This window comes from Cuneatibacter caecimuris, assembly GCF_004216775.1.
Taxonomy (GTDB): Bacteria; Bacillota; Clostridia; order Lachnospirales; family Lachnospiraceae; genus Cuneatibacter; species Cuneatibacter caecimuris.
In genome coordinates this window covers 1-57,671 of sequence record NZ_SGXF01000005.1, presented here as the reverse complement: position 1 = coordinate 57,671, position 57,671 = coordinate 1, and the positions used below count along the sequence as shown (strand labels likewise).

The window sequence follows — 57,671 nt, the reverse complement described above, 5'->3', positions numbered from 1 at the left end:
CACGGATAAAGAGAGTATTATGCGCCTGATGAACAACAATTCCTTTGAGATTCAGCGTTAGTATCCTCTGTTTGCAAAAGCCCTATGCAGGTATTTTTCTGCACAGGGCTTTTTTGAATTGACCGGGGTTTCGCATCCGGCTTTCCCTGTCAACATTGATCTTCTCCTAATAATCTACGGTAGATCAGCAGATCAGTATCCTGATACACATTAAAAATAACACGCTGTATCTGATTGTCCGCCTGCAAAAACCTCTTTACCGTTCCGACAGCGATTTCAGCGGCTTCTTCATTTGGAAAATGAAATTCACCGGTAGATATGCAGCAAAAAGCAACGCTTTTCAACCCGTTTTCAGCGGCCAGATTCAGACAGGAGCGGTAACAGGAAGCCAGAAGCTCTCTGTCTTCCTGTGTGACCCCGCCGCGAATGATGGGGCCTACCGTGTGAAGAACATACCGGCTGGGCAGATTAAAAGCCGGCGTGATTTTTGCCTGCCCGGCAGGTTCATCATGCCCCTGGGCCTTCATGATTTTTTGGCACTCCAGGCGCAATTCTATACCGCTTTTGGAGTGAACAAGATTATCCACGCAGCCGTGAAGGGGACAGAAGCATCCCAAAAGCGCAGAATTGGCGGCATTGACAATGGCATCTACCGCAAGGGTTGTAATATCGCCCTGCCACAGCGCCAGCCGGCTGTCCGAAAGCAGGGGCGGCAGCGCATCCCAATTCACTGCCCCCAGAGCATCCCTTTCTGCGGATAAATATTCATCCTGCACTTTTAAAAATTCCTGTCCCACCGGTTGTGGCGGGCGTACGTTCATAAGGGCTCTGAGCAAATTTTTTTGCTCCTGCGCGCCTGCCGGAAGTGTTAAATTCTGATATTGCGGGCTTTCCGCCAGAAGCTGCCGGATCAGATAACGTCTGCGCTCTTCCTGTACAGCCCTCAGGTCACAGATTGTTTCTTTGGGTTTTTTCACCTTAACCGCTCCTTTCTTCCCTTGTTTTCATTATAGCTGTTTCACCGCGCAGGCACAAGCAGGCACTTTCCGGTAACTGTCGTCCAGGTGTCCTGTTATGAAGAATCTATCGGCTGTCCCAGATAATGATTTGCGGGAGATAAAAGATATGGTATACTCTGTTTAAAACGTGGTAATAAGGAGGTTCATATGGCTAAGGTTATTCTGATCTGCGGAAAAATCTGCAGCGGAAAAAGCACATATGCGCAGCAGCTGCGGCGGGAAAACAGAGCTGTCGTGCTTTCCATTGATGAAGTTATGCTTGCTTTTTTTGGACAGCATTGCGGAAGCAGACATGATGAATATGCGGACAGAGCGCAGAAATATTTGCTTGACCAATCACTTGCGCTCATTGAAGCGGGAGTTGACGTTATCTTAGATTGGGGCTTCTGGCGAAAAGAAAAGAGAGACTTTGTGAGGGAATTTTACACATCCAGGCATATCCCTTGTGAATTTCATTTTATCGGCATCAGCCAGGAGACCTGGAGAACGCGGCTGGATCAGAGAAACAGCGCAGTCCGGGCCGGAATGGCAGGCGCTTATCTGGTCGATTCAAACCTTGCAGAGAAGTTTGAATCGCGCTTTGAAATGCCTGGCAGCGATGAGATTGATGTGTGGGTGAAGCAATAGCGGCTGCTAATCGGCCTTTTGTACCCTGTATACAGATTTTTTTGAATAATAAAGCAGCAGTTATTATGGGTTGTGGGCATGCTGGTATTGTAAATATCATGGAAGAAGCAAAGAAGTATCAACCACATTTTTGTATTGGTGGTTTTCATTTGTTTAATCCTCTATACAGAAAACAGTATTAAAAGAATTGTTAAACAGTATTGCCATGGAATTACAAAAGTATAAAGATATTGAATTTTATACTTGTCATTGCACTGGTGAAAAGGCATATCATTATCTATCTCAACAAATGGATAATATTAATGATATGTCTTGCGGTAATGTTAGGTCAGTTTACAAAGAACTACATGCAGACCGTGAAACGGGCTGCTGACAACAAAAGAGCTGTATATCCCCGAAGAGGGAATATGCAGCCTGTTTTGTTGTCGGGGATTCCAAAGGGGCTTGCCCCTTGGCACACGACTTTGCGGAGCAAAGTGTAGTGTGTTATACGCTCTGTCAGCGTTGCCGTGAAAATGCCGTTGCCGCCGGGGAGGGCAAGGACATTGGGAGCGGCAGGAAAGCGGGCAGGAATTTGCGGCATATGCTCCCTCGCTCTGCTCTGTCCGCTATTCCACATTCCCATTGACAACGCCTTTCGCCGTTTGGTTTTCGCTGTTCTTTGAAGGAGGCCGGGGTGCGGGGGCAAAGCCACCGAAAAACTAACGATTATCGAAATGTAGCGGAGCCGGTTTTGCCGTAGAATGGAGCGTACGGGAACGGGACAGGATATTCCTATTCCCCTTTGTCGGCGGCGCAATAACACGGCAAAAATCCAGCCAGTCAAGGGTTTAAGAGTGGAGATTTTGCGACAGCAAAATACTACTTGTCCCTTGACTGTCTGGATAGGCGTAACGGTCAGTTAAAAATCCAAACTTGTAAATTCAGTATTGTGCGTTATTTAGTTGCCATTTGTTTTAATAGGCAGTACATAATCTATAATTACCTTTTCACCCCGATTCAAAGGCTCACAATAGCGTTCGTTCGTGTATACTTCACACCAGTAAAAATTATCGTGGTCAATTTCTTTGCCGGTTTTTTCGATTGCCTCTGTGATTAATAAGTATGCTGAATCAAGTATTTCCGTAACATTAGCTCCTTCTATTTGAATATGTGCCGTCAAACCGGCAGGAACATGCTTTGCAAATAATCCATCTGGTATTTGTGTACCAATACCTACAAAATCTCCGATAATAAATTCAAAGTTATTCATATCTTTAAAATTGTACATCATACCAATGCCAGCATTTGAGTCAATATCTTCGCAACATTTTACATCCGACAACGTGTCTAATTTCTCAGTAGCGTTACTTTTGAAGAAGTCTTGCCACACATCCCCAGCCTTAGAAAAAGATGTTTTACGATACATCCCTACCATTAGGCGCTCTTCAACTTCCTTATAAATAATCTTTTTCATCTCTGCCATAATACGTTTTCCTCCTATAAATCGCATTTCTAAGTAATTAATCGGAAGATAGTTGTTTAGCTTAGCAGTTTCAATCTTTGCTTCTGACGGCGTGATACCATGGTGTTCTTTAAATGCGCGTGAAAATGCAGAATGTGAATGAAATCCATATTTTATTGCTACATCTAAAACAGAAATATCGCTATTTTTCAAATCATATCCGGCTAATGTCAGCTTGCGTTTCCTTACATAGTCGGCGATACTGACACCCGATATAAAAATAAAAATACGTTGGAACAAAGCTGCCGGACTCATAGTGATTTTTGATATTTCGTTATAATCAATTTCGCAGCCGTCAAATATGTTTTTTTCAAGGTATTGTATTACATCATCAAAAATTTTACTGCTGTTCATATATTGATCCTCCGTGTTTTATATATTAAAGTATTGAATGCCATTTTGCTTTGCATTAAGTGTACAAGTTTTGTTGAAAAACTTATTGAACAAGGCTGTGACCTTGTAATCAAAGAAGCAAAGAGCGGTTATGCTGCTTCCTACCAACTTGATAAGAAAACTATAATGAATTGGGTGTTTCGGAAGTCGGGTGTTTTTGCACGCATTTATGGAGACAATGCTGGCAAGTATGAGGATATAATTGCCTCTTTACCTGCTGAAATGCAGAAGGAAATGACTACTTCTCGTGACTGCAAGAGACTTATTGACCCTACTGCTTGTAGGGATACCTGTGTTAAAGGTTTTGTTTATACATTGAATGGCGATACACATAAAAAATGCCGTAATGGCGGAATGTTCTTCCTACTGACAAACGAAACAGCAGAGCAAATAGTTAGGCTGGTCTGTGCAGAGGTTACTGTGCGTAAGTCCACTTCATAGCGACAAAATAGTTAAGTTCCATAAATTATTATTTAATTACAAAGTTTACAGGACAGCAGCTATAATAAATTAACTGCTGTCCTGTATTTTTATACACTAAATGAATAAAGCAATTTCAATCGCCCAGTCCGGCGCTCCATTGCAGCCTTCTTCCGTCAGCCTTCTCCGGTCACAGATGACCGACAGATCCGGCTCCACGCACGTTACGTCTCTTCAACCCTGAACTTCCTATAGCAAAAGGCAGAGCATGCAGAATTTAAAATACTGTTACCTATTGTTTTTTCTTCTCTTTCTGCCCGCGATCTGCATGGTTATAGCTGCTCCTGCCGCTGCTGCCAGCGCGATCACCATAACTGCTGCCAGCCATTTGAAGTTTGTGGCATCTCCTGTACCGGGAGTGCTCTCGCTTTCTTGGGGGCTGCTTTCCATGCTGCTCTCTGCAGATGCGGGGACCAGATCTTCAATGGCGTCATTCAATGCTTTTTCTGCATCATCCACTTCCTTCTGGGTCTTTGCATCCATCGCTTTCCATGCAGCGTTCAAAGCCTCTTCTACCTTTGCAAAGCTCTCTGCCGTATAATCTTCTGCCTTCAGCATCTCCGCTTTTCCGATGGCTTGCTCCAGCTTATCTGTCTTCACTTCTGCATCGGATTCGCCAGGTTCTTCTGTCTCCTCTGTACTGCTTTCCGTTTCGGCAGGATCTGTCTCTTCCGTGCTGCTTTCAGTTACAGAAGGATCAGTCTCTGTCCCACCCGTTTCCACTGGGTCTGTCTCTTCATGGGTAGGTTTTGTTGGGTCAGTTTCTACAGGATTCGTCTCCACATGGCTGGGCTCTTCTGTTTCCGCCTCTGTAGGCCGTGTCTCCTCCGTGCCGGATTCACTCTCAGTAGGTTCTGTCTCCTCCGTGCTGGATTCACTCTCAGTAGGTTCTGTCTCCTCCTTCAGCTGCAGCTTTCCTGCTGCGTCTTTGAGACTGTTAGTCAGCTCTTCTACTTCATCGGCGGTCGCCCCGGCTCTGTTATCCAGCATCTCAACAGCCTTTTTATAAAGCTCGATATAAACAGCCAGCATGTCATCTTCTACATATTTGCCTGCTTCGATTTCCGCCATGATCTTGCTGCCTTCTGTTACCAGATTCTCCAGAGGAACCCAGTCCTTCTTGTTAAGCTCCATATCCTCGATGGCTTCTACAAGTGTCTTGAGGGCTTTGTCAATCTCGTCTTTGAATGCGTTCTCATCTTCCAGAACCCTTTCGGCCGCATCCATGGCGCCACTCAGTTTGTCGACTGCATCGGGGTTATAATTCTCCGGAGCAGACAGTCTGTCGCCCGCTTCATTCAAAGCCTCAGCCAGCGCGGTCTTATCTGTCAGCAGTGACAGCACCTGCATCATCTCTCCTGCCGCAGAGTCCACCTGTTCCTGCGCTGCCATCGGATCATCCCTCGTTACCAGCATTTCATTGTACGCGTTCATAAACATGCGCTTATGTTCGTAGGAAATCTTCTCTAACTTACCGCTCTTTATGATTTCCGCCGCTTTTTCTATTGCTGCATTCAATGCGGTCTTATCCGCATCCGTGCTTTCGGAAGGCTTCTTTCCGGATACGATAAAGCCGTCCAGTACAGAATACGGTCCGCCTTCGCTCAGGATACTTTCCCCGCGCAGAGTATATTTTCCAGGCGTCAGTCCGGTCAGTTTGTATACTTCTTTTTGGTTGCCCTTTTCGTCGTTACATTTCGCCGTTCCTGCGGCAACTTCATTGCCCTCCTCATCATATACGGTAATTTGGTAGTCGTACTCGTCGGTTCCTGTCCGGTTCAGAATTGTGACTTCTTCGCCCTCAAACGTGAGCTCAAACCAAGGAGCCTCGCCGGCTGTCCACTTATACGCCGTAACCTTACCGCCCTGGTCCGCCGCGTTGCTCTGGAAGAACCACTGATTCGCAAGACCGTTGGAGGACGGGGCTACTTCCGTACTGTATTTAATTGCCGGATTGTCGCATTCGATCACTTCGGTCTCTGCTTCTGCTTCTTCCGCAGGAACTACAATAGTGAAGGTACGTTCCGCAGTTGTATTATCTGCCAGCTTTGTTATGCGGTAAGTCACCTCTACAGTTGTCTCTGTTTCATGGTCCAAAATCGCGCCGCTCTTATCAATGACCGTTTCATCACTCGTCCCCACGATTTCCAGAAGGTATCCGCTGGGCAGCACGGACGGAATCAATACAGTTGAATTCTCTGTCGGCTGCTGTACATTCAGCATATCCGCCACAGCCTCCACCGTCAGCGCTTCATCTGCTTTTACCGTCACAACCACTGTCTTCGTGGCTGTTGAACCATCCGCCTGGTTTGTTATCGTATAGGTCAGCGTCACGTCTGTATCCTGAAGCGGCGCAGTAATCGTTCCGTCGAGAGAAACCACGTCCTCATTGTCACACCCTGTGATTACCGCATCAAAGCCCAGCGGCACAACAGAGTTCACGATACGGTCCGCCCCCTTCTTCGGCTGGTATACCACAAACGCATCCGCGACGCTCTGGGCAGTTGCCTGGTGCGTATCATAATAACTGTTGTACAGCTCTATTTCAGACAATGTCACGCCCTGCGCTCCGCTCATGGTAAATACCACACGGATTTCCGAAGCTGTTGTATCCGGAAGTTCGACTCCAAGGCTTGCGCCTATGCCGCCTCCCTTTCCAATTTCCTTCCACACTCCGCCTATATTTGCTTCAACTGTAAATGAAGCCACACGGTTCGTAAATCCTGAAGCCTCTTTGATTACAAGGTAATTAAAGGTCTCTTCCTGTCCCAAATGGAAGGTCATGGTAATAGGCGACACATTGTCGTCAGTTGCCCAACGGGTGCTGCTGCTGCCGTCCACCGCCTTGTCCGGTCCGTATGTTGCATTGTTCTTGTATGTATTTGTTGCCGATACCGTTTTATTCAATAACAGATTTTCTCCGGTTACCAGGGTTCCTTTTGCCGGAGCATCAATGTTAAACTGATTGATTACGACTTTATTATCCGTCGCATAATTTCTCGCGCCCGTATGTTTTAAAGTCAGCGTGTGATTGCCCGGCGGAAGCTCTCTTTTCTTATAGATCTCCGCATTATCGCTTCCGCTTTCCAGGCAGTACAGATCCACTGTCTTATCCAGCGCGCCGTCCAGATATACTTCTACCTTTCCGCAGTCCTGATTAATCCTGCCCAGCACGGTGATACCCTCTCCATAGAACGGAATCGTCAGCGTATCGCCGTTTGCTGTACTCGTGGCCTTTGAGCCGGATGCGGACCAGTTTCCTTCTTTCGCTACGGAGCTGTCTGACGCCGCTATTGTCTTTGTCTGATTCCGCGGAGCAAGATGCTCTCTTGCATATGCCATCTGCTCTCTGAGAACCGTCATCCTGCGAAGAGAATCAGTTGTTCCCGCTTCAATTACCGGAAGCGCATTTGCTCTTGCTGTCTGCAGCGTTTTCCAGCTTTCATCCGTGTAATCTCTTGCCAGAAGTCCTTTTGTCCGATCGTATTCCTGCGTCAAAGACGCGATGTCGAACACATCTCCTCCCTCTGACACTGTAAAAATGCGGCTGACATATTCGCTGCTTCCTTCAAACTGCATCAATACTTCAAATGTACCTGCCAAATTCGCCGCAACAGAGAAGTCTGCTTTCAGACCACTGTAATGTGCCACATCCACCAGCCGCTGTGCGATGACTTCGCCGGTCCCTCTGTCAACAACTGAAACTGCAGCCGTTTTCTCTTTGACCGGAAGCTGATATGCGATAAAGGACAAGTCGCCCAGCCCGGAATCATAATACATCCGCACATCCGCTCCGTCCTGTCCCTCAAGAGCCGCTCTGGAAATCGGAAGTTCTCTGTCAGATTTGCCAAATTCCTGGAATCCGGCGGGAATCTGATATACAGTAGCGCTCTTTGCCGGCGCCGGTTTTTCTTTTGCAGACGGCGCTGCCGCCTGATATGCGGACGGATTCTTCCCGCTCATGGTAACTGTGTAAGTCATGCCCGCATCCGTGGCAAAAAAGATGGTATTGTCGTCTTCCACGGTAAATGCCACTGTTTTTCCCTGCGTATCCGTCACAACAGCCTTAGCAATCCCGTTGTAACGCAGTCTCAAATCATTTCCTTTATTGGAAAGAACACGCATGCTTGTCAGCGCATCCTCTTCCCAGGCCGCGTCTACTTCAAAATTGCCGCGTGCGGCCAATCCTTCAAAGCTTCCAGTTTTCCACTCTTTTGGCAATGCCGGAATCGGCTGTACATAACCTGCATGGCTCTGCAGAAGCATTTCGCCCACGCCTGCAGTCAGGCCCAGCGTTCCGTCAATCTGAAAGGGCGGGTGTACATCGAACAGGCTGGAAATCGTGCGTTCCGCCAAAATTCCGCTGTAGCACTCCATAGCATTGGTTCCGTCCAGCAGCCGCGCCCATAAGTTCATCTTATGCGCCCGGGACCAGCCGGTGTTGTCGTTTCCCCGGTCCTCCATAGATACCTTTGCCGCGGCAAATTCATCCGGCGTCTCCGGCGTAACCATAAACAGCGGATAAAGTCCCAGCAGATGGGAATTGTGCCTGTGGTTTTTCCCGGAATCCGCAGAGTTCATTAGATCGCCGATTTCCACGATATCTTCTTCTCTCCACTCTTTGATCTGCCCCCACTCGCCGATGCGGATGGGATCAAGGCGTTCTTTCTGTTTCGCAAGCGTATTAATAAATTCTGTATCGCCCTCTCCCACGATCCGGCTGCTTTCAATTACATTTTCAAAGAGCTGATATGTCAGCGACTGCTCATAAGTGGTTCCCACCGTCACAGGTCCGTGTTCAGAGGAGAAGCTGGGAGCAATAACCAATGTGCCGTCCCGCGGGTCTTCCACCAGCAGCTTGGACAATGCCTCTGCCGCTTCTTTCATGATGGGATAAATGTGTTCCCGCAGCATTTCTTCATCGCCCGTAAACAGATAATAATCGTAAATATTCGCGCTCAGCCATGCCGAAGAAGCAGGATTCAGCGCATAATTGTAAGTGTCATGCGGGCTGGTGTATCCGAAGGGATTGTTGGAACAGTTCACCGTCCATCCGCCATCCTCGATTCCCAGATACTCTCTGGCTGTTACCCTGCCCGGCTCGCGCAGGCTCTCCATATAATCAATCAGCGGAAGCATGGTATCCGCCATATTCGTATTCATGGCCGGCCAATAGTTCATCTCCAGATTGACATTCAGATGATAGTCTGAACTCCACATCGGATTGTTGTTGTCATTCCATACCCCCTGAAGGTTCGCAGGAAGGGAGCCTGCTCTGGAGGATGATATCAGCGCGTATCTTCCAAACTGGAAGGTCAGCGCTTCTAATTCACGATATTTGTTATCGGATAAATCTCCTGCTTTGAAACCCTTCTGATAATCGCGGAGCAGTTCATTGGTTGGTTTCTTATTGTCAAATTGTCCGAATTCCACATGCACGGTTCCGAAGATCTCTTCATAGTCCGCAATGTGTTCTTTCCGCAGCTCTTCATAGCCTTTTCCGGCCGCTGCGTCAATGCGTTCACGAACCGCCGGGAGCGGGTCTTCGCCGGTATAATCAGGCCACTCGTTTTTGTAATCTGTTCCAATGGTCAGAAGGATCACTACGGAGTCCGCATCCTTTACCCGGATATCCTTGTCCTCTGTGGGAATCAACTCTCCGCCGTCATTCAGCACGCGCAGTCCGGAGGCAACCTTCATGTCGTTGCTCTTCACATTCGCCGTCACAATCAGCGTGTCTTTTCCTTCTATCTCCTTCTTTACATTGACTTTTGTCTCTTTTCCCGTCCCGTTGCCGTTGCCGTCAATCCCTTCCTTCGTAAAGGGTTCCAGATTGATTGTGAAGTTCATCTTGCCTTCTTCGCTTGCGGACAGCTTGAACGCCATCACATTGGATGGATAATTGGCAAAATACTCCCTGGTATAGGTAACGCCGTCATATGTATATTCCACACCGCCGGTTGCCTCCTCCAGATTCAGGTATCTCCGGTAATCTTCCGGCGTATTGGAGGGCTGTCCTTCAAACTTCAGATTCAGATTGCCGAACGTCTGATAGGCGCCCCGGTAAATCAGGCCTTTGCCGTACAGAAGGCCGGTTTTCATAATATCGTCTACCGTCTTCTGGTCATATTCAAATGCGGCTTCCCGAAGTTCCGGCACTAGTTTGTTGCCGCCGGTTTTGTTGCCGCCGTCATAATCCGCTCTGGAGTTAGGCCCGCTCTTCCAGATGGTCTTTTCGCTCAGCTGCAGTTTCTCATTCTGCAAATCCCCGTAAAATGCGGCGCCCATATAGCCGTTTCCGATTGTCAGCGGCTGCAGGTCATCCGCACTGGTGGTGGAACTGCTGACCCAGTTCTTCCGCGTTGCCGGCTTATCATACCACATCTCCAGACCTGCAGGAGAAGCGGAGGCTTTCGCCTCCTCCGCTCTGACGGGAGAGTACAATAAGCTTGACAGCACCAATACCACACACAGTGTCATACTGATAAACTTATTCCCTTTTTTACTCATTTTTCCTTTTTTCTCCTTGGATAACTCTTTTTAGGGCACGCCTCAGCGGGTCTGCACCCCTCTGTTTACGCGCTTTCTCTTCATCACAGTCATACCGGCAACTGCGGCTGCCATCAGCGCAAACCACAGGATGATATTTGTGCTGTCCCCGGTATCCACTGAAGGGGTTTTTTCTGCATCGCTGTAAACAAGAACATATGTTGAGAATTTATCTGTTTTAAATGTTACTGCACTTCCGTCAAAATCACACTTCAGCAGTTCCGCCCTGCCATCGTGCAGGCGCATCATGCTGTATGTTCTTTCAACCGAGCCGTCCTGGTTCAGCAGGCTTTCCGGCACTTTCAGGGAAACGGTAATTTCACCCTTTGTTTCGGCAATCTCTGTTGCATTACCTCCAACTTCCTTAAACAGGCGGAAATCAAAGTATGTTCCGACAGTGCGGTCCCCTATGGCAGCAAGTATCAGATTTCTATCTGTTTCTGACAGATCGCCCTCTGACAGATCAGAGACAACCAGTCTGATTGATATGTCTTTACCGGCTTCCAGTTCATCCTTATCTTCCTCAGACAGTACCATGTCCGCCAAATCATCCATGGAGGTTACAATATCCGCGCCGGCGGCATTTTTGTCCGCATTTGTATCATCTGTCACCTTGCCGGCCTCCGGGACTGTCGGTTCTTCAACTGCTTTAAAGACAGCTGTAATTTCAGCGTCCGCTGTTACCGCATCAAAAGTATACCTGGAAACAGCTCCTTTTGACTGGCCGTTTACGGTCACATCCGCTATTTCATAGCCCTCTGACGGAACAATTTCAAATGTCTGGCTGTCGCCTTCTTTTACAACTACTTTACCGCTGGGATTTATGCTTCCGCCTTCCCCTGCGGCGGCTGTAATCGTAAATTTCTGAATTGGAGCCATGCGCTCCATATAAGTACGAATTGCTTCGGCCGCCGCGTCTACTTCCTCCTGGGATGCCGCTTCATTTCTATACACAGCCTTGCCTGCGTCCACAAGAACCTGCAGTTTTTCCAGGTCATCCGCTCTGTAGATGTCCGTCTGCTTCAGCCGTTCCTCTGCATTTTGAATCTGGCTGTTCAATCCGGTCTTATCGATCACAACAGGTTTTTCTATCCTTTTAAAGATCGCTTTGATGGTACCGTCAGCCTTCACGTTTTCAAATGTGTATTCCGCAACGGCTCCTTTTGAGGTTCCATCCACCACAATGTCTGCAATCTCAAACCCTTCCTCCGGAACAATGGTAAAGGTCTGGTTCCCGCCTTCCTCTACTGTCACCTCCCCTTTCGGGCTGATGCTTCCGCCTTCCCCTGCGGTTGCGGTGATCGTAAATCTCTGGATGCGGGTCATGCTGTCCAGATAAGAAGAAATTGCTTCTGCCGCCGCGTCTATCTCATCCTGCGTTACGCCTTCCTTATCATACAGCTCTTTGCCTGCGTCTACATATGCCTGCAATTTGGCCAATTCATCGGGCCTGTAGCTGTCCGTCTGTTTCAGCCGTTCTTCTGCGTTCACAATCTGGGTATTCAATCCGGTCCAATCTAACTCTACAGGCTTTTCTATGTTTTTAAATGTTGCCTGAATGGTACCGTCGGCCCTCACGTTTTCAAATGTATATTCTGTAATGGCTCCTTTTGAGATTCCGTCCACCGAAACGTCCGCAATCTCAAACCCTTCCTCCGGAACAATGGTAAAGGTCTGGTTCTCACCTTCTGTCACTGTGACTTGGCCTTCCGGATTAATGCTTCCTCCTTCCCCGGCGGTTGCTGTAATTGTAAATTCCTGCAACTGGGGCTCGTTTTCCAGACGTACAATGTCAAATTTATCTGTCTGAGGCGACTGGGTGGAAGGGCCTGTGAATACCAATGTACCTTCTCCGGCTTCTAATACCTCCAGCTCAAATTCTGCGGTGTGCGTTGCCCTTGCGGCGTCGTCCGCTCCTGCTGCCTGTTCCCCGGAGGCTATCTTTCCATTGGCTTCCGCCCACACCAGTTTATTATTCGGATCGCCGCTTCGATAGGTTACGGTTACTTTATATGTCCCAGCTTCCGCCGCATTATAATAGAGGGTTATCTTATCGTTCGCATTCAGCGAATTGATAAATTTCCCATTGCTCGCCCAATCTCCCTCTGAAACCTTCAGCGGCCACTGTTCATTATCTCCGGTATTGGTCAGTATGAAATATTCCGCCTCCAGAGTTGCCGCCTCTCCTCCGATTTCTGTCGGGAACTGGAAACGGTTTTCCTCTGTATAATTCACAAAAGTAAACACTGCCTCGATGGTTGCGTCCCCACTGAGATCAGCCATCTCATAACTGGCCACAGCTCCTACGGACGCCCCATTCACCAGGACATCTGAAATCATGTATCCGGAATCAGGAGTGATTGTATAAGTTATGCTTTCCCCTTCCGCGGCCTCTGTTTCCCCGTCCGGATTAATTGAACCTCCTTTACCGGCGGTTGCTGTAACTGTATATCTCTCAAGGTCTATGCTCTTCGGCTCAATAACAAATTTATCAAGTCTCGGGGAGTCGCCGTTCGGGCCGGTAAAAATCAGCGTACCGGCCCCTGCTTCCAGCACTTCAAATTCAAATTCCACCGTATGTACCTCAGCCGCATTGTTCGCGCCTGCAGATACTTCATTGCCTTTAATCTTATTATCCTTTTCGCTCCAGGATAATTTGTTATTGGTGCTGCCGCTCTGGTAAGTTAAAGTAGCCTTGTAAATGCCGGTCTTCTCTGCAAAGTAAGGATACTCGACCACATCGTTGACATTCAGGGAATTGATATACTTTCCGTTGCTGGCCCAATCTCCTTCCCTGATACCGACCTTATACCTGTCATTGGGATTGCTCTCTGTTATTGTCTCCGCAAACTCCGCTTCCAGAATGGAACTGCTGCCTGCTTTCCAGGGGAAGCAGAACGGATCCTCCGCCGTGTATTTCTCCCTCTTTACAAGCGCTTCTTTCGCAGTTTCCAGGGCACTGTATGCTGCCTGCAGCTGCCCTCTTTCCGCTTCTCCCGCAGCAAGAATTTCCTTCGCAGCGTTTATCTTTTCCTGAAGAACATCCCAGCCATTGGTATAATGCTCCGGAATCAGCGCGGCGCATTCATCTACAAGGGCCTGCAGTTTTTCCTCGTTAATCCCCTCCGCGTCTCTGATTGTGACAGAAGCTGTTTTAGCAAATCCAATGATCAGTCCTTCTGACGGCGTCGTCAGTTGGATACTGAATTCCCGGTCTCCTGTTGTATTGTAATTTCTTCTTGTTGTAACCGGAACCGTCCCTTTATTTTCTCCGTCTCCGATTGTAATTACTTTAGGCGCAGTATCAAAATCATCCTGAATGGCGCTTCCGGGGTTTGGCTCCAGGATTGCCGTCACCTCTCCGTTTGTACCGCCGACCCGGTTCACAACTACATTGATTGTCTCATCTTCATTCATGGTATAAGAACTCTGCTCCAGCTCGATCATACCTTTGCCGCCATTGTTGATCACATAAGCAGCCTCCAGCGCGATGGTCCCGCCGGTTTTTCTCAATTCCAGGGTATGCTCGCCGTCTTCCAGGTCCTCAGATACATAAAGCACCTGTCCGAAAGCATCCTTTCCTGTCACCCGGTTAAAGCTTCCTGCCTTATTGCCATCGATATAGATATCTGCCATTCCGGCACTGCTCTGCTTTGTGGAGCCCATCAGGTAGACCTTGGTTCCTTTGAATGTAAGCTGCACCGGATTATTATTGGAAGACCAGATGTTTGTCCCGTTCAGGAATTTCACATCATTTTCCAGCGTCCATCCATTAATTTTAAAGTGGCTTGAATCTGCAACATCCAAGATCTCCATTCCTTCCGGCGCATTGACGCCGCCGATCTGGAATTTTTCACTGGCTTTAAATATGCCCACTTCACTGAGCATAGGGGCCGCTTGACTTGTTTCTACGGTAACCTTGACCTGGTCGGCCTTCACCGCGCTTCTTCTGTGAAGCCTTTTCGCTCCGATGGTGGTGCCTTCGCTGAATGTTTTCCATTCACCGTTTCCGGTACGGTACTCAACTTTGTGCGCTTTGATTCTCTGTCCAAGCTGAATCGCTTCTTCCAGAGAAATGACGTCAAATGTTTTCTCCGCGCCCAGGTCGATGATCAGACTGGCTTTCGTTGTTCCGTCTTCCGCCGCCCAGTAGGTATCGTCCCGGCCGTCAATGACATTGCCCGCTTTAAATGCCACATCATTGCCCCGCACTTCAGATGCGCTGCACGCAGCCCCTTCTGCCAGGTTCACCTGAAAGGTATCGTTTATCTCCTTGCCAAATTCTGCAAGGCGGTCTAAAATCTCTTTGTCAACCGTTCCTTCATTGTTGGGAGGAACGTTCAAAAGCAGCGTAGCATTACGCCCTACTGTATTAAAATATATATTTCCAAAGTCAGAAAGGCTCTTTGGCGTCTTCTTCTTTGTCCCCCAGAACCAGCCGGAGGTAATGCTGGTATCCGCTTCTATCACGGCCCAGTTGGTGCCGTCTTCATAACCCTTTTTCACTCCCCCCACATTGTTGGTGTCCAGACTATTATTTATAATTTTCCCCTTGGACCATGCGGTTTCGCTGGCACGGCCGTCTTCATTTCCAACCCATGCCACTGTCGTATGGGCTCCTGCGCCGTACAGCAGGCAGTCCTCTTCATATCCGCCCTTTTTTCCCTCATAGGACTGAATTGTATCGAACCACTTTTCAAAGTCATAAACCTGCGCATTGGCGCCGCTTCCCTTTGCGCCGTCCATCCAGATTTCATTGAAATGACCTGCATTACCGTATTTATCATTGCCGAGGATCTCAATCAGCTGATTATTGTAATGCTCATTATAATCCAGAACGTCATTTTCAGGCGTCGTCGGGTTTCCGTTTGCATCATGGTAGCCGTAGCTCGGCTCATGAATATCCCAGGGAGACAGGTACAGCCCCATTTCCATGTTCTGTTCCGTACATGCTTTGGACAGCTCGGCTAAAATATCGCCGTTACCGTCTTTATAGCTTGTATTCGCAATGTCATAATCCGTATAAGCGCTGTTCCAGATACAGAATCCGTCGTGATGCTTGGCTGTTACAATCACCTTCTTAAATCCTGCATCCTTCAATGATTTTACTAACGTATCCGCATCAAAATCTTTTTCAAGTGTAAAAATCTCGTCCGGGGTTTTATCTCCATAATTTTCTCCCCATTCCACCTCGTTAAAGGTGTTTGGGCCGAAATGGCAGAACGCAGCCATTTCTTCCTTTTGATACTGATACTGATTTGCATTGGGGACCGCTCCCCACGCCTCCGGTTCCGGCGTACTGTTGTTTTGTAATTCCCCGTCTGCAATAAATCCGTTCTCCGTTACGGATTCCCCTGCAGCCGCACTGCTATACGGCACATTAAAGCAGAGACCAAACGCCAGTACACCACACAGGATTTTGCTTCCCAATCCTCTTTTTCGCATACTCTTTTCTCCTTCCTCCTATAACATAATAACCTCATTGCAGCTTTTAGCCTGAAGATCATTATATTTAGAACCATACTACTGTACATTCTATTATTATACATTCTTATAATTTTCCAAGTGGAAAGAATTGTTCCCCCTCCTTTCGGATAATTACTTTATATATGGACTTTTTATTGGTTTGGAACACAAAAAAGCGGTCAACAAAGCAAATATCCGCTTTAATTGTCATGTAATACACTATAAAATATATAATTTTCTATTTTAAATGGAAATCTATATAATTATTTGAAATGTATCCTTCCTTTGGAAGGGTGAATCCCCGGATGGTTTTGTTAGATAGGGAACGCAGTTTTCTATACAACAAAAAAGCTGACTGCTTAATGCAATCAGCTTTCTTCTCATCGGGGCGACAGGATTCGAACCTGCGACCTCTCGGTCCCTAACCGAACGCTCTACCAAACTGAGCCACGCTCCGATACTTCATTTCATACGCTTTATCAGCGACGGAAATTATATTACCATAAGTTAAGGATTTTTGCAAGCACTTTTTTCAATTTTATTTCTTTTTTAGCAAATGTAAAGCGCCCTGACAGTGTTCTGCTTAATACGTTTTGCGCAGGAATTCCACCCGGAAAAAATCAGCCAGCTGCTGAATCGTCTTTTCCGGGTCCGCCTGCAGATATAATTCCCCGCCCGCCTGGAGCATGGCCCTGCCGGCCCATATACCGCCGGTGAGCTCGCCTTCCGGCTGCCGGATTACCGTAAAATTCTCAGCCGGAAGGATAAACGTTTTCCCCTGATAAAGCATGCCGAGATAATACTCCTTATAGTGGAAAATCAGGGTCATCTCATCTCCTGCTCCGCCATCCCCTTCTTCCAGATAAACCACTGGCACAATTTCTCCTTTATAATTGCAGACTCCTGCGAACAGACTGGGAAGGCAGGGGATTTCTGACATCTCCAGTCCTTTACATATTTCCTGGACACAAGAAAAGTCAAACGCATAATTCCTGTTCTTCCCTTTTATACAGAGCAGTTCCTGATTATTTTCTACTTCCATATGCTCTCCCTTTCATACAGCCCAAAAAGGACGCCCAAATCCAACGCAGTGCAGATTTTTCCGCTGCCCATAATGCTCAGTCCGCTGATGCCCGTGCGTCTTCTGAAGTCCACACCAAACAATTCAGGCAGCTGTTTCACCACAATTCTTTTCTGTTCATACATGGCATCCGCCAGAATACATCCTTCTTTTTCTGTTTCCCTCACGTAAATCAGCATACCTGCTTCTGGTCCTTCGCCTGGCAGGTTATAAAACCTTCTCAAGTCTATCAGCGGAACCATCCTGTCCTCATAGAGAATGTACATGCCGCCATTGATTTCCTGGATATTGCACAGATTGTTTCTATAATCCAGGAATCGGAAAACATATCTGGCCGGTACAGAAAAACGGTATTTCCCAACGCCGAATCTGGTGCATTCCATTGTTGCCAGAGTCAGCGGAACCACCAGCGTAAAAGTAGTTCCACGTCCAGGTTCACTTTCAATGTACAAATTTCCCCCGGCCCTTTCCAGAACACTTTTCACCACATCCAGGCCCACCCCCCGGCCGGAATACTCTGTCACCTCTTCTTTTGTAGTGAAACCCGGCTGTAAAACCATCTCCAGAAGTTCCTGGCGGGTATACTCTGATTCCGGTTTCACAAGGCATCCCATCTCCCGGGCTTTTTTAAGAATCTTATCCGCATCCAGCCCGCGCCCGTCGTCAGAAATCGAAATGAGAACCTCTCCCACCGCGCTTTCCACTGAAAAAACAATATGCCCTTTCTTGTCTTTCCCCGCTGCAGCCCGTTCCTCGGGCATTTCAATTCCGTGATCCACAGCATTGCGGATCAGGTGCAGCAGCGCTTCTGAAACATATTCCACAACACTTTTATCCGCTTCTATATCCCCGCAGTTCGCTTCAAATTCAATCTCTTTTCCTTCATTCCTGCTGATATCCCGTATCGCGCGCCTTAGCTTGGGAACGATCTTTTCCATGGACACCATGCGCATCTCCATGACTGTTCGTTCCATTTCTCCTATCAGCCGGTTCATCTGATGGGCAGGCCCCTCTTTTACATCAACGGCCCGGCATTTGTCCAGCTGGTTTTCCAGAGACTGCATCTGAATCATCATTTCCCTTGCCAGATTCTGCAGCCGGTCCAGCCGGTCGCTCCTGACACTGAGAAATTCCGATTCCCTGCTATCCCCTGAACCCGAGGGACTGCGCTTTTCCGACGGTTTTTCACTCATAAGGGGCCGGTCCCGCAGCACCTGGCAGGACTGCACAAACAATCCGCCCTGCAGTACCGCCAGCACTTCATCCTTCCTGCCGCTTTCAAAACGAAGCAGCAGTCCCTGGGAGCCGATTACGGCCGAACTCTCCTGGGATCGTTCCAAATCCCGGGGGATCGTATCTACTGCGCCGCAAAGGCCGCTGATCTGCCGAACGAGCATAAACGCCCGGATGTTTTCCATCCGGCAGCCTTCCTCAAACCGTATCTGAACAACAACTCCCGGCAGCTCATCCCATTCCTGCGGCATCCGGGGCTTCTCCGCCGCCGCAGGCCCTGCCTCCTGCTCCGCTTTGTCCCCGCTGCTGATCCGTTCCAGAAGGCGGCGGGCTGCTCCCTCTAACTTCTCGGGATCTCCCGGCGCATAATCTCTTTGATCCATTTGTTCTGTTTCAGATTCAATAAAATCAGAAACTGAAAACAAAAGATCAAACAGTTCCGGGTCCGCCTGATCCAGTTTCCCTGATTTTTCCCTGTAATGAGAAAATAAATCCTCCACCGAATGGGCAAGAGAAGCCAGCCCCTTCAGCCCCATCATGGCCGACGAGCTTTTTATCGTATGCATCACCCGGAAAACGCTGTGTATATCGGTTTCCGAAAAAGCGTTGTTCTTTTCCGCTTCCAGCACAACGGCATTCAGCTGTTCTGTCAGCTGCCTGGCTTCAAGAAGATATACTTCCAGCATTTCCTCCGCGTCCGCGTCAAAATACCCCATAATCATTCCGCCTGTTCTGTCAGTTCATACCAAACACTTTGGTTCTTTCCGTGCCGTTTACCATAGTACAGCGCTTTGTCCGCTTTATCCACGCTTTCCTCAATTCCTTCGTGGTTCCCATAAACGTGCAGCCCCATGGTTATGGTACAGGAAAATTCCTGCTCCCCGCTGAATACTTTGAATTCTTCCACTTCGCGGCGAATCCTCTCGCTGATTCCGAACGCCTCTTCCCGCGTCACATTAAATAATGCGATCAGGAATTCTTCCCCTCCCCACCGTATTACCTTATGCTTACGGCAATTTGCTTCCATAATATTAGCGATGCAGACCAAAGCCAGATCTCCGGCCTCATGCCCATAGGTGTCATTTATATTTTTAAAATCATCAATATCCGCAAGGATCAAGACATTCTCTGTCTCCTCCAGGTTTGACCGCCCAATATCATCCATCAGGTCGCCCACCACATATCTTCTGTTATAGAGGCCGGTGAGCCCGTCCCGGAACGCTAAATAATTCAGCTTTTCCATATTTGAGCGCAGTTCCCGATTCTGCCTGTCCAGTTCGTCCCTCTGCTCTTTCATCTGAAGGTGGGCCTGCGCCCTGGACTGCAGTTCTCCCTTGGCAAACGGCTTCTTAATGTAGTCGCAGGCCCCCATGGAAAACCCTCTGATCACATCCTCGTCCTTATCTTTGGATGTGAGGAAAATAATGGAGGCATTATTCTTATCTGCTTCCTTCAGCCGGCGGAAAAGTTGATAGCCATCTGTATCGGGCAGCACCACATCCAGCAGAATCAGATCAGGCTGGTACTGTTCCGCCAGTTCCAGCGCCTCTCTGCCCGAATGAGCCTCGCACAGGAATACCGGCATATCCGCCAGGGCCGCTCTGATCTGTTTACATATAAGCAGGCTGTCGTCAACCGCCAGAATAATTTTTTTATTTTCTGTTTCCATGAATCTTCCTCCATGTATCTCCCTTAATCGTTTTGCTCATCTCTATAGCCTTAAAGGCGCATGACGCACTGTGTTCACTTCCAGGACTCCGTTTTCCGCAAAGAAGGTAATTGTTCTTCCATAATCCTTCCCTGTGTCCTCTCCAACCAGCCTGATCCCCTCTTCTTCCAGGACGCGCTTCACTCTCTCCACATTGTTTTTCCCGATATCCCATCCCATTTCTGCAAACCGGAACATCCTGGCTCCACCGGCTATTTTCGCCGTCATATACCTCTTCTCTCCTCCGAGCCTGTACATTTCCTGAATCAGCCTGCGCGTACCCTCTCCAGCGAACTTATATTCGTTTTCCCGGTTTCGGGAACAATTCTGGTCAGGCAGAATTACATGGGCCATCCCTGCAATTTTAAGCCTGCTTTCATACAGGCATACTCCCACGCAGGAACCAAGTGCATATGAAACCAGCGCCTGACCGCGGGCAGCAGTTTTCCCTTCGGCAATCCCCACCACAATCATTTCCATGGCTTACCCTTTCAACCTCTCCACAACAGCGGACAGCGTATCTGCTTCCGGCCAGAACAGAATCCGCCCAACAAAGGACTGATTTCCCATATGAAATTCATTTTCAATCATCAGTATATTGTCGCTGACTTTTAAATGCCTTGCCAGAGGGACTCCCATAATCGCGCCTGCCATATCAATACACAGGTCAGGGACCGCCACGTCTGTTTCCAGGCCGGTAAGGCAGGACAGCGCCCTCAGGTAGGAACCGCAAATGATATTTCCCAATTCCCGAAGCAGTGAAACCTGCATCTCGGTCAGCTCGGTCAGATCCTCCGCCGTTTCCTCCAGCATCTGTTCCAGGACAGCCCTGGAAAAGGATTCATCCATCAGGAACAGGAACATCCCCCGCAGCTCACCCAGCACATCCACCAGAATCCCGGCCTGAAGTTCATCCCTGATGCCCATGGACTGAAAAATATCCTGATATTTTACAAACCGGAGTTTCGGGGCTTTTATTTCAAAAGAGTGGCCCATCATTTCAGCCAGAGACGTCACTGCGTTTCCTGTCCCGATATTCCCCAGCTCTGACAGAATATCCCTCAGTTCCTCATCCAGGTCATCAAAATTGCCCATCTGCATTCCCTCTCCATCCTCAGATTTCAAACTGTTCCACCAGTTCCTTCAGCAATTGAGCCTGGGCCGACAGCTCTTCGCTGGCTGCTGCGCTCTCCTCAGAAGTGGCTGAATTGCCCTGTACGATATCTGAAATCATTTCCACGCTCTTTCGGATCTGTATCACAGCATCCGCCTGCTGTGCTGACAGATCTGATATTCTGGTAACCATCCGGTTCACACTCTGGGCTCCTTCGACAGAGTTTCTGAGAGAACCGGCGGTCTGGTCCACAGCTTCATTCCCATCCTTCACAGCTTCTGAATTCTTTTCCGCCAGCTCCGCGGTCCTTTTGGATGCTTCTGCTGTCTTTGCCGCCAGCCTGCGGACTTCGCCCGCAACCACGGCAAACCCGCGCCCCGCCTCCCCGGCCCTGGCCGCTTCCACTGAAGCGTTCAGCGCCAGTATATTGGTCTGCATCGCAATATCTTCTATTTCCTTAACAATACCGGTAATCTCTCTTGAATTCTCTTTCACCAGGCCAATACTGTCCTGAAGTCTGGCCATCTGCTCGCTGTTGTCCTGAAGCCTCTTGCTCACTTCATCCGCCGCTGATCTGGACTGCGCCGCATATTCTGCGTTGCTCTTTACGCTGTCAGCAATTTCGTTAATGCTGACTGCCAGCTCTTCTACTGAACTGGCCTGTTCTGAAGCTCCCTGGGCCAATACCTGAGCCCCATTGGATACTTGCTCTGCTCCGCCGGAAACCAGCTCTGCGCTGTTGCTGATCTGCTGCATGGACCCACGCAGCATTGTACTGATTTCTTCCAGCGACTCTCCGATCCGCACAAAATCCCCTTTAAAATCCACATCTGACTGATAATTCAGCTTGCCCTCGCCCAACGCGGTAAGGCCTTTTTGTATTTCAGAAACATATAAGTTCAGAGAACGAGCTGTAGAACGTATATCGTCCGCCAATTCTCCAAATTCATTTCCTGATACATAGTCCAGACTGATATTCAGCCTGCCGTTAGCGATCTCATTCGCTGCTCCCTTCACTTTCTGTACAGGGACGACAATGCTCCTGGTAATTCCCCTGCTCAGTACCACTGTAATTCCAACGCAGACAACCCCCAGCGCTATCATAATAAACATGATCTGAATTCTTAAATTCTGAGCAGCGTCCAAGCTCGCCGCCGCATCCTGCTTTGATTCTGCAACCACCTCTTCCAGTATATTCCTTACCGTCAGCGATACCGGTTCATATTCGTTAAAATAGACATTAACAGCCTCTTTTTTATCTCCGCTTTCCAGCAGCAAAAAGACGCGCTCCCTAACTTCCCTCTGATTGACAAACTCATTTTCCAGCTGAGCTACCTCTTCCTTTGCACTCACATAGCCGCTGCTCAGGACTTCTATTCCCTGCTCCACTTTCCGGGCGGACTCCCGTGCCTTTTCCAGGTACTCCTTCTCATCCACCGTCTGATCCGAAACGCTGAGGATACAGAGATTTCTCCCCACAGCCTGTAAATTGGCAATAACCTCAAGGGAAGCCTCCACATTGGCAAAGGGCTCATCATACAGCTGTTTCATCCGGTTTGACAGGGTATTAATACTGAATGCAGAAACCGCCACAGTCACTATGTAAAGCAGGATAACGCTTAAAAATGACGCTAATAGTTTCCCGCCCACCCGCAAATCTTTAAAACGTTTTCTCATTATTATTTTTCCTCCGCTTCTGTACAGTTGCTGAGATTATATTCAACAATTCTTACCAGCTCATCCGCTTTAAAAGGTTTCACGATAAAATCTGCCGCCCCATTCATTACAGCCCTCTGGATCACGCTCTCCTGCCCCACCGCAGAGCACATCACAATCCTGGCCCTGGGATCAAAGGCTATGATTTCTTCCAGAACCTCCATCCCCGACTTTCCCGGCATGGTAATATCAAGCATCATCAGCCGAGGCCTTTTTTCTTTATACAGAGAAACAGCCGTCTCACCGTCAGGGGCCTCCAAAATATCTGTATGCCCCGCCGCTTCCAGCGCTCTTCGGATCATTTTCCTCATAAACAGCGCATCATCCACAATCAAAATCTTTTTGTCCATACCTTCTCCTCTGTTTTACCTTCCTCCGGCCGGCCTTATTCACTGGTCCGCACTTTCCTGTACACAGCGGGGTACACCTGCTCCAACCTGGTTTCCTCCCGGGAGAGAAGCTCCGCATGACCGGTAAACAGATAGCCTCCTTCCTTCAAGCAATCCTCCAGCCGCCTGACCAGCTGTTCCCGAACTGTTTTGTCAAAATATATCATTACATTTCGGCAAAAGATCACGTCAAACTGCTGTTTCTCCGGCAGAGGGGCCAGCAGGTTGTGTTTTAAGAACCGGATATGGTACTTCAGATATTCCTCAACGCAAAAATGTCCGGCATCCATATCCACACAGTATTTTTCCTGCCAGGAAACCGGCAGCCGTTCTTTTTCCTTTTTCGGATAAATCCCTTTCTCCGCCCTTTTAAGCACCTCTTCAGAAATATCTGTTGCCAGAATCCTGGCGTTTACCGCCATACCAGACGACTCCCGGTAATCGCAAAGGCTCATTGCCAGGGTATAGCATTCCTCTCCCGTAGCGCATCCTGCGCACCAGATCTGACAGGGCCCATATTTTCTCGGGAACAGTTCAGGATATATTTTCTGCTCCAGCAGTGAAAAATGAGCAGGCTCTCTTAAAAAATATGTATAGTTGGTGGTCAGCTGATTCACCATTCCTGCGGCCACATCACCGGTCCTGTCCCGCCGCAGAAGCCGCAGATATTCCGCAAATGACGGAACCTTCAGCCGTTCAAGTTCCTTCGCCATCCTGCATTCCACCAACACCTTTTTCTTTTGCAGATTAATTCCATAATTTGCCCGAAAATATTGTACGATTTCTTCAAACTCATATTCCGTCAGCCTGATCACAGTTTCTCTCCCATATTCCATCCCGCACCGGCCTCAGGTCTTCTCCCCCGCCTCCGCCTTCTCCAAGCAGTTCCCCTGCAATGCCGGACAAACTCCCATCTGTCTCATGGATCACAACCCCATATAAATATTCCTCTGCCGGACTTTCTCTCTTTATTCCTGCCGGATCATAATATACCACCGGTCTTCCTTCATAATCAGAAAGGCCAGCTATCCATTCCGGCGCTCCCGGAATCCGCTGTATCCGGGGTTTCAGCACTACTGAGGCTAATATTTTCTCACTCACATAAAATTGACGTTTTCCACTGGTGAGCACAATGCAGGATTGAGGCGCCTGGGCGTATGCAAGTTCATGGTTTCCCGCGTCCGAAAACTCTTCCGGCATCTCCCCCGAATCATTCTCTGAATTCTCTCCGTCAATCAGCCCCTCAGGATTCAGAATATACCCCCACTGGTTCTCCTGCTCTTCCAGCCTGGCCACTCTACTGAAGCATCTGCTGCGCCGGCTGTATCCAGACATTTGCGGAGAAAATATATTATCTTCTTCACACTCTATAATTCCTGTTATTTCTTCGGTTAAAAGAGCCAGCCTTCCGCTTTGGCTGCATATGGTGATGCAATACCTGCCCTTTTTGCTGCAGTCTGTTTTCCTGTCGCCGGCCCTTTCTGAAAGATCAACAACCTTGAGGCCATCTTCGGACGCGTCTTGTGATACTTTCTCAGCGCAGGACACCGGCAGCAAGTAGTACAGCCCATCCTCCCGGATAAGCAGATACAAGTTTTCTCTGCATTCCATATTTCTCCAGCCTTTCCCCAATCATTAATTGTATCATACTCCCTTTTGCCGGAAATCTCAAGGTTAATTACTTGGGAATGAGTGTATAAAAATTATTATTGCCTTTACCCTAACCAGGCAATTTGTCCCACCCTTTGTTTCCGGCATGCAAAAGGGCTGGTGACTAAAAAACTGATATACATTACGGCTTTACGCTCAGATCCGGCTTTGACACTCACAAACGATCATCTTTAGAAGCTTAACTTGATCCTCAGACAGACATTTTGTGGCTATAGCTGTCTTTTTGTCAATACCAGCAATATAGTCTAACGTTACATCAAAAAGAATACTTAAATTTAGTAAGCTTATAAATTCAGGCAATCTATAATTACTTTCCCATCTGCTTACTGTAACTTCTGAAACATTTAACTTTTTAGCAAGCTGCTTCTGAGTAAAACCATAACTTGCTCTCAGGGATTTTAAACGCAGTCCAAAATCACACATGTGGCTCTCCAGTTCTCCTGGTAAATTCTGCAAACAACATCAGAATTATTTTATTCTGCCTCTCTGAAAGTACAGGAAAACGTTTTGTATTCTTAAACTCCATCACCAATATTTTCAAAAGTTCCTGCTGTTCTGAAGTAAGCATGTCAATTGGGACAGTATTTTCTTTTGCAATTCCAGCAAGGTCATTTAAGGAAATCCCAAACAATAAACATATATCAATTAAGGTCTTCGTTGCGGGAATCACGCCTCTGCCATTTTCCCAGCGGCTGACCGTAGGCAGAGAAACTTCCAGCCTTCTCGCCAAATCTTTTTGGGTTAAATTATGTTTAACACGCAATTCCTTAATTATTTCTCCAAAGTTTTCAAACATTCTAATCACCAATTTTATTTAATCACATTTAAGAGAATAAGCATATAACCATTTTCCGACAGCCAGCGAAAAATAAGTTTTCACATATTGATGCTGAACTGTTGTGTTTCTGGCCGTGATCTTTTTGTTATACGCAAAAATAGCTGCGCACTCATTTACTAAGTGCAGCAGCCACATTCTCAACTCCCCGAGTAGGGCTCGAACCTACAACCCTTCGGTTAACAGCCGAATGCTCTACCATTGAGCTATCGAGGATTACTTTATTTACCACTTGACATATTATACTCAGTGCGATTTTGAATGTCAAGGGCTTTCCGTAAAAATATCAAAATATTTTTGGCGGCAGCCGGAAAGGCAGCAATTGCGCCTGGTAACTATTTGCCCCAGGTGATTTCTGATATCAGTATACTATATCACAAAACGCCGGGAAATATTCCCGGCGCATAAATGTATCAAATAATCACTCAGGCAATTTTCTGCTTTGCCAGCTCAGCCAGCTTTGCAAAACCTTCCGCGTCGTTCACTGCCATATCAGCCAGGATCTTTCTGTTCATTTCCACGCCGGACTGCTTCAGACCGAACATGAACTTGGAGTAGGACAGGCCGTTGATTCTCGCCGCCGCATTAATGCGGGCGATCCACAGCTGTCTGAACTGTCTCTTTCTCTCCTTGCGGCCTGCGTAAGAAGATGTCAGCGCTCTCATCACGGACTGCTTTGCCACTCTGTACTGCTTGGAACGCGCGCCTCTATAACCCTTCGCCAGCTTCAGCACTCTGTTGTGCTTCTTCTTAGCGTTCATACCACCTTTGATTCTTGCCATTTCAGTATTCCTCCTTCAAAATTCTCTATTATAAGTAAGGTAAAATCTTCTTCATGACCTTAGCATTGGTGTTGTCGGTCATAGCTGCTTTTCTCAGGTTTCTCTTTCTCTTGGTGCTCTTCTTTGTCAGGATATGGCTCTTATAAGCCTTCATTCTCTTCAGCTGACCTGTACCTGTCTTCTTAAAGCGCTTTGCTGCTGCGCGGCTTGTTTTTACCTTGGGCATGATAAATTCCTCCTGTATTCTTGTAATATTTTTACCGTTTTTCGCCTAACACGATGCTCATGCTTCTGCCTTCCATCTTGGGCGGTTTTTCCACCGCTGCGATGTCTTTCATAGCGTCCGCAAAGTCGTCCAGAATATGTCTGGAACTGTGCACATGAGCCATTTCCCTGCCCCTGAAACGAAGCGTCACCTTAACCTTATTTCCTTTTTCCAGGAACTTGCGGGCATTGTTCATCTTTGTATTCAGATCATTGGTATCAATGTTGGGAGAAAGGCGCACTTCCTTCAGTTCTACCATCTTCTGTTTCTTCTTGGCTTCTTTTTCTTTTCTGGCAAGCTCATAACGGTATTTACCATAGTCAATGACCTTGCACACCGGCGGCTTGGCTGTCGGCGCAATCTTCACCAGATCCAGATTCGCGTCTCTGGCGATCTTCATGGCGTCCTTTACGGACATAATTCCCAGCTGTTCTCCGTTTTCGCCGACCAGACGCACCTCTTTGTCTCTGATCTGCTCGTTAATCATTAATTCGCTAATAATCGCACCCCCGTTTAGGTTGACATAATTAAAAAGGCAGACAGCCACAGCTATCCACCTTGAGTTTTCATTGATCTCAATATCAACCCCGAGTCGTCTGATACGCTGAGGTGAGAGTGGACACTCTGCTTTCCTGTTTGCTGCCTTCACAGCTTTTCTAGCATATCACAGCGGCAGATGTCTGTCAAGAAGTTTTTTTGATTTCCCCGGATATTTCCCCATGAATATTTTTTTTCCAAATGTCCAAACTAATTCAGAACAACGAAAGGAGGCAATCATATGACAGATTTATGTTGTAATGTAACCAGCTGTGTCCACAACTCTGAACACTGCTGCTGTAAAACCGCGATTCAGGTAGACGGGCAGGAAGCAAAGGATAAATCCTGCACATGCTGCGGCAGCTTTGACAAGGACCAGGCAGCCCGCAACGCCACAGAAACACCTCAGCTGCAGCTTTCTGTAGACTGCGATGCGACCAACTGCGTGTACAATGAAAACCGCATGTGCCGCGCGGAGCACATTGATATTTCCGGCGGAAGCGCTCAGAATTCTGAAAGCACACTCTGCGCCACCTTCCGCACCCGCTAAAGCCTCCTTTTTTCAGGACGGCGCCGGGAGCCTCCGGGAATCTATCCGGAGGCTCCTGAAATCTAAAATCAAGAGCCTGTTATCCGAAAAAATGCACCTTTACTTCTTTATCTTTTCCAGTTATACTGGGGACGTAAGTATTATGAGGAGGCGAGGCTATGGATTTTTCTTCTGATCAGCCAGGACGCGGCAAGGTCCTGCTGAAGCTGTTCATTTCTACATTTTATCTCAGCGCCTTTACTTTTGGAGGCGGATATGTCATTGTTACCCTGATGAAAAGAAAATTTGTGGATGAGTATCATTGGATTGAAGAGCAGGAGATGCTGGATCTGGTTGCCATCGCCCAATCCGCTCCCGGCCCTATTGCAGTCAATGGTGCCATTGTAGTGGGCTACAAGCTGGCCGGAATCCCAGGCCTTCTCATTTCTATCCTGGCCACTATTCTTCCGCCGTTTATTATCCTGTCTGTGATATCGCTTTTTTATACCGCTTTTCGTGAAAATACATATGTAGGCAAGGCGCTGGCAGGAATGCAGGCAGGCGTGGGCGCGGTAATCGCAGACGTGGTACTGAACATGGGCAGAGATGCGGCCAGAGAAAAGGATGCGCTGAATATTCTGATCATGGCCGCCGCGTTTGCCGCCGCGTTTTTTCTGGAAGTAAACGTGGTCTATATCATCCTGGCCTGCGCCGCACTGGGTGTTGTACGTACGCTTCTGTCCCACAGAAAGAAGGTGCAGCAATGATTCTTCTGAAGTTATTTCTCAGCTTTCTGCAGATCGGCGCCTTCAGTTTTGGCGGAGGCTATGCCGCGGTTCCCCTGATCCAGGACCAGGTAGTCAGTATTCACAGCTGGATGACCATGGGGGAGTTCACAGACCTGATTACCATTTCACAGATGACTCCCGGCCCCATAGCCGTCAATTCCGCCACTTTTGTGGGGCTGAGAATGGCCGGCCTGCCCGGAGCTGTGATCGCAACCCTGGGCTGTATCCTCCCTTCCTGTATCATTGTCTCCATACTGGCTTATGTATATCTCCATTTCCGCAAACTGGATATGATCCAGGGCGTGCTGAAATCCCTCCGGCCTGCGGTAATCGCCATGATCGCAGTAGCCGGCCTGGATATCATCATTTCTTCCTTCTGGAACGGCGCTGGTTTTACCGCCAGCTTTTCGTCCGTTAACTGGATCGCTGCAGGAATATTTGCTGCTGCTGTAATTCTTTTAAGGAAATTCAAACAGCCGCCCATCCGGGTTATGCTTCTGTGCGGGCTTCTCGGGCTGATTTTTCTCTGATTCCCTCCTGATCTGTTTCCGAAGCTGCAGATCTGCGGTAACGGTTCAGGAAAAACAGGCTGGGAATCAGGCAGAGCCCTTCAGACACAAGGGTGGAAAACCATATTCCATTTTCTCCGAACACCCAGGGCAGCACCGCCAGGCAAACCGCAATCAGCACCAGCCCTCTGCCCAGGGAAATTGTCATGGAATAGACCGGCTTGGCTATGGATGTAAAGAAACCGGCCAGCAGAACATTATATCCCAGGAGCAGGAATGAAAAGCTGAATTTCCGGAAGGCTTCCACAGTGTACGCCGTCAGCTGCGTGTTCTGGCCGTCAATATAGATTCCTACGATAGGTCCGGCCAGCAGCTGGCCGATGGCAAATGCAATCAGAGAGGCCGCGGTTACGCATACCAGGCCGTAGCGCAGCAGCCTGTGGCAGGACGCGGAATCTCTCTTCCCATAGTAAAAGCTGCTGAGGGGCTGCATGCCCTGGGCGATCCCTGTGGTTGTCATCAGCACCAGATTATTTACATATGAAATAACCGTGTAGCTGACAATGGCCGCTTCTCCAATATGGGAGAGTATGGTCCGGTTAAACAAAAAGACCACGATTCCTATGGACATTTCCGTTACGCAGTCCGCCATGCCGATGGACAGGATTTTCCGGTAAATACCAAAGGTCCAGGGAAATCTCTGAAACTTCAGCATTCCCTTCCTTTTCAGGAAATGGTGCAGGAACAGCAGCACTAAAAACAGCTGCGCCAGGCCCGTGGCAACAGCCGCGCCGGTCACTCCCCAATGGAAAACCAGCACAAACAGATAGTCCAGAACGCAGTTCAGCAGCGCGCTGGCGATGATACCCACAGTAGCAAGCTGCGGAAAACCATCCGTTTTAATGAGGACTTCCAGGGAATAGGAAATGATAAAGCAGGGAGCGAAGCATATGATAATCCTCAGATAATCCGTCACATACCCAAAAGTGCTTTCCGTAGCTCCCAGCATCCTGGCCATAGGGTCTAGCATCAGCAGGCTGGCAGCCACGATCAGCGCGCCAATCGCAGCCAGCACCACCGTGTTCATGGTAAAGACCTGTCCCGCCCGTTTATAGTTTCCTTCCCCTGAAAGAATGGCCGTGACCGTGGAGGTTCCGGCTGAAAATAGCAGGGACAGCGCAAAGATGAAATTCGTAAAAGGCAGCGAGATATTGACCGCAGCCAGAGCGGTCTCCCCCACTCCCCAGGCCACAAACATGCCGTCCACCATGGTGTACACGGAGAAAACCCACATGGATACAACGGAAGGAATGGCATATCTGGCAAATTGTTTTTTTAACGACATAATAAAACCTCCTGACCTTTCCACTATAAACCCTGGAACGATTCTAAGGTCAAGAAATATTTTCCAGAAGGAGCATAAATTTTGAAAAAATATTACAAGATCGGAGAGCTGGCCCGCCTCTATGATATTTCTGCTGATTCCCTGCGCTATTATGAACGGCTGGGCCTGCTTTCTCCAAAAAGGACCGAAAACCATTACCGCTGCTACAGCCTGGAGGATATCTGGAAGCTCAATGTCATCCGGGACCTCAGGCGCCTGGGGTTTCCCATGGAAAAAATCCGCCAGTACCTGGAAAACTGCAGCGTGGATACCACTCTGGCGCTGCTGCAGGAAGAAGCGTTCATGGTGGACCGCCAGATCCGGGAACTGAAACAGCTGCAGCAAGAGCTGCAGCTGCGCAGAGAAACCATCGAGAAAACCCGCCGCACTCCTGAGGGCAGGGTCGCTTACCTGCATTATCCCAAACGCGGCTGCCTCCGCATCCAGGAACCATTCCGGCAGGATGCGGAAGCAGATCTGCTGATGCAGCGCCTTCTGAACCGCAGCGACGACCTGACCTACATTATTGGGAACAACCGGATCGGTTCCGTCCTCCCCCTGGATCAGGCCGGCAACGGACGGTTCCAGGCCTACAGCTCCATGTTTCTCATTGAACCGGAAGCATCCTGCTGCGACTTCTTCCTGGAGGAAGGCGTTTATGCCTCTGTATTTTACCATGGCAGCAATAGAAGGAATGAAGAAATGATCCCTGTGCTGCTGAAAGCGATACGGGAAAATGGTAAAATTCCTGCCGGCGACATCCTGGAACTGCTGTGGATTGATATCCACGAAACCTCAGATCCGGGAGAATTTGTCACTGAACTTCAGGTACGGACGGAGGACGTTTCCGAAAGCTGAGATTCTATGCTTCTGCTTCCTCAACCCGGCGGCTTTCTTTAGAAGCGATCTCTTTTTGAATTTCCGCAATAAACTGATCCAGCTCCTTCTGTCCTTCGTCCCCGGCAAAACGGCTGCGGACAGATACTGCGCCATCTTCCTCTTCCTTCTGTCCCACCACCAGCATATACGGAATCTTCTGCAGGCGGGCTTCTCTGATTTTGTAGCCGATCTTTTCTGAGCGGCCGTCCACCTCTGATCTGATCCCCGCTTCCTGCAGCTGCCTGTTCACTTTTTCCGCATAGCCGGCAAACTTATCAGAAATCGGCAGCACCCGGGCCTGTACCGGAGCCAGCCAGGTAGGAAACGCGCCCGCAAAATGTTCGATCAAAATCCCAATGAACCGTTCAATAGAGCCAAACACCACCCTGTGAATCATGATAGGCCTGTGCCTTGCCCCGTCCGCCCCTGTGTATTCCAGCTCAAACCGCTGAGGGAGCTGGAAATCCAGCTGGATGGTGCCGCACTGCCAGGTCCTGCCGATGGAATCCTCCAGATGGAAGTCGATCTTAGGGCCGTAAAACGCGCCGTCTCCTTCATTGACCACATAGGGAAGACCCAGCTCATCCAGGGCGCCGCGCAGCCCCTCTGTCGCCATTTCCCAATCCTCATCGCTGCCCATGCTGTCCTCAGGGCGGGTGGAAAGCTCCACATGGTATTTAAAGCCGAACAGGGAATATACCTGGTGGATCAGCCTGGCCACTCCCATGATTTCGTCCTTGATCTGATCCGGCGTCATGAAAATATGCGCGTCGTCCTGGGTGAAGCATCTCACACGCATCAGGCCGTGGAGCTGCCCGGATTTTTCGTGGCGGTGCACCAGCCCCAGCTCGCCCATGCGCAGGGGAAGATCCCGGTAGGAACGGGGTTCAGAAGCATACACCAGAACGCCGCCGGGGCAGTTCATGGGTTTAATGGCATAATCCGCTTCATCAATCACCGTGGTATACATATTGTTTTTATAATGGTCCCAATGCCCTGAAGTTTCCCACAGGCTGCGGTTCAAAATCACCGGCGTGGAAATCTCCACATATCCTGCCCGACGGTGGATCTCCCGCCAGTAATCCAACAGGGTATTTTTCAGCACCATCCCCTTAGGCAGGAAGAACGGGAACCCGGGGCCCGCATCATGCATCATAAACAGCCCCAGCTCTTTTCCCAGCCTGCGGTGGTCTCTTTTTTTCGCCTCCTCCATCATGGTCACGTATGCTTCCAGCTCCTCTTTCTTCTGGAAAGCTGTGGCGTAGATTCTGGTGAGCATTTTGTTTTTCTCGCTGCCTCTCCAATAGGCGCCGGCAATATTCAACAGTCTGTAAGCTTTCCCTACTTCTTTCGTATTCATCAGATGAGGGCCCGCGCACAAATCCGTAAATTCTCCCTGGCGGTAAAAGCTGATCACCGAATCCTCCGGAAGGTCCTGAATCAGTTCTACTTTATAAGGTTCCTCTTTTTCTTCCATCAGGCGGATTGCCTCTGCCCTGGGCAGCTCGAAACGCTCCACAGACAGAGCCTCTTTTACAATTTTTTTCATTTCCCCTTCGATTTTTGACAAATCCTCCGCGGAAATTGGCTCCGCAAAATCAATATCATAGTAAAAACCATCCGCAATGGAAGGGCCGATGGCCAATTTTGCCGACGGATACAGGCGCTTTACTGCCTGAGCCATCACATGGCTGGCGGTATGGCGCAGCGTGGCCAGGCCTCCTTCCTCTCTGGCAGTCAGAATATTCAGGCTGCAGTCCTCCTTCACCTCCGTGCGCAGGTCACATACCTCTCCGTCAATCTCCCCGGCACAGGCCGCCCGGGCCAGGCCCTCGCTGATCTCTCCGGCAATATCAATCACCCTTCTGGGCCCGTCATATTCTCTTATTGACCCATCCTTTAAAGTTATTTTCATTTCTGTCTCCTTCCTTTGAAACTCTGAAATAAGAAGTCCGCCCTCCGAAGCGCGGTCGCTTCAGCGGCCATATTTCTTTAGCGCGCAGTGCGCATCACCGTAGGTTTTTTTTGCATAGGGAACGCAGTTTGCTATCCAAAAAATAAAAGAATCCCGGTGTTCTGCACTATGCAAAACACCGGGACGCATGCACGCTCATACGCGGTTCCACCCAGTTTTCAGGCATTTCTGCCTGCAGCTTCTTATGACGGTAACGGCGTCTGCCGGGCCTGATTGGGGCCTCTCTGAGGCGGTCTTCACTCTCCCGGCCGGGGAAACGCTCTCAGCCTGCGCGTCTCTCTCTGTCCCTCCTGGGGAAAGCTACTCTTCTCATCTGCGATTTATCCTGTTGGCTAAATTATAACACTGCGTTCTTCTTTGTCAAGCCTGATTTTAAAGGATTTCCTGATCTCTGATAATCTGCCGGATGCTTCTGAGCAGATACGGCTTAAATGCAGGCAGGTCAACCGGTTCCTGATAGAGAATTACACTGTAAATCGTGGAACTCACTAATTCAATAATCATGAAAAGCATCATTTCAGGATTTTCGTATTTCCTGGGGGATTTTTCAAAAATGCTGGTCACAAAACGGTACAGGTCTCCTTCGGCCTTCTGTTCGGCCTCCCCTTTCCCTATCACATTATGCTTGAAAATACCCCAGCTCAGATTTTTGGACAAAAAGCCCAGCAGTGTCTTGTTTTCGGCCAGATAATCCACAATATATTCCGCCAGAAACAAAATCCGCTCCTCCAGATCCGTAATCTCTCTTTGGGTCATTGCCTCTTCTGCCATAAGCAGCAGCTCTGATGCTTTGTGAGCGATCAGCTTGTTCCGCAGATCATATTTATCCAAAAAATACAGGTAGAAGGTTCCTTTGGCAATTCCTGAACGCTCAACAATATCTGAAACAGAGGTTTTGTTCACACCCTTGCCGGTAAACAGTTCATACGCCGCGTTCAGAAGCGCATTGCGCTTCATCAGTTTATTGTCCTCCGATTTCCCCATAGTTCCCCTCTTTTCCCCTTGTATTTTTCTTCATCATAGCAAATTTTTTATCTGCTGGCAAGCCGTCACTCAGCTTTAATGCTCTCTGTACGGATAATGAACTTCACGCTGCCTTCCATACCCTCCGGCAGGCTGGTAAAGGAATTGTAAGATTTGTCAGCTTCTTTCAGGGCCTCTAACCGGTCTGTCAGCCCGGACAGGCTGCCGCTCAGGAGCTCTGTGATTCTGGAGATGCCTTCTTCATCAAATTTTACAATACCGTCACGCAGCTGTTCTGCTCCTTCAGCCAGCTGGCCGGTACCCTCTTTCAGCTGATCTGTTCCGTCTTTCAGTTGAACTGCGCCATCCAGCAGAGCCTGGCTGGCTGCATGAAGAGCATTGGTCCCTTCTTCCAGTGACATGCTTCCCGCAGCCAGCTGAAACAGGCCCTCTTTCAATGAAACTGTTCCGCCCGCCAGTGTCTGAAGCCCTGATTTCAGGCTGGATACACCGCCTGCCAAAGTTTTGCTTCCCTGATTCAGGGAACCGGTTCCCTCTGCCAGTGTCTTTGTTCCTCCGGCCAGATCCTCTGTACCGGCTGCCAGATCAGAAGTTCCTCCGGCCAGACTGTTTGCCCCCTCTTGCAGCGCAGGTGTATTTTCAGCCAGTTTTGAGATTCCTTCTGAAAGATCCGAGGTTCCGGAACGCAGCCTTGCAGTTCCTTCTGCCAGCTGCCGAAGCTGCTCTGCTGTTTCCGGATCAGACAGCTGGCCGGATACTGCTGCCAGGGCTTCCACTGCGCCTGACAATTTTCCTGCTCCTGCGGCAAGCTGTTCTTTGTTTGCAGCCAGTTCATCCTGCTTATCCTGCAGGCTGTCTTTCTGTTCCTGCAGCTGTACCTTTTGCTTTAAAAGACCGATATACTGCGTCTGCTGTTCTTCCGTCAGGTTTCCGCCATTTTCCATGATCTGTTCCAGACCGGCAATTCCCTGGTTCACTCCGGACAGCCCGGCATCAAGCTGGGCAATCCCCTCAGAAACAGTCTTCAGTCCCGCGGCAAGCTGCTGTTCTTTTTCCTGCAGCTCTGCCAGCTGCTGCTGATACCCTTCTATCTGTTTCTGAAGCTGGCTTCCCATGGCATCCAGCATACTGCTGAGCTTCTGTACGCCTTCGTCTACCTGGGCAGCTCCTGACGACACCTGGACAGCTCCGCCCTTCAGCTGCTGTGCGCCTTCATTTACCTGGGAAGCTCCGGCCGCTACCTGAGAGGCCCCTTGTTTCAGCTGCTGCGCCCCTTCATTTACCTGAGATGCCCCGGAAGCTGCACTCTGTGCTCCGCTGTCCACCTGGCCTGCCCCGGATACAAGGCCCTGAACACCTGATTCCAGCTGGCCTGCCCCTTCCAGCGCGCTCTGCGCGCCGGCCTGCAGTTCGGCAGCGCCATTGACGGCGGACTGTGCGCCGTCTGACAGCTGGCCTGCTCCGGATGCCGCGGCTGCAACGCCGTCGGTATACTCCCGGATGCCGCTCAAAAGTTCCGACGCCCCGCCGCGGAAATCCACAGCCTTGCCGTCCAGGGTCAAAATACCGTCCAGAAGTTCATTACTGCCGTTCTGCAGCTGCTCCGAAGCATCTGTCAGCTCTGCAGCCGCATCGCCCAGCCGGCTGAAGTCCAGGCTTCCTCCATCCTCAAGGCCTTCCAGCAAATGATTCATTACCAGCGTCATGGTCATTTCCAATTCGAAATTTTCCACGTCCGCTTCCACCTCTACTGATTCCGGCAGCTCAATATCCTGCAGTTCATCCGCCCCATCCTCCAGGTTCAGGCTCTCCCTCAGCCCGGGCATGGCGACTCCTACCGCAATCTGGTTTTCACCCTCAGAAATACATTTCCCGTTGGTCACAGTCACATTGCTGAAATGTTCCGTAGGGAGAACTACCCCGCTGACCACCGCGAAGGGAACCTTTACCTGTGTTTTTTCTCCGTTCATCTCCACCGCTTTAACAGCATTGTTTTCGTACCGGAAGGTCATTTTTACGTGCCCGCTCTTTCCTGCGAGCTCCTGGGGAGTTACTTCCTTTCCATCCAGTTCGTAGATGATTTTCACTGTAACAGGCAGTTCCCTTTCTGTCGTTCCCTGATAATAGATATCCTTCCCTTCTGCATTCCAGGTGAGGGCATGATCCTTTCCTGCAGTAAAAACCTCGTCCCCTTTGATATTTTCAATCCCATCCAGGTCCGAAACATCCTCAATGCTTTTTCTGGCTTCAGGATTTTTCAGCCAGTCGCTGACAATTATTTTTTTGGCTGCGCCGGAAGCGTCCGCAATTACATAGACGCTTTCCTCTTTGGAATTTTTCTGGTCTTTTTCGGCTTTCTTTTCTTTATTTTCCAATCCTGGCTGACTTTCCCCTGCGGCCCCGGATTTTACTGCCGCGTTTTCTTCTGCGAAAGCCCTCCCAGACGGGGCCGTACAGGCCAGTGTTACTGTCAGAGCCGCTGCCACAGCCGCTGCTGCCGCGCGTTTCAGGTATAATCTCATCATTCTGCTGTTCTTTCTCATTTCAATACCTCCTGGGTCATTTTCTTGCTTTTCTTATTTATTTTCGGGGCTCCAATTGTCGTCCGGCAAATCAGCCAGTCGAAGATCAGCAGCATGGAAGGAAGAATCAGTATTACCACGGCCATGCTGATCAGCGCGCCTCTGGCCATCAGCATGCACAGGGAACCGATCATATCCACACTGGAATATACGCCCACCCCAATGGTGGCTGCAAAGAAGCTGAAGGCGCTCACCAGAACGGATTTGGCAGACGTCTGCAGCGCAATCTGTACCGCCTCTTTTTTATTCTGTCCTTTATCCCGCTCTTTTCTGTACCGTGTGGTCATTAGAATCGCGTAATCCACCGTAGCGCCCAGCTGTATCGTGCCGATCACAATGGATGCGATAAACGGCAGCGCTGTTCCTGTGTAATAAGGGATTCCCATATTGATGAAAATAGCCAGTTCTATTACGCAGACCAGGATGGCGGGCAATGAAACAGATTTGAAAACCACCATAATGATCAGGAAAATCACACCGATGGATACTGCGCTCACCGTCTTGAAATCCTGGTCTGTGATTTTAATCAGGTCTTCCGTACAGGGCGCTTCTCCCACCAGCATTCCCTCCTGATCATATTTTTTAATGATAGAAGAAATATTTTCACACTGTCTTCCCATTTCTTCTGAAGCAATTTTATATTCCGAACCCACCAGCAGCAGTTCCCAGTCCTCGGTTTTAACCACTGACAGGAGATCCTCCGGAATCATTTCCTCCGGAATCGCGGGCCCAACCAGGGATTCCAGCCCCAGCACCCAGGAAACCCCCTGTTCCTGCTGAATTTCCCTGGTCATCTTCCGGACGTCTTTCTGGTCCAGGCTGCTGCGAACCAAAACCATATCCACTGCATTCATGTTAAAATTATCTTCCAGCTTCTGGTTTGCCGCAATGCTGTCCAGATCCTTTGGCAGCGTGGCGTCCAGATTGTAATAAACATCTGTTTTGGTGTATCCATACAGCGCAGGAACCAACAGGACGATAAACAGGACTGCAAAAATCCTGTAATGTTTTGTGACAAAAGGCCCGATCTTTTTTAATTCCGGCAGCAGCGCTTTGTGTCTGGATTTTTCCACCGCCTTGTCAAAAATCAGTATCATGGAGGGCAGGACTGTCACACAGCACAGCACGCCCAGAATCACGCCTTTCGCCATGACGATACCCAGATCCAGGCCCAGTGTAAAGCTCATGAAGCACAGAGCAATGAATCCGGCCACTGTAGTGACGGATGACCCGAATACCGCGCTGATGCTGTTTGAAATAGCATGGGCCATGGCCCTGTTTTTGTCCCCATGAAAACGGATCTGCTGTTCTTCATAGCTGTGCCAAAGGAAAATAGAATAATCCATAGTCACGCCCAGCTGGAGCACCGCAGTCAGGGCCTGGGTGATGTAAGAAATTTCCCCCTGGAATATGTTGCTGCCCAGATTATAGACAATCGCCATCCCGATACTCAGCATAAAGAATACAGGAACCAGAAACGAATCCAGCGTGAGCATCAGTACCAGCAGCGACAGACCGGCGGCAATCAGCACGTACATGGGCACTTCCTTCTCCACCAGGTTCCTGGTATCAGTAACAACTGCCGACATGCCGCTGACAAAACAGTTTTCTTTTACAATTCCCCTGATCTCTTCAATGGCATCCATGGTATTGTCCGAAGAAGTGGTATCTTTAAAAATTACCATCATCAAGGTGGTGTCGCCGTGATTAAACTTCTGGTACAGGTCATCCGGAAGTACTTCCATCGGAATGCTCAGGTCCGCCACAGTGTTGTACCAGACCACTTTCGCTACCTGATCCACAGCTTCAATGTCGCTCTTTGTCTTCGCCACATCCTTTTCTGTCATGCCCTCCGTCACCACCAGAGAAAAGGCCCCGGTTCCGAATTCGTTGACCAGGATATCCTGCCCCTTCATGGTGTCGATATTTCCTGGCAGGTAAGACAGGATATCATAATTCACCCTGGTGCCCAGAAAGCCGAATACCGATGGGATCAGCAGCAGGAGGGAAATCACAAAGATCAGCGTCTTGTGTTTCACCACCCATTTACCAAATCGAATTTTCATCTCTTCACTCTCCTCCAAAACTGACTGTTGGTCATTTATTAGTTCGCAGGTATCATATCAAAAAACTGACTGTTGGTCAATATCTAAAATATAATATTTTTATAAATTGTGTGCATGTCAATAAAAAAATAGCCAAATGCTTGACAACCACACTCACTTGCATTACAATATAGTAAACTACTTTGTTTTGCAAGATAGGAGGGGCCGCGTGATTCCGTCTCAAATGCTAAAAGGCACTCTTGAAGGCTGTATTCTCGCAATTATCAGCAAAAAAGAAACCTATGGCTATGAAATATCAGAGCAGCTGAAAGAATACGGGTTCGGGAAAATTACAGAGGGTACAATTTATCCGCTTTTACTGCGGCTAGAAAAAAATGCTTTAATACGAGCCGTATACCGGGCTTCAGGAGTTGGGCCAAACAGGAAATATTATCATCTGACTCCTGAAGGCGGGAAAGAATTAACCCGCTTTTTGGAAAGCTACTGCGAACTAGAAAATGCTGTGAACTCATTAATGATAGATATCGGAGGAAAGCCAGATGAGCAAAAGGACAAAATTATTGCTGAAAGAAAATAACGAATTGGAAAATCGCCTGAAAAGAGATGATGAACAGGCATTAACCAATATTACCGTATATATCCGTTCCGCTAATATCAGTCCCTATTTTCAGGAGTCCGTGCGCCGGGATGTTTTGGAAATGATTATAAACGGTGAAAAAGAAGGCCGAAGCATGATAGAAATTATCGGAGAGGATTACAAAATATTTTGCGACAATGTCATCGCTGAGATTCCAGAATTAACAGGAAGAGAACGGATGCTGACTGCGATGCGGGATACTTTGCTTTCTGTCACAGTGTTAATGGGTCTGTGGTTTGTTTTCCGCATCATCGGATGTGTGACTGGTTACGACAGCTGGCCATATTTTACAGTTACAGCCGGAAATGTAATAAGCGGTGTTTTCATAATAATTGCCGCCTTTTATGTATTTTCCTTTGTTTCAAAACACTCATTTAGCAACAGCAGATCTCTGTCCGGAAAAATATTGCTGGCGTTATGTCTTGTTTTGTTCGTCTGCGTCTGTGCAAATGTTTTTATTCAATACCCTTTCTTTCAAGTCCATGGCCTTATTTTAGCAGCCGCCCTTGCCGTCCTGTTTATCTTATACAAAATTCTTGACGTTAGGATTGATTAAGCAGAGAATCAAAAGCGGCTGTAAAATAAACCCAAGTTGGGGAATCGCCAGAACCGGCATTTTGCCGGAACTGGCGGTTTCCCGTTCTTTTTAGTCAACATTTTACAGCCCGTCAATCCAGGACCGCAGTTCTTCTTCCGATACATTGCCGCTGAATCGCTGCCCTGTAAGCCAGTTTCCGCTTCCGGCCTGCTCCGCTAAATGCCTGCCGCTCTCCCCGATACCGCTTCCGCCGGACGTACAGAATGGAATTACCGTAATTCCTTCAAAATCATAACTTTCTGCAAAGGTGCTCATAATTCGCGGCGCGTCTCCCCACCAGATCGGATAGCCAAGATATATCGTAGAATAACCCTCAAAAGAAATCGTTTTGCCGCCAATTTCCGGCCGCGCATCCGGATCCTTCATTTCATTGGACGCGCGGCTTTTCTCATCATTATAATTCAAATCCTCTCCCGAATATGGCTCTGCCGGGATAATTTCATAAATATCCGCTGCGGTGATGGCAGCGATTTTCTCCGCAGCTCCCTTTGTAGTGCCTGTTGCTGAAAAATATACTACCAGGGTGCCGCCCGCGGTCTCTTCGGCATGTAACGTATTTCCCGGGCTTTCAGACTCAGGCATCCCTTCGGCGGTTTCTTTCGTTCCGTTCTGTATGGGTTGGGCCGTTTCACTTCCACTGGAAACTGTCTTATTTTCCGCGCAGGCAGACAGAATGAATGCCGCGCTGAGTGCTGTTACTATACTTAAAAATTTATTTTTTTTCTTCATAATATTTTCTCCAACATTTTATTAAATAATTATATCCACTCAGCCGCCCAGTCTAAAAGTTCCTTTTCGGTTGCATTTGCCGTAAACCGTTTTCCGTCTGCAATCCTCGCTCCAGAAGTGAGAGCCGCCATATTTGCTGCCGTGCCGCCAAGCCCGCTTCCGCCCGATGTGGCAAAAGGGATTACTGTCTTACCGCAGAAATCGTATGCCTCCATAAAGGTATCAATGACAGAGGGCTCTCTGTACCACCAAATTGGAAAACCCACAAATACCGTTTTATATCCGGACATGTCCTCGACTTTGGAATGAATTGCCGGACGGCAGCCGCGGTCATTCATTTCAACAGAACTCCTGCTCTTACTGTCCTGCCAGTTAAGGTCCTCCTTGGTATAAGGCATTTCCGGTTTGATTTCAAACAGGTCCGCGTTGATTCCTTTTGCCAGCTTTTCAGCCAGTTTCCTGGTTGTCCCCTCTGCGCTGAAGTATGCCACTAACAATTTGCTCATAAAAATCCTCCTTTTTTGTCCTGTTGACTTTTGTATCTCTATGTTCTATAATGTTTACAAGTTAATCGTACTACTTAAAGTATGCTTTAAGTCAATAGGAAGTTTCAAAAAATTTGGAGGCTTACAATGCTGTATACGGTTGGGGAAATGGCAAAAACTCTAGGTGTTCCTGCTTCCACGCTCCGGTATTATGACCAGGAAGGGATTCTTCCTTTTGTGGAGCGTTCCAGCGGGGGAATCCGGATGTTTACGGATAAGGACTACGAGTGGCTAAAGGTGATTGAATGTTTGAAAAGATCCGGATTATCCATCAAAGAGATCAAAACTTTCATGGACATGGCAGGGAAAGGGGACGCCTCCCTGAATGAACGGCTGGAATTGTTCCGGGCCCGTAAGAAAGCGGTCCAAAAGCAACTGGAGGAGTTGCAGGAAACCCTTGATCTTCTGGAATTTAAATGCTGGTATTATGAAGAGGCTGTAAAAGACGGCACGGACAGGAGAGTGCGAAGCTTGACTATCGACGAAATTCCCGGTCAATATCGGCTGACCCGGCAAAAAATGAACATCAGTCACTCAGAGACATGAGATGTGGCTGCGGACAGAAATGTAAAATCATCCAGGAAGCGGCAATCCGCTTGGACAGCTGCCCTTTAAGAGGGTTGCGGTTCAAACGGATTGCCGCCGTTATGATTAGCCTATCATAGATGTCATGATTTTACTGGTTTTCCAGAAAGTAAGATACCACCGCCCCGCGCAGGCTTGCGGCGATTTTTCTCTGGTATTCCTCTGACTTCAGCAGGTCAGCCTCCTCCTGATTGCTCAGGAAGCCGCATTCCACAATGACGATGGGCTGCTTTACATGCAGGAGAAGGTAATACTGGCTGTTGGATTTCACTGATCTTGTGTTTTTTTCTCCGATCACCTCGGTAAAGCTGTCCTGCAGCATCTCCGCAAGATTTTTTCCCTTTTCTGATCCGGTATAATAAAAAACCTGGGGCCCTTTTACGTTTGATTGATGATAGCTGTTCTGATGAATGCTGATAACAACCTCCGGGTTTGCTTCCTCAATCACAGCGCATCGCCCTTTCATATCTGCCTGCTTCTTATTGCCGTCCGTCTCCTGATACAAACCGCTGTCCTCCTGCCTGGTCAGGACCACCTCAATGCCTGCGGCTTCCAGTTCCTCTTTGAGCATTTTCACAATAGACAGGTTTATATCTTTTTCCAGCACGCCGTTAATCCCAATTTTCCCAGGATCGTTTCCTCCGTGGCCGGCGTCCAGCACCACCTTATGTATTTCACCTTCCGGCAGTTTCTGCGCCTGATTGGATTCCGGCAGAATTACCTCCCCGGTCATTCCTGTTTCCAATTCCTGCGCCGCCTGCGGTTCCCTGACATCCGCGCTGCTTTCCACCGCTTTCTGCGGAAGAAAAACTGCTCCGATCAGGAGAATACAGGCCATCGCCAGTTCAATAATACGATTCTTCATAGCTGCTCCTGCCCTTTTTCATAAGTTTATGTGAAGCGCGGGCAGATTACTACTTTCAGTTTCTAAACTCGAAGCATCCTGTATCCCACACCGATATGGGTCTGGATATACCGAGGTTCAGAAGGCACTGGTTCAATTTTCTTCCTCAGCGTTGCCATAAAAACACGTAAAGACGGCGTATCCGATGCCAGGGCAGTTCCCCATACTTCTTTCAATATATAATTATGAGTCAGAACTTTTCCCGTATTTTTCGCCAGAAGGCACAGTAGTTTATATTCAATGGGCGTCAAATGAATCTCCCGGCCTTCCGCGTAAACGCAGCCTGCTGCATAATCGATTTTAAGGCCTCCGTTTGTATACACGCTGACCTCTTCCCTCAGTTTTGAGCTGTCATAGCGCACCCGGCGAAGAGCCACCCGCACCCGGGCCAGCAGCTCTTCCACGCTGAACGGCTTTGTGAGGTAATCATCCGCCCCTGCGTCCAGCGCCCCCACTTTATCGGAGTCCTCACTCCTGGCGCTGACCACGATCACCGGGGTGTTGGTCCACCCGCGCACTTTCTTAATGATCTCTATTCCGTCCATATCAGGCAGGCCCAAGTCCAGAATGATCACATCAGGGTTATAGGACGCGGATTCCAAAATGGCCGCAGATCCGGTTCTGGAAACATGGTACTGGTACCCCTGTGTTTCCAATGTTGTGGAAATCAGGTTGCTGATCGCCGCATCGTCCTCTACAATTAAAATCTTTGCTTTATTCATTGGTGTTGACCTCCACTTCCTGCAATGTAAAACAGAACACAGATCCCCGGGGGGAATTATCCCTCACGCTGATCGTCCCTCCATGCGCGTGAACAATGGATTTGCACAGGGACAGCCCCAGGCCCAAACCTCTCCGGCCGTCCCCTCTGACATTGTCCGCAGTATAAAACATATCAAATATATGCTGTTTTTCATGATCCGGTATGCCGGGTCCATCGTCCGCAATCTCCACCATTACCTTTTGTCCGGCTGAACGGGCGGACACTTCAATATGTGAGCCCGGAGGCGTGTACTTGACCGCGTTGTTTACTATGTTGATGATTACCTGAACAATCAGGCGCACATCCATTTCCGCCATCAGAAGGTCATCCTCCAGAACTGTAGTGATGCTGTACTGGGAAGACCGTCTGTCCAGATGCCCCAACGCCTCATGAAATACCTCGTCCATCAACTCCGGCTCCATTTTTAAATGCATCGTCCCGTTCTCAATCCTCGTAACAGAAAGCAGGTTTTCCACCAGATTCATCAGCCACATAGAGTCGTCATAGATGCTGGCATACAGGCCGTGCCGTTTCTGCTCATTCAGCACTTCCTCATTCTCCATCAGAATCCCGGCGTTTCCGATAATGCTGGTCAGGGGCGTGCGCAAATCATGGGAAATCGCCCGCAGAAGATTGGCCCGCAGGGCTTCCTGCCCCGCGGCCAGTTCGGCTTTTTTCTTTTCAGAATCCAGTTTTTCTTTTTCCAGAGCCATGCCGCATTCGTCCAGGATCGCTACCAGAAGGTTTTTCTCAAATATATCCGGAACAGAATATTCTTCCACTGCTATTCCGGCTACTGCCAGCGCCCGGGATTTACCCCTGATTGCCAGATACAGGCATTTAGATCCGGGGAAAGTATCCGTGGTAGCTCCTGCGTGCTTGTTATTCTTATAAACCCATTTTGCAACAGCCTGTTCTTCTGCGGTCAGGTACTGCGCCAGGTCTGAATTCCTTTCCACCGGATAGGCCGGCGCTGGGGAAAGGTTATCTTCTCCCGCTGAAGAATAGAAGAATACAGGGCGTCCCAGCAATTTCTTCAGCTGATTGGCGGTAAAATCCAGAATCTCTTTTTCATTTTCCGCCTTCTGCAGCCGCTGGCTCGTCTCCAGCAGCACTTCTGTACGGTAAGCTTTCCCCGCAGCCTGTCTGGCCTGAGTTTTGATCCGCATCGCCAGGGAGCTGGTAATCATGCCCGCTACCAACATGATTGCAAATGTCACCGGATATCCTGTGTCATAAGCCCGCAGAGTAAAACGGGGGTCTGTAAAGAGAAAATTAAACACCACCACGCTGAGCAGTGAGGAAAAGGCGCTGTAAAACCACCCCCGGGTCCAGATTGCGGTGATCAGAATGCCCAATATATATATGGTAATGATATTAGCTTCACTGAAGCCCGCCAGATCAAACAGCCAGCCCACCAGAGAAGCTGTTGCAATGGTCAGCAGGGCTTTCCCCAAGTCGATCATGGAAAAAGAAACCGGTTCTTTTCTCAGGCTCCTGTTTTTCCTGTACGCCGGCTGGCTGTCGGGGATCACATAAATATCCAGGTTTGGAGCCAGCTCTGTCAGCCGGTCAATGAGGTTCTGTTTTGGAAACAGCCTGTTCCTTCTGTGGTTCGTCCGCCCGACCACTATTTTTGTCATGCCGCTGACCTTCGCGTATTCTGCAATCTGAGCGGCGGTGTCCTCCCCGTACACTGTGGCTATTTTGGCCCCCAGCTGTTCCGCCAGGCGGAGGTTCATCCGCAGCCGCCTCTGATTGTCCCCCCGCAATTCCCGCGTGGCGTCCGACTCCACCAAAAGGGCCGTAAAGGTGCCATGAAAAGCCTCCGCAATCCTTGCAGCGGTACGGATTACTTTGGCGTTGGAGGGCGCAGCGGACAGGCAGATCAGAATATGCTCCCCCGCCCCGTTACTGTTCCCTTCCTTAATCGCGCTCCTGTTCAAACGGTCCGCCGTCCGCCTCAGAGCAATTTCCCTGAGGGCGGCCAGGTTTTTGGGGACAAAAAAGTGGGCCTGCGCCTGTTCAGCCTGCGCTTCCCTGTAAATCTTTCCCGCGGCCATGCGTTCCAGAAGCTCATCAGGCTCCACGTCGATGACTTCCACCTGCTCCGCCGCGTCGAACAGGCTGTCCGGCACCCGTTCTGTCACAATGGTGCCTGTGATGGATGCCACAATATCGTTCAGGCTCTCCAGATGCTGCACGTTTACAGTAGTAAAAACATTGATGCCCGCACGCAGCAGTTCTTCTATGTCCTGATACCGTTTCACATGCCTGCAGCCCTCCGCGTTGGTATGGGCCAGCTCGTCGATCAGGATGAGCTCCGGCTTTCTTTTCAGCGCCGCGTCCAGGTCAAATTCTTTCAGCTTTATGCCTTTATAGGAAATTTCCAGTGGGGGAAGCTGCTCCAGCCCTGCTGCCAGCGCCATGGTTTCCGGCCTGGCATGTGGTTCTATATATCCGGCCACGACGTCCGCACCGCTGTTCTTTATGCGCTGGGCAGCCTCCAGCATTGCGTAGGTTTTACCCACTCCCGCTGCATACCCAAAAAATATTTTCAGTTTTCCTGTTCCGTCCGGCTCTCCCTCTCTGATCTGCCTGAGAAGCCGTTCGGGGCTCGGTCCGTCCTGCCGCATCCTGGTCTCCTTATTTTGCGTTCGGTCACTGTTTTCGAGTACAGTATATCACAATCCCAGTTATCTTTTTGTTTCTTTTTTTGCTCTGACGTTAAAATTTTGTTAAGGTCCGCAGGGAACAATCTTTATACAGTATTAACATCGCCCCGAAAACCTTAACTATTTTTTAACTGCAGATGTGTTATGATCTAGGAAAACAAAGAAAGAAACTTTTTACAGATGGTGAGGTATTATGTTTTGGAAACATAAGCGGATTCCTCCCGGACAGATTATTGTCGCCGGTTTTGGCGGCACAATTCTTTTGGGAACGCTTTTGCTGATGCTCCCGTTTGCTGCGCGCAGCGGTGAAAGCACCGGCTTTATGGATGCTTTTTTTACCGCCACTTCAGCGACTTGCGTGACCGGGCTGGTGGTTTTTGATACATACTCGCACTGGACGGTTTTCGGTCAGGCTGTGATTCTGGCGCTGATTCAAATCGGCGGCATGGGCGTCGTAACAATGGCGATTGCGATCTCTATTTTCACCGGGAAGCGCATCGGCCTGAAGCAGCGTTTTCTCATGCAGGAATCGATTTCCGCGCCCCAGGTGGGCGGCATTATCCGCCTGACCAGCTTTATCCTGAAAATGATTCTGCTGATTGAAGGCGTGGGCGCGCTGCTGCTGTCCATCCGGTTTATTCCTCAGATGGGATTTGCCCGTGGAATCTGGAACGCTGTATTCCATTCGGTTTCCTCCTTTTGCAACGCCGGTTTTGACCTGATGGGCAAAAACTCTCCCTATTCTTCACTCACCGGATATGAGTCAGATCCTATTGTCAATCTCACTGTCATGGGCCTGATCATCATCGGCGGGCTTGGATTTTTTGTATGGGATGATTTCAGACAGAACAAATTAAATATACGGGCATACCGCCTGCATACCAAACTGGTTCTTGTCACCACTGTCATTCTTCTGGCGCTGCCGGCTATTTACTTCTTCTTTGCAGAATTTGGCAGGCCTGAATGGAAATTCAGCTCCGGTGGAGAGCGCCTATGGGCATCTCTGTTTCAGACTGTAACGCCCAGGACCGCGGGCTTTAATACAGTGGACCTGACCAGGCTGCTGCAGCCTTCTGTCCTGCTGATAATTCTCCTGATGCTGGTGGGAGGCTCTCCCAGCTCCACAGCCGGCGGTTTTAAAACCACCACGCTGGCAGCCCTTTTTTTGTGCATCCGCTCCGTCTTCCGAAATCAAGACAGCATCCGCTGCTTTGGAAGGCGTTTTCCGCCAGAAGTCCTGCGGCATGCCGCCACGCTGTTTTCCCTGTACCTGTTTCTATTTTTAGCCGGAGGCGCGGCCATTTCTTATGCGGAAAATATTCCCATGCTCACCGCCCTGTTTGAAACAGCTTCGGCAATCGGCACAGTGGGGCTGTCTCTGGGCATCACTCCGGAGCTGGGGGTTTTTTCCCATTGTATCCTGGCTTTCCTGATGTTCTTCGGACGCGTGGGCGGCCTGACGCTGATATATGCCATGAGCGGCGCCCATACCCCCGCGCCTTCCCAGGTCCCCCAGGAGAAGATTACAATAGGCTAAAAGATTGAGAGGAAAAAATGAAATCTATATTATTGATTGGTTTAGGACGCTTTGGCAGACATGTTGCAGCGAAACTGCATGAACTGAAACACGAGGTTCTGGCTGTTGACAACAATGAGGAACGGGTGAATGACGTACTTCCCTATGTAACCAACGCACAGATCGGGGACAGCACAAACGAACAGTTTATCGCATCCCTGGGAATCCGAAATTTTGATTTGTGCATCATCGCCATTGGAGATAATTTTCAGAGTTCCCTGGAAACCACAGCGCTGATCAAGGACTATGGGGCAAAATTTGTGCTGGCCCGCGCCAGCAGAGACGTGCACGCGAAATTTCTTCTCCGCAACGGCGCGGACGACGTAATCTATCCGGAGCGCCAGATGGCCACCTGGGCTGCGGTCCGGTACAGCGCGGACCACGTGTTTGATTATATCGAGCTGACAAAAGATTATTCCATCTATGAGACCTCGATTCCCAGCCAGTGGATCGGCAGGTCCATCGTGGATCTGGAAGTGCGGCAGCAGCACCAGATCAATATTCTGGCTGTGAAATATGAAGGGCAGCTGGAGCCGCTGCCCAAACCTGATCATATTTTCCGCTATGGCGAGACTGTCCTGGTCATGGGCAGCAATAAAAGCCTTGCCAGGTTTCTGAGAGTATAAAACAGCTTCAGCGGCCCAGCGGAAAAAGAATCTTTAAAAACGCCCGTTCCGCCGCTCCTCCCTTTTCAAAATCAAAAATACGGACTTTGCCCCTGCCGTCTGCCACAGAAAAGCCGTCAGGGGTATTTTTCACCTGAAATTGCAGGTTTTCCAGACAGTTTTGAAGGGCCAGTTCCCATTCCAGCAGTCTCTGACATCTTCCCCTCATCAGCAGATCATACAGCCAGTCAAACTCCCTGGTCTGCATATAATCCTCGAGGAAGCACCCCCACAGCCGTTCCTTCTGGGAAAGGGACAGGCTGTAAAGGTATTCTTCCGGCATAACATCCGAAACAAACGTCAGATAGCAAAACAGTGTCCCATCTGCAAAGAATTCCAGCTGCTGCTCTTTGAGAAAGGGCTCAAGCACACGGTCCACCGCACAGCAGGCGCTGTCCGCCCGGAACTTCCGCAGCACGCGGTATATATTCTCAGCCGTCCGGGCGTCTTCCGTCCCGAGCCGCAGGCACAGACTGTCCAACTGGTGAAAGTCTTTTCCTGATACGCAGTATTTTTTCATGAGAATCTGGCTGCCTTCCTGAAAAAATTCCATTTCTCCGGTTTCTCTGGAGGGCGTGCTCCCGCTCACGGAAAGCTTCCATTTTTTATTTACGCCTGCCAGCAGCCCCCCGTACTCCATCAGATCTTCGCAGCGAAGCAGCACATCTTGGTAGAGAATGCTCAGAGTCCTGCTTCCCGGACGGTATAGCATACTTCTCTCCGCCCCCAGGAAAGTATCCAAAGCCCCTGCCAGCTCTATCATCAGACTGCCTGCAGGCTGGGAAAGCACTGTCCCCGATTGGACAGCGCCTTTATATTCCCCTGCAAGTTTATACGAATACAACAGCATATCATTCCTCCTGTAATATCCCGTCCAGCGCCAAATTTACTTTCAGCACATTCACTCTTGGCTCCCCGAAAATCCCCAGGAAACGTCCTTCCGTATACCGGTCAATAATCCTCCTGATTTCATCTTCTGAATAATCTGTATTGGCCGCAATCCTTGCCACTTGATACTCAGCCGCCGCGGGAGAGATATGCGGATCCAGCCCGCTGCCTGAAACAGTCACCAGATCAACCGGCACCGCCTGCTCTCCCTGCTCCGGGTTGGAGGCCCTCAGCTTTTCCACACGTTCCCGAATTAATTCAGCATACTCTTCACTGGCCGGAGTCAGGTTGGAAGGAGCAGCCCACATTACCGGGTTTCCTTCTTCATCTGTAAAAGTACCTGTATCAATTTTCATAATTCTTCCCCACATATGAGAATCATCTTCAAATTGCTGCCCCAGCAGCGCGCTGCCGTAAGTCTTTCCGCCCACCTCTATCACGCTGCCATTGGCCTTGTCTTTAAAAAACAGCTGAGCAATCCCTGTGGATGCCAGGGTATACAATAAACCGCATACGAGCGTCATTGCCAGGAAAAATAAACCTGCCGACCTGATCACGCGACCTGTTCCTTTCATGTTCTGCCTCCTTTTCTCCCTGGCGCCGGGCCTTATACAAGGCCCAGCACTGCCAGAATCAAATCAATAATCTTTATTGCAATAAATGGAGCGATGATTCCGCCTAATCCGTACACCAGAAGGTTCTTTTTCAGCAGTTTCCCTGCCGGCACCTCCCTGTATTTTACTCCGCGCAGCGCCAGAGGGATCAGGGCCACAATGATCAGCGCATTGTAGATTGTCGCGGACAGTATGGCGCTCTGGGCGCTGTGCAGCCGCATGATATTCAGCACATCCAGCTGAGGATACAGCGCGATGAACAGCGCCGGGATGATGGCAAAATATTTTGCCACGTCATTGGCGATGGAGAACGTGGTCAGGCTTCCCCGGGTCATCAAAAGCTGTTTGCCAATCTGTACAATCTCGATCAGCTTGGTCGGCGAAGAATCCAGATCCACCATATTGCCCGCTTCCTTGGCAGCCTGCGTGCCGCTGTTCATTGCCACAGCCACATCCGCCTGGGCCAGCGCCGGCGCATCATTCGTACCGTCGCCGGTCATGGCCACCAGATGCCCCTGCTGCTGGTATTTCCGGATCATCTCCAGCTTGCCCTCCGGCGTCGCCTGAGCCAGAAAATCATCCACGCCCGCTTCTGCCGCAATGGCTGCAGCCGTTACCGGGTTATCTCCTGTAATCATGATAGTTTTGATGCCCATTTTTCTCAGATCGGCAAATTTTTCTTTTACGCCGTCCTTGATGATATCTTTCAGATAAATAACACCCATTACTCTGTGGTTTTTCGCCACCACCAGCGGAGTGCCTCCCTGTCGCGCGACCCGGTCCACTTCTTCCTGGCACTGGCCGCTGAAGCCATATCCGGCCTCCTCTACATAAGCTTTGATCGCTTCTGCAGCCCCTTTGCGGATCTCTCCGCCGTCGTAGTTCACACCGCTCATCCGCGTAGCTGCGGTAAAGGGCACAAAATGTATGTTCCTGTCTCCCAAATTTCTGCCTCGCAGCCCAAAACGTTCTTTTGCCAGAACAACAATGCTGCGGCCTTCCGGCGTTTCGTCCGCCAGGGAAGACAGCTGCGCGGCATCCGCCAGATCCCGTTCCGTACACCCGTCCACCGGAACAAATTCCGCAGCCTGGCGGTTTCCCAGGGTAATGGTCCCCGTCTTATCCAGAAGCAGGGTATCCACATCGCCTGCCGCTTCAATCGCTCTTCCGCTCATCGCCAGCACATTCGCCTGATTCAGCCGGCTCATTCCGGCAATTCCGATGGCGGAGAGCAGCGCCCCGATTGTGGTGGGCGCCAGGCAGACCAGCAGCGCTACCAAAGAAGTCACCGAAGTAGGATTCCCCACCCCTGCCTGATCCGCGGAAAACATGGAATACGCATAAAGGGACACAACAACCAGCAGGAAAATCACCGTCAGCGCCGCCAGCAGAATCTGCAGGGCAATTTCATTGGGCGTCTTCTTTCTGGACGCTCCTTCTACCATGGCGATCATCTGATCCATAAAGCTTTTGCCCGGCTCCTGCGTCACCCGGACGACCAGCCAGTCAGAAAGCACTGTCGTGCCTCCCGTCACCGCGCTGCGGTCTCCGCCCGCTTCGCGGATAACAGGAGCGGATTCTCCTGTAATAGCGCTCTCATCTACAGAGGCAGCGCCTTCAACAACCTCACCGTCCGCCGGGATCTGTTCCCCCGCGCTGGCGAAGAAGAATTCTCCTTTTTTCAGTACCGTGGAAGCGACATCCTCAAATACTTTGTGATCCGCAGGGTCCTTCAGCCGGTGAGCCGTCACGTCTTTGCGCGAAGCTCTCAAAGCATCGGCCTGAGCCTTCCCCCGGCCCTCGGCAATCGCCTCCGCAAAGTTTGCGAACAAAACGGTCAGCCAGAGAATTACTGTAATTGCCAGCACAAACCCGGTTGGCGCATCCTGGATTCCTATTAAGCCCAAAATAAATAGTACAGTGGTCAGCACCGAAGATACAAATACCAGGAACATGACCGGGTTTTTGATCTGAACCTTCGGATTTAATTTTAAGAACGCATCTTTTATCGCCCGGCGAATCAGCGCCGGATCGCGCAATGCACTTTTTTGATTCATCCTCTCTCACATCCTCTCTATCACAGGCCCAGGCTCTGCAGCTGCTCTGCAATAGGCCCCAGCGACAGCGCCGGGAAAAATGACAGCGCGCCGATTAAAAGTACCACAAAAATCAGCAGAAACACGAACATTCCGTTTGTGGTTGAAAGCGTGCCGGCCGAAACAGCCACTTTGTTTTTCCGGGCCATGCTCCCTGCGATTGCCAAAATTGCCAGAATAGGAGTAAAACGTACAAACAGCATGACCAGCCCGATACTCACATTCAAAAACGGCGTATTGGCATTAAATCCGGCAAAAGCAGATCCGTTGTTTCCTCCTGCTGAGGAGTAGGCGTACAGCAATTCTGAAAAGCCATGAGCTCCTCCGTTGTTCAGGCTGTCCGCAGTGGCCGGCAGTGCAGCCGCTATGCCGCTGCCCACCAGAATTCCTATGGGAGTGGCCAGACACACCAGCACAGCCATTTTCATCTCACGCGGCTCTATCTTTTTCCCAAGATATTCCGGCGTACGCCCTACCATCAGGCCTGCGATAAATACCGTGAGAATTGCAAATCCCAGCATCCCGTAGAGGCCGCAGCCAACACCGCCAAAGACCACTTCGCCCAGCTGCATCAAAAGCATAGGGATCATGCCTCCCATAGGAGTATAGCTGTCATGCATGGAATTGACCGAGCCGTTGGAAGCCGCCGTTGTAAATACCGCCCAGGTCGCTGACGTGGCGATGCCGAAACGAGTTTCCTTTCCTTCCATGTTTCCGCCAGCCTGGTCCACTGTGCTCAGATCCACCATGCCGTCCTGCGACATCTGCGGCGTAGCAGCCTGTTCGCTGTAGGCTACAATTCCCAGCGATACCACAAGAAGGATAAACATGGCCAGGAACACTGCTCTCCCCTGTTTTTTATCTTTTATGCTCCTGCCAAAGGAAAAGCAGAGCGCGGCAGGGATCAGCAACAGAGAAATCATTTCGATCAGGTTGGAAAAAGGGGTGGGATTTTCCAGTGGGCTCGCTGAATTCACACCGTTATAACCGCCGCCGTTGGTGCCCAGCTGTTTAATGGCTACCTGACTGGCCTGCGGCCCCATGGGAATCACCTGCTGCGTGACCACAGTCCCGTCTTCCGTCGTAATCGGTTCTACCAGATCCACTGTCTGATAACCGGACAAGTTCTGGAGCACTCCCTGGGATACCAGCAAAACCGTAACGATCATGGACAGGGGGATTAGGACATACAGCAGAGAACGAGTCATATCTTGCCAGAAGTTTCCGATTCCCTTATGTTTCAGATGGAGGAATCCTCTGATCAGCGCGTACAGAACGCAGATCCCTACTGCCGGAGTCACAAAGTTCTGCACGGTCAGGCCCATTGCCTGAGAAAAATAGCTCAGCGCCGACTCTCCGGAATACGCCTGCCAGTTAGTGTTAGTCACAAAGCTGGAAGATGTGTTAAAGGCCAGATGCCAGCTCATCCCCCCGATTCCTTCAGGATTCCAGGGCAGGAATTTCTGCAGCATCAAAATTGCAGTCAGTATTACCAGTGAAATTGCACTGAAGGCGATTACGCTTCCAGCATATTTTTTCCAGCTCATGTCCTCCTTTTCATCAATATGCAGGACCTTATAGATCCCTCTTTCGCACGGAGCAAGAACTCTGGAAAGAACTACCTTTTCTCCGTTCATCACCTTGCTGATATACCGTCCCAGCGGTATGGCCAGCGCAACCAGAATCAGCAGGTATAAAACATATTGCAAAACAGATTCCACAACGTCTCCTCTCCTTTCTTGTTCAGAAATATCTTCTTCGTGTTTCAATATAGCGCAAAAAAAATAAGTGTGCCGTTAGAAAAACCGGCACACTCATTAATATTTTATAAATATTTATTACAGGAAGATATACTTCAGAATAAACAGCACGAACAGCACATACATCAAAGGCGTTACTTTCTTCGCCTTGCCGCAGCACACATTCAGCACTACATAAGAAATCACGCCCACTGCGATACCTTCCGCAATGCTGTAGAACAAAGGCATCACCAGCACGCACAGGTAAGCGGGGATTCCTTCGCTGGGATCGCTCATATCCACCTTCAAAATGGAGGTGAGCATCAGGAAGCCCACAAAGATCAGAGCGGGAGCTGTGGCAAATCCGGGAATTGCCGTAAATACAGGCGCCAGGAAAATGGACAGCAAAAACAGCACTGCAGTCACAACCGAGGCCAGGCCCGTACGTCCGCCGGCAGCCACGCCAGAGGAACTTTCTACAAATGTAGTAGTAGTAGATGTGCCCAGGATCGCGCCGGCACTGGTAGCCACTGCATCCGCCAGAAGCGCAGGTTTGATGCGGGGAAGCTTGCCGTTCTTATCCAGCATATTCGCCTTTGTGGAAACGCCGATCAGTGTTCCTAAAGTATCAAATATATCTACAAACAGGAAAGAAAACACAACTACAATAAGGTTCAGGATATTCACGTTGCTGAAATCGGCCCTGAACGCCTGTCCAAAGGTCAGTCCCAGCGCGTCCAGGTGCAGGGAATCAAAGGCGGGGTACAGGGAATAAAAACCTCTTTCCGCATCGATTACGTACAGGCCGGTTGCCTGGCAGATCATTCCAAGAATCCAGGTAATCAGAATGCCGAACAGGATCGCACCTTTCACCTTTTTAATATACATGACCGCAGTGATGAACAATCCCAGCACTGCCAGGATCGCGCAGATGCCTTCCTGGTTCAGATGTTCTCCGAAGCTGATCATAGTCAGAAGGGTGGAGGAATCTCCGGCCACCAGATGCGCGCCCTGAAGGCCGATAAACGCGATAAACAGGCCGATACCAGCGCTGACCGCATGTTTCAGGTTAATGGGAATCGCATTAAAAATCGCTTCACGCACATTTGTCAGGGACAGCACAATGAAAATAATACCTTCAATAAATACTGCCAGCAGCGCGATTCTCCAGTCATATCCCATCTTTCCGCACACTGTAAACGCAAAGTATGCGTTCAGGCCCATGCCGGGCGCCAGAGCAAAAGGATAATTTGCCATCAATGCCATCAGCAAAGTGCCGAGGAAAGAGGCCAGTGCAGTTGCCATCAGAACTGCGTTTGCGTCCATTCCAGCTGCGCTCAGCAGGCTGGGGTTGACTGCCAGTATGTACGCCATGGTCATGAACGTTGTCAGGCCGGCGATCACTTCTGTTTTGACAGTCGTGTTGTTCTCTTTGAGCTTAAAGAACTTTTCTAACATGAGTCACCCTCCGTTTTCTTTTGTTTTCCGGTCTCTCCGGAAATCTGCAATCCTCTCTCAGTATACGGCGTAAACTGAAGAAACTCAAGTATTTTTTTCAAAAAACTTAATGTTTTCTTTAGAATTTCTTTATAAAGATTCCAGCCTTGCGCAGACGGCTGTTTTCTTATATAATAGTCGGAAGATCATTGAAGGATATCCCAATTTCAGGAGGAATTATGGAACGCAAAATTGTATTTTTTGATATAGACGGAACACTGATCACAGAACGCACCCACCGTCTTCCGGAATCTGCGGTACAAGCAGTCCTGCAGGCCCGGAAAAACGGCCATCTGATGTTCATCAATACCGGCCGGACCCGTTACAGCATTGATCCCCGCCTGATAAACCTGGGCTTCGACGGGTTCGTCTGCGGCTGCGGCACGAATGTTTTTATCGGAGAAAAGGAATTGTTCCACCGGGAATTTTCCCATGAGAAAGGACAGGAAATCATTGAGCTGGCCAGGGATTGCAGGGTCGATATCCTGCTGGAAGCCAGAGACGGCGTTTATTTTGACTGGGAGCACATGGTTTCCAGGCCCTGCCGGGAACAGTACGGCCGGTTCCGGGACCGGGGGCTGGAACCCAGAGACTGGGAATCCGCGCCGGACATGCCTTTTGACAAATTTGTCACCTGGACACGTCCTGACACGGACCTGCAGCGCTTTATCCGGGAACTGTCCGGCGATTTCGCCTATATCGACCGGGGACAGCTCAGTGAATTTGTTCCCAACGGCTACACCAAAGCAACCGGCCTCCAGGCTGTCCTGGACGCATACGGACTTCCTCTGGCGGCGGCCTACGCCATCGGCGACGGCAACAACGACCGGCCTATGCTGGATTATGTGCCGGGCAGCATCGCAATGGGCAACTGCCGCCCGGCCTCTCTACGGCAATGCGTTTCTTTCGTCACCAAAGATATCGAGGAGGACGGGATCAGGTACGCGCTGCAGCTTATCGGGGTGATCTGAGCCAAATCACCCGGCCGCGGCTCTTGCCTCTTCCTCTCTCCGGTTCAGAATTTTCCGGATGCTGAACAGATATACGGCAGCCGTCACCATGGGCGGGACCACATCAGAAACAGCCTCCGCATAGAACACATTGGCAGCGCCAAGCGTCATGGGCAGAATCACTACCAGCGCCAGGTACATCAGCTTTCGGAAAAAAGACAGGGAAATGGCGATTTTCACAATTCCCATCCCAGTAAAACCGTCCACCAGCGCATACTGAACTCCAAGAGGAATTACGCCCAGCGTATAGATACGGATAAAACGCACGCTCATTTCTATATAAGTTTCATCCTGCGTGAAGATCTGCACAAAGTACCTGGAACAGGTCTGCGCCAGCACAAACATCACTACAGTAAACAGCACACAGGCCTTCACAATTTGTTTTTCCCCTTCCAAGACGCGGTCAGGCCGGTTCGCCCCATAATTATACCCCAGAATCGTCTGGGTGCCGGTGCTGATCCCGCCTAAAGGCATGGTGATCACCAGCATCAGGCTCTGTACAATGGCGTTGCAGGTCAGAAGCGCATCGCTCTGCGAACCGCCATAGCGCTGAAGCACCATATTCAGCGCTATGATCAGCACATTATCAAACAAAATGATCAGAAACGGCGTGAGCCCCACTGTCAGAATGCTCCGGCAGATCTTCCAGTCATATCCTTTAAAAGTGATCTTCACAGGCACCTTTTTCCCGAACAAAAAGCGGAGCGTGAACAGGCAGGAGGCAAGCTGCGACAGCACCGTAGCAAACGCCGCCCCCGATACGCCCATATCAAATATAAAAATAAAAACCGGGTCCAGAATGATATTCGCCGCAGCGCCCAGTACCACGGAACACATGGCTGTCCTGGCAAAGCCCTGGCAAGTAATGAAATTGTTCAGCCCCACAGACAATATCGCAAATACTGTGCCGCAGAGATAAACTGCCATGTAATCCTGCGCATAAGAAAAATTGGCTTCTGTGGCGCCAAACCACCACAGCAGGCTGTCCTTCAATCGAGTAGGGGGAATTTAATCCCCCTCTCACACCACCGTACATGCCGTTCGGCATACGGCGGTTCAACATAACTTCAAAGTATGGCGTTCCA

At 49.5% G+C, this 57,671-nt stretch carries 48 protein-coding genes and 2 tRNA genes (1 of these 50 running past the window's edge); 14 read left to right on the top strand and 36 right to left on the bottom strand.

All coding sequences use genetic code 11. The features are described from left to right. On the top strand, positions 1-61 hold the 3' portion of the coding sequence (locus EV209_RS11800) for a sugar kinase (protein WP_130435671.1). 953 nt of this gene lie to the left of the window's left edge; the window shows 61 of its 1,014 coding nt (coding positions 954-1,014); the start codon falls outside the window, past its left edge; its stop codon occupies positions 59-61. Positions 62-149: 88 nt separating this feature from the next. On the opposite strand, the gene EV209_RS11795 is transcribed toward EV209_RS11800, so the two are convergent. After that, positions 150-977 (bottom strand): protein-ADP-ribose hydrolase, encoded by an 828-nt coding sequence (locus EV209_RS11795; RefSeq protein ID WP_243647585.1) that lies wholly within the window; start codon positions 975-977, stop codon positions 150-152. A gap of 189 nt (positions 978-1,166) precedes the next feature. Here EV209_RS11795 and EV209_RS11790 point away from each other — a divergent pair, with 189 nt between their 5' ends. Then, on the top strand, positions 1,167-1,646 hold the full coding sequence (locus tag EV209_RS11790; RefSeq protein WP_130435670.1) for a P-loop nucleotide/nucleoside kinase family protein: 480 nt from the start codon (positions 1,167-1,169) through the stop codon (positions 1,644-1,646). Then, complete coding sequence (locus EV209_RS16505) at positions 1,631-1,828, top strand: hypothetical protein (protein WP_207220611.1); 198 nt, start codon at positions 1,631-1,633, stop codon at positions 1,826-1,828. Before EV209_RS11790 ends, EV209_RS16505 begins: the two co-directional genes overlap by 16 nt. 758 nt (positions 1,829-2,586) lie before the next feature. Here EV209_RS16505 and EV209_RS11780 read toward each other — a convergent pair. Next, positions 2,587-3,504, bottom strand: a complete 918-nt coding sequence (locus EV209_RS11780) for a helix-turn-helix domain-containing protein (RefSeq protein ID WP_130435669.1) — start codon at positions 3,502-3,504, stop codon at positions 2,587-2,589. A 24-nt stretch (positions 3,505-3,528) separates the two neighbouring features. Between EV209_RS11780 and EV209_RS11775 the strand changes: the two genes are divergently transcribed. Continuing rightward, positions 3,529-3,984: a hypothetical protein gene (locus EV209_RS11775; RefSeq protein ID WP_243647593.1), complete on the top strand. Its 456-nt coding sequence runs from the start codon at positions 3,529-3,531 to the stop codon at positions 3,982-3,984. 267 nt (positions 3,985-4,251) lie between these two features. Here EV209_RS11775 and EV209_RS11765 read toward each other — a convergent pair whose 3' ends face one another. From EV209_RS11765 to infC, 18 genes are all read right to left on the bottom strand, one after another. Next, complete coding sequence (locus EV209_RS11765; protein ID WP_130435668.1) at positions 4,252-10,533, bottom strand: glycosyl hydrolase family 95 catalytic domain-containing protein; 6,282 nt, start codon at positions 10,531-10,533, stop codon at positions 4,252-4,254. Positions 10,534-10,575: 42 nt separating this feature from the next. After that, on the bottom strand, positions 10,576-16,017 hold the full coding sequence (locus tag EV209_RS11760; RefSeq protein ID WP_130435667.1) for an alpha-L-fucosidase: 5,442 nt from the start codon (positions 16,015-16,017) through the stop codon (positions 10,576-10,578). Positions 16,018-16,421: 404 nt separating this feature from the next. Then, positions 16,422-16,495, bottom strand: a tRNA-Pro gene (locus EV209_RS11755). A gap of 126 nt (positions 16,496-16,621) precedes the next feature. After that, positions 16,622-17,080, bottom strand: a complete 459-nt coding sequence (locus EV209_RS11750) for a chemotaxis protein CheW (RefSeq protein WP_130435666.1) — start codon at positions 17,078-17,080, stop codon at positions 16,622-16,624. Continuing rightward, complete coding sequence (locus EV209_RS11745) at positions 17,071-19,068, bottom strand: chemotaxis protein CheA (RefSeq protein WP_130435665.1); 1,998 nt, start codon at positions 19,066-19,068, stop codon at positions 17,071-17,073. The genes EV209_RS11750 and EV209_RS11745 overlap by 10 nt, the downstream gene beginning before the upstream one ends. Before the next feature lie 2 nt (positions 19,069-19,070). Further along, positions 19,071-20,021 carry a GGDEF domain-containing response regulator gene (locus tag EV209_RS11740; protein WP_130435664.1) on the bottom strand — a complete coding sequence of 317 codons (951 nt, stop codon included), beginning with the start codon at positions 20,019-20,021 and terminating at the stop codon, positions 19,071-19,073. Positions 20,022-20,063: 42 nt separating this feature from the next. Then, a complete protein-coding gene (locus tag EV209_RS11735; RefSeq protein ID WP_130435663.1) occupies positions 20,064-20,540 on the bottom strand; it encodes a chemotaxis protein CheD in 477 nt (158 codons plus the stop codon). A gap of 3 nt (positions 20,541-20,543) precedes the next feature. Next, positions 20,544-21,185: a chemotaxis protein CheC gene (locus EV209_RS11730; RefSeq protein WP_243647584.1), complete on the bottom strand. Its 642-nt coding sequence runs from the start codon at positions 21,183-21,185 to the stop codon at positions 20,544-20,546. Next, positions 21,175-22,851, bottom strand: a complete 1,677-nt coding sequence (locus EV209_RS11725; RefSeq protein WP_130435662.1) for a methyl-accepting chemotaxis protein — start codon at positions 22,849-22,851, stop codon at positions 21,175-21,177. Before EV209_RS11725 ends, EV209_RS11730 begins: the two co-directional genes overlap by 11 nt. A gap of 2 nt (positions 22,852-22,853) precedes the next feature. Continuing rightward, a complete protein-coding gene (locus EV209_RS11720) occupies positions 22,854-23,240 on the bottom strand; it encodes a response regulator (protein ID WP_130435661.1) in 387 nt (128 codons plus the stop codon). A gap of 35 nt (positions 23,241-23,275) precedes the next feature. Beyond that, positions 23,276-24,115, bottom strand: coding sequence for a CheR family methyltransferase (locus EV209_RS11715; protein ID WP_330521171.1), 840 nt, complete (start codon positions 24,113-24,115; stop codon positions 23,276-23,278). Further along, entirely contained in the window at positions 24,072-24,890 is an 819-nt protein-coding gene (locus EV209_RS11710; protein WP_130435660.1) for a chemotaxis protein CheW, read from the bottom strand. Before EV209_RS11710 ends, EV209_RS11715 begins: the two co-directional genes overlap by 44 nt. Before the next feature lie 195 nt (positions 24,891-25,085). After that, positions 25,086-25,373, bottom strand: coding sequence for a helix-turn-helix domain-containing protein (locus EV209_RS11705; RefSeq protein WP_130435659.1), 288 nt, complete (start codon positions 25,371-25,373; stop codon positions 25,086-25,088). Continuing rightward, a complete protein-coding gene (locus EV209_RS11700) occupies positions 25,366-25,746 on the bottom strand; it encodes a helix-turn-helix transcriptional regulator (protein WP_130435658.1) in 381 nt (126 codons plus the stop codon). The genes EV209_RS11705 and EV209_RS11700 overlap by 8 nt, the downstream gene beginning before the upstream one ends. A gap of 183 nt (positions 25,747-25,929) precedes the next feature. Continuing rightward, a tRNA-Asn gene (locus EV209_RS11695) sits at positions 25,930-26,001 on the bottom strand. Positions 26,002-26,210: 209 nt separating this feature from the next. Continuing rightward, complete coding sequence (rplT, locus tag EV209_RS11690) at positions 26,211-26,567, bottom strand: 50S ribosomal protein L20 (RefSeq protein ID WP_130435657.1); 357 nt, start codon at positions 26,565-26,567, stop codon at positions 26,211-26,213. Between the two features lie 28 nt (positions 26,568-26,595). Next, complete coding sequence (gene rpmI / locus EV209_RS11685; RefSeq protein WP_130435656.1) at positions 26,596-26,793, bottom strand: 50S ribosomal protein L35; 198 nt, start codon at positions 26,791-26,793, stop codon at positions 26,596-26,598. A gap of 31 nt (positions 26,794-26,824) precedes the next feature. Further along, complete coding sequence (gene infC, locus EV209_RS11680) at positions 26,825-27,319, bottom strand: translation initiation factor IF-3 (protein WP_130435854.1); 495 nt, start codon at positions 27,317-27,319, stop codon at positions 26,825-26,827. A gap of 291 nt (positions 27,320-27,610) precedes the next feature. On the opposite strand from infC, the gene EV209_RS11675 reads away from it, so the two are divergent. From EV209_RS11675 to EV209_RS11665, 3 genes are all read left to right on the top strand, one after another. After that, positions 27,611-27,919 (top strand): DUF1540 domain-containing protein, encoded by a 309-nt coding sequence (locus EV209_RS11675; RefSeq protein ID WP_130435655.1) that lies wholly within the window; start codon positions 27,611-27,613, stop codon positions 27,917-27,919. A 158-nt stretch (positions 27,920-28,077) separates the two neighbouring features. Beyond that, positions 28,078-28,665: a chromate transporter gene (locus EV209_RS11670; RefSeq protein ID WP_130435654.1), complete on the top strand. Its 588-nt coding sequence runs from the start codon at positions 28,078-28,080 to the stop codon at positions 28,663-28,665. Then, on the top strand, positions 28,662-29,216 hold the full coding sequence (locus EV209_RS11665) for a chromate transporter (RefSeq protein ID WP_130435653.1): 555 nt from the start codon (positions 28,662-28,664) through the stop codon (positions 29,214-29,216). The genes EV209_RS11670 and EV209_RS11665 overlap by 4 nt, the downstream gene beginning before the upstream one ends. Here EV209_RS11665 and EV209_RS11660 read toward each other — a convergent pair. After that, a complete protein-coding gene (locus tag EV209_RS11660; RefSeq protein ID WP_130435652.1) occupies positions 29,176-30,540 on the bottom strand; it encodes an MATE family efflux transporter in 1,365 nt (454 codons plus the stop codon). The two genes, EV209_RS11665 and EV209_RS11660, sit on opposite strands and share 41 nt — an antisense overlap. An 81-nt stretch (positions 30,541-30,621) precedes the next feature. Here EV209_RS11660 and EV209_RS11655 point away from each other — a divergent pair, with 81 nt between their 5' ends. Further along, complete coding sequence (locus EV209_RS11655) at positions 30,622-31,437, top strand: MerR family transcriptional regulator (protein ID WP_165388915.1); 816 nt, start codon at positions 30,622-30,624, stop codon at positions 31,435-31,437. 4 nt (positions 31,438-31,441) lie between these two features. Here EV209_RS11655 and thrS read toward each other — a convergent pair whose 3' ends face one another. The 4 genes from thrS to EV209_RS11635 all read right to left on the bottom strand — a co-directional run bounded on the left by thrS (position 31,442) and on the right by EV209_RS11635 (position 39,065). Continuing rightward, positions 31,442-33,373, bottom strand: coding sequence for a threonine--tRNA ligase (gene thrS / locus EV209_RS11650; RefSeq protein ID WP_130435650.1), 1,932 nt, complete (start codon positions 33,371-33,373; stop codon positions 31,442-31,444). Positions 33,374-33,805: 432 nt separating this feature from the next. Next, on the bottom strand, positions 33,806-34,417 hold the full coding sequence (locus EV209_RS11645) for a TetR/AcrR family transcriptional regulator (RefSeq protein ID WP_130435649.1): 612 nt from the start codon (positions 34,415-34,417) through the stop codon (positions 33,806-33,808). 65 nt (positions 34,418-34,482) lie between these two features. After that, on the bottom strand, positions 34,483-36,960 hold the full coding sequence (locus tag EV209_RS11640; protein WP_130435648.1) for a YhgE/Pip domain-containing protein: 2,478 nt from the start codon (positions 36,958-36,960) through the stop codon (positions 34,483-34,485). Continuing rightward, positions 36,957-39,065: an efflux RND transporter permease subunit gene (locus EV209_RS11635; protein ID WP_130435647.1), complete on the bottom strand. Its 2,109-nt coding sequence runs from the start codon at positions 39,063-39,065 to the stop codon at positions 36,957-36,959. Before EV209_RS11635 ends, EV209_RS11640 begins: the two co-directional genes overlap by 4 nt. A gap of 208 nt (positions 39,066-39,273) precedes the next feature. On the opposite strand from EV209_RS11635, the gene EV209_RS11630 reads away from it, so the two are divergent. Further along, positions 39,274-39,642, top strand: a complete 369-nt coding sequence (locus EV209_RS11630) for a PadR family transcriptional regulator (RefSeq protein ID WP_130435646.1) — start codon at positions 39,274-39,276, stop codon at positions 39,640-39,642. Beyond that, entirely contained in the window at positions 39,605-40,258 is a 654-nt protein-coding gene (locus tag EV209_RS11625) for a hypothetical protein (protein ID WP_165388914.1), read from the top strand. Before EV209_RS11630 ends, EV209_RS11625 begins: the two co-directional genes overlap by 38 nt. A gap of 102 nt (positions 40,259-40,360) precedes the next feature. Here EV209_RS11625 and EV209_RS11620 read toward each other — a convergent pair whose 3' ends face one another. Further along, the gene (locus EV209_RS11620) at positions 40,361-41,029 is read right to left on the bottom strand and encodes a flavodoxin (RefSeq protein WP_130435644.1); all 669 of its coding nucleotides are present in this window, start codon (positions 41,027-41,029) and stop codon (positions 40,361-40,363) included. A gap of 29 nt (positions 41,030-41,058) precedes the next feature. Beyond that, a complete protein-coding gene (locus EV209_RS11615) occupies positions 41,059-41,535 on the bottom strand; it encodes a flavodoxin (RefSeq protein ID WP_130435643.1) in 477 nt (158 codons plus the stop codon). 126 nt (positions 41,536-41,661) lie between these two features. Here EV209_RS11615 and EV209_RS11610 point away from each other — a divergent pair, with 126 nt between their 5' ends. Further along, on the top strand, positions 41,662-42,120 hold the full coding sequence (locus EV209_RS11610; protein WP_130435642.1) for a MerR family transcriptional regulator: 459 nt from the start codon (positions 41,662-41,664) through the stop codon (positions 42,118-42,120). 130 nt (positions 42,121-42,250) lie between these two features. Here EV209_RS11610 and EV209_RS11605 read toward each other — a convergent pair whose 3' ends face one another. The 3 genes from EV209_RS11605 to EV209_RS11595 form a co-directional block, all read right to left on the bottom strand. Then, entirely contained in the window at positions 42,251-43,024 is a 774-nt protein-coding gene (locus EV209_RS11605; RefSeq protein WP_243647583.1) for an N-acetylmuramoyl-L-alanine amidase, read from the bottom strand. Positions 43,025-43,086: 62 nt separating this feature from the next. After that, complete coding sequence (locus EV209_RS11600) at positions 43,087-43,785, bottom strand: response regulator (protein WP_130435641.1); 699 nt, start codon at positions 43,783-43,785, stop codon at positions 43,087-43,089. Then, positions 43,778-46,462 carry an ATP-binding protein gene (locus EV209_RS11595; protein ID WP_130435640.1) on the bottom strand — a complete coding sequence of 895 codons (2,685 nt, stop codon included), beginning with the start codon at positions 46,460-46,462 and terminating at the stop codon, positions 43,778-43,780. Before EV209_RS11595 ends, EV209_RS11600 begins: the two co-directional genes overlap by 8 nt. 232 nt (positions 46,463-46,694) lie before the next feature. Between EV209_RS11595 and EV209_RS11590 the strand changes: the two genes are divergently transcribed. Together EV209_RS11590 and EV209_RS11585 are read left to right on the top strand one after the other, a co-directional pair. Further along, positions 46,695-48,038 (top strand): TrkH family potassium uptake protein, encoded by a 1,344-nt coding sequence (locus EV209_RS11590; RefSeq protein ID WP_243647582.1) that lies wholly within the window; start codon positions 46,695-46,697, stop codon positions 48,036-48,038. 17 nt (positions 48,039-48,055) lie between these two features. After that, the gene (locus EV209_RS11585) at positions 48,056-48,703 is read left to right on the top strand and encodes a potassium channel family protein (protein ID WP_130435639.1); all 648 of its coding nucleotides are present in this window, start codon (positions 48,056-48,058) and stop codon (positions 48,701-48,703) included. Positions 48,704-48,710: 7 nt separating this feature from the next. Here EV209_RS11585 and EV209_RS11580 read toward each other — a convergent pair whose 3' ends face one another. The 5 genes from EV209_RS11580 to EV209_RS11560 all read right to left on the bottom strand — a co-directional run bounded on the left by EV209_RS11580 (position 48,711) and on the right by EV209_RS11560 (position 55,537). Beyond that, positions 48,711-49,592, bottom strand: a complete 882-nt coding sequence (locus tag EV209_RS11580; protein ID WP_130435638.1) for a hypothetical protein — start codon at positions 49,590-49,592, stop codon at positions 48,711-48,713. 1 nt (position 49,593) lies between these two features. Continuing rightward, the gene (gene kdpC / locus EV209_RS11575; RefSeq protein ID WP_130435637.1) at positions 49,594-50,205 is read right to left on the bottom strand and encodes a potassium-transporting ATPase subunit KdpC; all 612 of its coding nucleotides are present in this window, start codon (positions 50,203-50,205) and stop codon (positions 49,594-49,596) included. Positions 50,206-50,237: 32 nt separating this feature from the next. After that, on the bottom strand, positions 50,238-52,301 hold the full coding sequence (kdpB, locus tag EV209_RS11570) for a potassium-transporting ATPase subunit KdpB (protein WP_130435636.1): 2,064 nt from the start codon (positions 52,299-52,301) through the stop codon (positions 50,238-50,240). A 20-nt stretch (positions 52,302-52,321) separates the two neighbouring features. After that, a complete protein-coding gene (gene kdpA / locus EV209_RS11565) occupies positions 52,322-54,061 on the bottom strand; it encodes a potassium-transporting ATPase subunit KdpA (protein WP_130435635.1) in 1,740 nt (579 codons plus the stop codon). 117 nt (positions 54,062-54,178) lie between these two features. Beyond that, on the bottom strand, positions 54,179-55,537 hold the full coding sequence (locus tag EV209_RS11560) for an NCS2 family permease (protein ID WP_130435634.1): 1,359 nt from the start codon (positions 55,535-55,537) through the stop codon (positions 54,179-54,181). Positions 55,538-55,755: 218 nt separating this feature from the next. Here EV209_RS11560 and EV209_RS11555 point away from each other — a divergent pair, with 218 nt between their 5' ends. After that, the gene (locus tag EV209_RS11555; RefSeq protein ID WP_130435633.1) at positions 55,756-56,547 is read left to right on the top strand and encodes an HAD hydrolase family protein; all 792 of its coding nucleotides are present in this window, start codon (positions 55,756-55,758) and stop codon (positions 56,545-56,547) included. A gap of 6 nt (positions 56,548-56,553) precedes the next feature. On the opposite strand, the gene EV209_RS11550 is transcribed toward EV209_RS11555, so the two are convergent. After that, positions 56,554-57,579 (bottom strand): MATE family efflux transporter, encoded by a 1,026-nt coding sequence (locus EV209_RS11550; RefSeq protein WP_243647581.1) that lies wholly within the window; start codon positions 57,577-57,579, stop codon positions 56,554-56,556. Positions 57,580-57,671: the final 92 nt, after the last annotated feature.

Coding starts and splice junctions, on each gene's coding strand:
- EV209_RS11790 (WP_130435670.1), top strand. CDS start 1,167: ATGGCTAAGGTTATTCTGATCTGCGGAAAAATCTGCAGCGGAAAAAGC.
- EV209_RS11780 (WP_130435669.1), bottom strand. CDS start 3,504: ATGAACAGCAGTAAAATTTTTGATGATGTAATACAATACCTTGAAAAA.
- EV209_RS11765 (WP_130435668.1), bottom strand. CDS start 10,533: ATGAGTAAAAAAGGGAATAAGTTTATCAGTATGACACTGTGTGTGGTA.
- EV209_RS11760 (WP_130435667.1), bottom strand. CDS start 16,017: ATGCGAAAAAGAGGATTGGGAAGCAAAATCCTGTGTGGTGTACTGGCG.
- EV209_RS11750 (WP_130435666.1), bottom strand. CDS start 17,080: ATGGAAGTAGAAAATAATCAGGAACTGCTCTGTATAAAAGGGAAGAAC.
- EV209_RS11745 (WP_130435665.1), bottom strand. CDS start 19,068: ATGGGGTATTTTGACGCGGACGCGGAGGAAATGCTGGAAGTATATCTT.
- EV209_RS11740 (WP_130435664.1), bottom strand. CDS start 20,021: ATGGAAACAGAAAATAAAAAAATTATTCTGGCGGTTGACGACAGCCTG.
- EV209_RS11735 (WP_130435663.1), bottom strand. CDS start 20,540: ATGGAAATGATTGTGGTGGGGATTGCCGAAGGGAAAACTGCTGCCCGC.
- EV209_RS11725 (WP_130435662.1), bottom strand. CDS start 22,851: ATGAGAAAACGTTTTAAAGATTTGCGGGTGGGCGGGAAACTATTAGCG.
- EV209_RS11720 (WP_130435661.1), bottom strand. CDS start 23,240: ATGGACAAAAAGATTTTGATTGTGGATGATGCGCTGTTTATGAGGAAA.
- EV209_RS11715 (WP_330521171.1), bottom strand. CDS start 24,115: ATGGAATATGGGAGAGAAACTGTGATCAGGCTGACGGAATATGAGTTT.
- EV209_RS11710 (WP_130435660.1), bottom strand. CDS start 24,890: ATGGAATGCAGAGAAAACTTGTATCTGCTTATCCGGGAGGATGGGCTG.
- EV209_RS11705 (WP_130435659.1), bottom strand. CDS start 25,373: ATGTGTGATTTTGGACTGCGTTTAAAATCCCTGAGAGCAAGTTATGGT.
- EV209_RS11700 (WP_130435658.1), bottom strand. CDS start 25,746: ATGTTTGAAAACTTTGGAGAAATAATTAAGGAATTGCGTGTTAAACAT.
- rplT (WP_130435657.1), bottom strand. CDS start 26,567: ATGGCAAGAATCAAAGGTGGTATGAACGCTAAGAAGAAGCACAACAGA.
- rpmI (WP_130435656.1), bottom strand. CDS start 26,793: ATGCCCAAGGTAAAAACAAGCCGCGCAGCAGCAAAGCGCTTTAAGAAG.
- infC (WP_130435854.1), bottom strand. CDS start 27,319: ATGATTAACGAGCAGATCAGAGACAAAGAGGTGCGTCTGGTCGGCGAA.
- EV209_RS11675 (WP_130435655.1), top strand. CDS start 27,611: ATGACAGATTTATGTTGTAATGTAACCAGCTGTGTCCACAACTCTGAA.
- EV209_RS11670 (WP_130435654.1), top strand. CDS start 28,078: ATGGATTTTTCTTCTGATCAGCCAGGACGCGGCAAGGTCCTGCTGAAG.
- EV209_RS11665 (WP_130435653.1), top strand. CDS start 28,662: ATGATTCTTCTGAAGTTATTTCTCAGCTTTCTGCAGATCGGCGCCTTC.
- EV209_RS11660 (WP_130435652.1), bottom strand. CDS start 30,540: ATGTCGTTAAAAAAACAATTTGCCAGATATGCCATTCCTTCCGTTGTA.
- thrS (WP_130435650.1), bottom strand. CDS start 33,373: ATGAAAATAACTTTAAAGGATGGGTCAATAAGAGAATATGACGGGCCC.
- EV209_RS11645 (WP_130435649.1), bottom strand. CDS start 34,417: ATGGGGAAATCGGAGGACAATAAACTGATGAAGCGCAATGCGCTTCTG.
- EV209_RS11640 (WP_130435648.1), bottom strand. CDS start 36,960: ATGAGAAAGAACAGCAGAATGATGAGATTATACCTGAAACGCGCGGCA.
- EV209_RS11635 (WP_130435647.1), bottom strand. CDS start 39,065: ATGAAAATTCGATTTGGTAAATGGGTGGTGAAACACAAGACGCTGATC.
- EV209_RS11625 (WP_165388914.1), top strand. CDS start 39,605: ATGAGCAAAAGGACAAAATTATTGCTGAAAGAAAATAACGAATTGGAA.
- EV209_RS11620 (WP_130435644.1), bottom strand. CDS start 41,029: ATGAAGAAAAAAAATAAATTTTTAAGTATAGTAACAGCACTCAGCGCG.
- EV209_RS11615 (WP_130435643.1), bottom strand. CDS start 41,535: ATGAGCAAATTGTTAGTGGCATACTTCAGCGCAGAGGGGACAACCAGG.
- EV209_RS11610 (WP_130435642.1), top strand. CDS start 41,662: ATGCTGTATACGGTTGGGGAAATGGCAAAAACTCTAGGTGTTCCTGCT.
- EV209_RS11605 (WP_243647583.1), bottom strand. CDS start 43,024: ATGAAGAATCGTATTATTGAACTGGCGATGGCCTGTATTCTCCTGATC.
- EV209_RS11600 (WP_130435641.1), bottom strand. CDS start 43,785: ATGAATAAAGCAAAGATTTTAATTGTAGAGGACGATGCGGCGATCAGC.
- EV209_RS11595 (WP_130435640.1), bottom strand. CDS start 46,462: ATGCGGCAGGACGGACCGAGCCCCGAACGGCTTCTCAGGCAGATCAGA.
- EV209_RS11590 (WP_243647582.1), top strand. CDS start 46,695: ATGTTTTGGAAACATAAGCGGATTCCTCCCGGACAGATTATTGTCGCC.
- EV209_RS11585 (WP_130435639.1), top strand. CDS start 48,056: ATGAAATCTATATTATTGATTGGTTTAGGACGCTTTGGCAGACATGTT.
- EV209_RS11580 (WP_130435638.1), bottom strand. CDS start 49,592: ATGCTGTTGTATTCGTATAAACTTGCAGGGGAATATAAAGGCGCTGTC.
- kdpC (WP_130435637.1), bottom strand. CDS start 50,205: ATGAAAGGAACAGGTCGCGTGATCAGGTCGGCAGGTTTATTTTTCCTG.
- kdpB (WP_130435636.1), bottom strand. CDS start 52,301: ATGAATCAAAAAAGTGCATTGCGCGATCCGGCGCTGATTCGCCGGGCG.
- EV209_RS11560 (WP_130435634.1), bottom strand. CDS start 55,537: ATGTTAGAAAAGTTCTTTAAGCTCAAAGAGAACAACACGACTGTCAAA.
- EV209_RS11555 (WP_130435633.1), top strand. CDS start 55,756: ATGGAACGCAAAATTGTATTTTTTGATATAGACGGAACACTGATCACA.